Below are 57,022 nucleotides of genomic sequence, written 5' to 3'. Positions count from 1 at the left end.
AACTGGGCCTGGACCTGGGCGCATCGCGCCTGGCCAGCGAGTACGGCGTCTCGCGGCCCGGCGCACTGCGCACGCTGCTCTCCACCGGTTCCAACCTGCGTCTGGCTCTGGCGCTGCCCACGGCACTCGTCACCTACCTGCTCGCCCCCAGTATAGCGGGTTGGTTCCACAACGAGGCGCTGCTGTGGCCGGTGCGGATCGCCGCCGGCATCGTCTTCTGCGCGAGCATCTACGAGTTCCAGGAACAGTTCCTCATCGGGCTGAACCGCCACGCCACCGTGTCGCGCGTTCGTGCCACCATGCTGACCATACGCGTCATTGCCACCGCGGGCGTGGTGGCCGCGGGGCTGGGCGTGGTGGCGATCCTGCTGGGGTACATCGCCGCGTGGCTGGTGGGTATCGTCGCCTTCTCGTTGCTGCTGCGCCGCTTTCTCCCCGACGCGGCACCGGATTCCGGGGACCACGCCGCCATCCGCCGCCGCCTGCTGGCCATGAGCATACCGCTCGCCGTCAGCACCGCGTCGGTGACGATCTACTCGCAGATGGACAAACTCGTGCTGGGCTACTTTGATCCGCTGGAAGAGGTGGGGCAGTATTCCATTGCCCGCGCGGTGATGGAGGTGTCGCTGTTTCCGGCATTCGCGATGGTAACCACGCTGCGCCCCGCGCTCGCCTCGCGTTTTTCGCGCGGGGAAATGGCGGAGTGCGCGTCGCTCATCCGCCGCGCGCTGCGGCTGTCACTGGTGGCGGGTGTGCTGTTTGGTTCGGTGTTCGTGGCCATGGCGGTTCCGTTGCTGACGCTGGTGTACACCGACCAGTACGCATACGCCGGGGGGCTGATGGCGATGTTCGCGTGGGTGGTCATCATCCGCAGCCTGGGCGCCCTGGTGTTGCCGGCGTTGCTTGCGGCGGAAAAGATCCGCACCTACGCCTGGCTGACGGCTGGCGCGGCGGTGCTGAACTTCGCCCTGAACGTGATCCTCATCCCCACCATGCACTCGCGGGGCGCCATTCTGGCCACCATCATCTCCTACGGGCTCCTGCTGGTATTCGGGATGCGCGAGGTTTTCGGGGTTTTCGGCGTCCGCATGAGCGCCCGGGCGGTGTGGCTGGCGATTCGCACGCTTCTTGCAGGGACGGTGGTTGCCGCCGCGCTCTGGCTGGTATTTCGCCGCATTGGATCGGATTCGGGCGTTGCGACGGTCGTGCTGGCCGCCGTGCACGTACTGCTGTACGGGTTGCTGGTTCTGGCGTTCCGGGTGATACGGCCCGGCGAGATCCGGCCCCTGTTTGGTAACTTATTGAAAATAAAAGGCTAGTGAAGAATCTCTCGGCTTGACATGCTTTCGGGGAGGCCCCTACCCTGACGGCGGTCATGGCCGCATGACCGGGGAGGCCCCGCAGGGCGGGACCCGCATTTCAGGAGGCTCATCGTTGTCCGGCATTACCTTCGGCCTTGCTGACCTGTTGGTGTTTGCAACCGCGCTTGCAGTGAGCGTCATTGCGACGCCGGCCGTTCGTTCGCTCGCGGTCCGCTGGCGGATCGGTAACAAGCCGAACGGGCGCGCCATCAACCGCAACGCCATTCCCCATCTGGGTGGCATCGCGCTCTTCCTCGGCGTCGCCGCGGCGATGGCATTCTCCCTGCTGCGCGAATCGTCGATGACCGTCACGGTCGCGTTGCTCCTGCGGGCGATCCCCGCGGTGCTGCTTATTGTGGTGCTCGGCCTGGTGGACGACACCCGCAGTCTCCCCGCACGCCGCAAACTTGCCTTTCAACTCCTCGCCTCCGCATCGGTGGTGGCGGTTGGTTTCCGGATCTTCACCGGAATGTGGGTGTTCGACGCGTCCGGCGTAGCGCTCGCCATGGTCTCGCTGGTTTTCGTGGTGGGCATGCTCAGTTCCGTCAACCTGGTGGACGGGCACGACGGTCTCGCCGCGGGTGTGGCCATGCTCTCCGCCGCCGCGTTCGCCGTCATCGCGGCCATGCTCGGCATGTCGGAGGTGCTCGCGCTCTCGCTGGCCATGTGCGGGGCGTGCCTGGGCTTCCTGGTGTTCAATTTTCCTCCCGGCCGCATCTACATGGGTGATACCGGCAGCATGCTGCTCGGACTTCTGCTGTCGCTGGGCGCGTGCCTGATCACCATGCGTGCCCCCAGCGTGAATACCTTCGCGGCGGTGTGTATGGCGCTGGGCGTGCCTCTGCTGGATACGATGCTGGCCATCGCACGCCGCATCGTACTGCGCTCGCCCCTGTTCGGCGCGGATACACTACATATGCACCACGTGTTGCGCGACGCAGGGCTCTCGCCCCGCCGGACGCTGGTGGTGCTGTACGGCATGCAGGCGTTCTTCTCCCTGCTCGCCGTCGGCGCGGCCATGGGATGGGTGCTTCCGGTTGTCGTCGGCCTCGGTTTCGTAACGGTTGCGTTTGTCTCCTTCCTGCGCATGATGGTGGAGGGGCGCGAGACCGCGGAGACGGTGCCGCACCACGGCATCGCCAAGACGATCCCGTTTCAGTCCTCCTTCACCGCCAACATCCCCGAGCGCAGAACCTCCGTCGGTCCGTAACGCCGTTGACGGTCCCGCGAGGGCTGTGGTATCGTTCCGCCCACGCTGGTCGGATTAACGCCGCGGTACACTCTTCCGGACGGACGGTTTCTGAGTGACGACGAAAACGACGTGTCGGATCGCAAGCGACGTCGATCTCCTGTCGCGCGTGCAGCTCGACGAAGTCGTACGACTGCTCGCGCTGCACGGCGCCAAGACCCCGGTTGAATTCGTCGCCTCGCAGGAATCCGAATCCCTCAAGAGATCCACCGCGCTGCCCGCTTCGCCGGAACGCCACGCCCTGCTGATGAATCAGCTCCTGTGCGGCGAGTCCGATGTTCTGGTTCTCGACGCCTCGGCGCTGCCCACGCACATGCCCTCGGGGCTCACCATCGGCGCGCTGACCACGCGCATCACGCCCTACGACGCGCTCATCTCCAACAACGGTTGCATTCTGGACGAACTGCACGAGAACGCCCTCCTGGCCGTTTGCTGCATGAGCCGCGAGGCACAGCTTCACTATTATCGGCCGGACCTGCGTATCGTGCGCGCGCAGGGCAGCGTGGATTCCATCCTGCAGAAGGTGCGGGACTCCCGCATCGATTGCGCGGTCATCGCCGCGGCCGACCTGGAGCGCCTCAACAAGCAGGAGTTCGTGACCGAGCTGCTCACCAACCAGGTGTGCATCCCGCCGGCGGGACAGGGGGCGCTGGCGGTTCTGGTTCGTTCCTCCGAGGAGCATTTCCGCGACGCGGTTCACGCCATCAACGATCCCTCCACCCACAGCATGCTGCGCGCGGAGTGGGCCTTCCTCGAGTACCTGGGCGTGGAGCCCAGCGCGCCGGTCGCGGTGCTGGGGAGCATCGAGGGCAAGGCGCTCGAGCTGGAGGGCATGCTGGCCTATCCCGACGGAAGCGAGAAGATCCAGTGCATGGTCAAGGGTTCGCTCGGCAACGAGGAAGACCTCGGCCGCACACTGGCCACCGAGATCCTCGACGCGGGCGGACGCGAGGTGATCGAGGAGTTCCGCCTCTCGTGATTCTGTGATCGACCGCCGTCTCATCCGTGAACACCCCGAGCGGCTCCGCGAGGGGATGCGCCGCCGCCACGCGAGCGTCGACGTGGAGCAACTGGTTGTGCTCGACGCGGAACACATCGCCAACCTGCAGCAATCCGAGGAACTCAAGCGCCAGCGCAACCTCGCCTCCGAGGACATCGGCCGCCGCAAGCAGGCGGGCGAGGACATCGCACCCCTGCACGCCGCCATGAAGGAGACCTCCGCGCGCATCAAGCAGCTGGAGGCGCGCAACAAGGAGATCGAGGAGACGCTCGACGCCATCCTCCTCACCATTCCCAACATCCCACACGAGAGCACGCCCGACGGCGCCGACGCCGCCGATAACGTGGTGGTGCGCACGGTGGGCAAGGCGGAGAAGCCCTTCGACGACGTGCTCGCGCACTGGGACATCGGCGAGAAGCTCGGCATCCTGGATCTCGAGGGCGGGCGCATCATCTCCGGGCGCGGCTTCATTGTGTTTCGCGGCGACGGCGCGCTCCTGTGCCGCGCACTCATCAATATGATGCTCGATATCCACGCCGAGCAGGGTTACGAGGAACTGCTGGTGCCGTACCTGGTGCACCGCGCCTCCATGACCGGCACCGGCCAGCTGCCCAAGTACGAGGAAGACATGTACCACTGCGGCGCGGACGACCTCTTCCTGGTTCCCACCGCCGAAGTGCCGGTGACCAACCTGCTGCGCGAGTCGGTGGTGGAGCGCGACCGGCTTCCCATCCGTTACACCGCGTACAGCCCGTGCTTCCGCCGCGAGGCGGGCAGCCATGGCGCCGACACGCGCGGCCTGTTGCGCGTGCACCAGTTCGACAAGGTGGAGATGGTGAAGTTCGTGCACCCGGACACCTCGTACGACGAGCTGGAGACGCTGGTCACCGACGCCACCGCGGTGCTGGACGCGCTGGAGCTGCCCTACCGCGTGCTCTCGCTGTGCGCGGGCGACCTGGGCTTCGCGGCCGCTCGGTGCTACGACCTGGAGACGTGGTCGCCGGGGGTGGGCAAGTGGCTGGAGGTGTCGTCGTGCAGCAACTTCGAGGACTTCCAGGCGCGGCGCGCGGGAATCCGCATCAAGAAGGCGGACACCGACAAACACAAGTTCGTGCACACCCTCAACGGCTCCGGCCTCGCGCTCCCGCGCGTGGTGGCGTCGCTGCTGGAAGTGCATCAGACACCGACGGGGCGCGTGCGCATTCCGGCGCGGCTCCGTCCCTACATGCGGGGCAGGGAGTACCTCGGCTGACGCCATGGCGTCCGCGCCCGCCGGCAACATTCGGTTCTGGCTGAAGGGATACCTCTTCATCGGCGTGGCCGTTCTCTTCCTGGCCATGCTCATCTACTCCAACCACCTCATCGCGCGCATGCGCGAGAACTCCGAGGCCACCAGCCGGCTGTTCTCGCGCTACCTGGAGAACGTCATCTTCGAGGTGGCCGACGACGGCAGCCTGGCCAACCTGCGCGCGGTGCTGCAGGAGAGCGACCTGCCCATCATCATCACCATCTTCGAGGGACGGCCCATCCTGTGGTCCGGCGTCCCGGTGGACGAGCGCACCGAGGAGGACTTCGAGATGCTGGCCAACATGGACGTGGACAACCCGCCCACGCCCAAGTTGCGCAGGCTGGTGGATCTGTATCGCGAGTACGACAAGCAGAACGCGCCCATTCCCATCCAGGTGGCGGGCGCGGGCGACGTGCCCACCGGCTGGGTGCACTACGGTCCCTCGCCCCTGCAGCGTGAGCTGCGCTACATGCCCTTCGTGCTGCTGGGCATCTTCCTGGTGTTCATGGCCGTCGCCATCCAGGGTCTGCGCTACCTGAAGCTCAGCGAGCAGCGTTCCATCTGGGTGGGGCTCGCCAAGGAGACCGCGCACCAGCTGGGCACGCCACTCTCCGCCATGCTGGGATGGGTGCAGGTGATCCGCGACCGCGCCAGCGAGAAGGGCTACGACGACATCCGCGGCTACGTGGACGAGATGGAAGTGGACCTGGGACGCCTCAACAAGGTGACGGAACGCTTCAGCAAGATCGGGGCGGCGCCGGAGCGCGCCAACATTCTCATCGAGTCTCCGCTGGCGCGCACGGTGGCGTACTTCGAGAAGCGGCTGCCCAGCCTGCGCGCGAACTCGGGCATCACGCTCACGTGCGAGCCCGGCCTGCGCGTGCTCGGCAACGAGGAACTGCTGGAGTGGGTGTTCGAGAACCTCATCAAGAATGCCGTCGACGCGCTGGGTGAGGCGGGGGGGACGATCGCCATCAACGCGCGCCGCGACGGATCCAACGTTGAAGTGCTGGTGCAGGATTCCGGGCGCGGCATCCCGGGCGCGCTCAAGGACCAGATCTTCCGCCCCGGTTTCAGCACCAAGCGCCGCGGCTGGGGCCTGGGTCTCGCGCTCACGCGCCGCATCGTGGAGGAGTACCACGCCGGGAGCATCAAGCTGGTGGAATCGCGCGCCGGCAAGGGCACCACCTTCTCGGTACGCCTGCCGGCGGCGTGAACGTTGCTTGCGCGCGGTCTTGGCCGGCGTTGAATGCAGCTGCGCCGTGTCGCCTGCCCTGCTAGAAAATCATTTCACACGAAGAAGTCTCTTGACGGCTTTTCGTGTGCACGTTCCTGCCCGCAACACACACGCCGCCGACATGTTCCAGGGCGCAATCTCCTGCCTGCTCGCACGGGCTTTCATGCGCTGAATGTTTTTCGCATTCATGGTCTGTGTTCTCGTTTCTCGCGCTTCGTGAGCGCGTCAAGAACACCCCTGTTATATTGCACACAACAGAAGTCTCCTCCCGACGATGACCCGAGCCACATGGAGGTTCTGCTGTGCATACCATTACGAATCATGATCCCGCCGCCGGGCTACGTGCCCTGAGCGATCGCGACCTCGCCGCATGCACCGAGCGGCTCGCCCGCGACGAACGCGCCGCCACCGTTCAACTGCTGCATCACCTGAATGAGATCTCACGCCGCAAGCTCTACCTCGAACTCGGCTTCAGCTCGCTGCACGACTACTGCACGCGCGGCCTGGAGTACTCGAGCCCGTCGGCCTGCCGGCGCATCCGCGCCGCGCGCTGCATCAAGGAGTTTTCGTCGGTGCTGCCCCTGCTGGAAAGCGGAGAGCTGGACCTGGGGACCATCGCCCTCATCGAGCCGGTCCTCACGGAAGACAACCACGGCGCCGTGGTCGCGCGGGTGCGCGGACGGACCTACCGGCAGGTAAGGCGCGTCGTGGCTGAGTACGGGGCGCCGCTGGCCATCCCGGAAGAGCGTATCGAACCCGTGCGGGCGCTGGTGACGCCATCGAACGTTGACCAGGTGCTGTTCGACCGGGAAATCGATCGCGCCATGCCGCATCCGTCCGGCCGCGCCAATGGGAGCTGGGTGGTGTCTGAGCAGAAGATGTTTGTGCAGTTCCTCGCGAGCGAGGAACTCATGCAGCAATATGAAGAGGCGAAGATGTTGCTCTCACACAGCCATCCTGATGCCGGCTTCGCCAAGGCGCTGGCGGTCTTGCTCAACGAGTTCATCGAGCGCCACAGTCCAGCCGCGCGTCAACGCCGCCGCGAGAAGAAACGTGCCGCTGCCGCAAGTGGCAAATCTCCGACCGTCGGCGCCGACGGCAGACATGAACGCAGTGACACATCACGCCATATCCCGGCGAGTACTCGTGATGAGGTCTTCACACGAGACGAAGGACAATGCACGTACGTGGGACCGGACAGCACGCGTTGCCAGGCACGGCACGGCCTGCAAATTGATCATGTGCGCCCGTGGGCCGCCGGGGGCACACACGACACGTCGAACCTTAGGCTTCTCTGTGCGGCCCACAACCGCCTCGCCGCCGAACACACCCTCGGCGAGCAGGTGATGCGGAGGTACTGGCCGCGCGCGTGACGCGGCCGTGGCGGCTGTGGTACAGTATCAGCGTCCCGAAATCCCGGAGGAGGTTCACCGATGCGTCTCCACCCCCGGCCGCAACCGATCCCCGTCCTCTACGCCTGCGCGTTCGCGTTCTCAGTTCTCCTGGCCGCCATCGCAAGCGACCCCGCCGCCGCGCAATCGTACGGCTACGTCACCGTCTACGCGGATGCGTCGGGGGCATCGTGCACCTTGCTCGACGACGCGCCGCGCACGTTCAACGTGTATGTGCTCCACGAAGACATGTATGGAATAGTCGGAGTCGATTTTCGGCTCGCGGCAAGCGATGGATTTGCCGGGACGTATGTCACCGAAGTCATTACGCCACCTTTCCTTGTCCTCGGAGACACGCAAGGCGGAATCAGCTTCGCGTATACGACTTGCTTCGTGGGCAGTGCCGTGCTCGCCACCGTGACGTATGCCGGGTCCGGAACATCGGCGCCGTGCAGCTATCTCCAGGTGGTTGCGCACCCGGACTACGTCCAGTGGGGCATTCTCGTGCAGAACTGCTATTTTGATTCATTTCCCGCGCCCACGCGTGGCCGCCTCTACGTGAACCCCGACGGTAGCTGCCCGCCGTGGTGCGTCGTCCCCACCCGGCAGACCACCTGGGGTGGCGTGAAGGCCCTGTACCGCGAATAGCGCCTCCGGCGGCCCTCCCGCGCTTGCTCCCCGCGCCCGCGGGCGCGTATACTCCCTGCAATGAACAAACGCATTCTGTGGGTTGACGACGAGATCGAACTCCTCAAGTCGCACGTCCTCTTTCTTCGCGACAAGGGCTACCAGGTCGAAACCGCCACCAACGGCGCCGACGCGCTCACCCTGGTGCGCGGGGGCAAGTTCGACATCATGCTGCTGGACGAGTCCATGCCCGGCCGCGGCGGGCTCGACACGCTGGTGGAGATCAAGGAGTCCGACCCGGGCCTGCCCGTGGTCATGATCACCAAGAACGAGGAAGAACGCCTCATGGACAACGCGTTCGGCCTCAAGATCGACGACTACCTCTTGAAGCCCGTCAGCCCGCTGCAGATCTACTCCGCGTGCAAGCGCATCCTCGACGCGCCGCGCATCCAGGAGGAGCGCTTCTCGCCCGACTACATCCGCGAGTTCGGCGAGATCGGCACCATGGTGCAGGAGAACACGTGGGACGCGTGGCTGCGCATCCACCGCCGCCTGTGCGCGTGGGACCGCGAGTTCGACCAGTACCGCCGCACCGGGCTGGAGTCCACCCACGATGACCAGCGCCTGCAGTGCGCGCAGCACTTCGGCCGTTTCGTGGAGGACAACTACCGCGACTGGGTGGCGTCGGAAAAGCGCCCCACCATGAGCCCGGACATCTTTCCCCGGTTCATCGCGCCGCACCTGCAGGCGGGGGAGAATGTGTTCTTTATTCTCATCGATTGCGTGCGCCTCGACCAGTGGATGGTCATCGAGGAGTTCCTGGGCGAGTCGTTCGACGTGAAGTGGGACTTCTACTGCTCCATCCTGCCCACCGCCACGCCGTATTCGCGCAACGCAATTTTCAGCGGCCTGTTCCCGGACGACATCGCGCGGCGCTTCCCGGACAAGTGGCTGGAGCGCAGCACCGAGGAGACCAGCAAGAACAAGTACGAGGCGTACTTCCTGGGCGAGCAGATGAAGCGCATGCGCATGGACGAGAGCAAGCTGCGCTACGTCAAGATCTTCACCGCCGCCGAGGCCGCCGAGACGCGCAAGAAGGTGGCGAGCCTCATGAACTCGCAGTTCGTGGCGCTGGTGTTCAACTTCGTCGACATCCTCACCCACGGCCGCAACCAGTCGGAGATCCTGCAGCAGCTGCTGCCGGACGAGGCGGCGTTCCGCTCCCTCATGCGCTCGTGGTTCTCGCACTCGGTGCTGCGCGAAATCCTCACCGACCTCGCGCGCGCCGGCATCAAGGTGGTGCTCACCACCGACCACGGCTCCATTCTCGGGCGCAAGGCGAGCCTGGTGTACGGCCGCCGCGACACGTCCACCAACCTGCGCTACAAGTACGGCGACAACCTCAAGTGCGACGAGCGCCAGGCCATCATGACGCGCAGGCCCGGCGAGTTCCGCTTGCCGTCGGAGTCGCGCACCAAGTCCTACGTGTTCGCCAAGGAGTACTACTACTTCGTCTACCCCACCAACTTCCGCGACTACGAGAAGGCGTACGAAGGAAGTTTTCAGCACGGCGGCGTGTCGCTCGAGGAAATGGTCCTGCCCTGCCTCACGCTGACCCCGCGCTGACCGCCGCGCGTCACCATGCGGCGAACCACCCTGTATACGCTGCGCACCCGGACGGACGGCGAGACCGAACGCTTCGGCGCCGCCCTCGGTGAGCGCATCCGCCGCGGCCTCGCGGTGTGCATCAGCGGCCCGCTGGGCGCGGGCAAGACGGTGCTGGTGCGCGGCGTGTGCCGCGGCCTGGGTGTGGAAGGGCCGGTGGTGAGTCCCACCTTCATTCTGATGGAGATGCTGGAAGGACGCCTCTCCATCGCGCACGTGGACCTCTACCGCCTCGAGCACGAGCGCGAGCTGGAGGAGATCGGCGTGTTCGACCTGGCCGACGACGACACCACCGTGGTGCTGGCGGAATGGGGCGAGCGCTCGCCGGCGCTGCTGGCGGCCGCCGACGTGGAGATCCGCATCCAGCCGGATGGCGAGCAGGTGCGCGTCATCACGGTGGCCGCCACCGCGCAGGCGGCGGAACAGATCGGCGGCATCCCATGGTAACGCTGGCCGTCGACACCTCACACCCCACCGGGGCGGTATCGCTGGCGCGCGACGGCGCCCACCTGGGCACGGAGCGCTTTGCGCGGCCGTCCTCACACCTGGTGGCGCTGGCGCACGCGGTGGAAAAGCTGCTCGCGGATGCCTCGCTCACGCCGCGTGACGTGGCGCGGGTGGCGGTGGTGGTGGGGCCGGGCAGTTTCACCGGGCTTCGCATTGGGTTGTCTTTCGCGAAGGGGCTGCACGCCGCGGGCGGGGCGGACATCGTTCCCATCGACTCGCTGCGCCTGCTGGCGCTTCCACTGCTGGAATCGCACGGGTGCGTGTGCGCCATGATCGACGCGCGCCGCGGCGAGGTGTACGCCGCGGTGTACGAACGCGCGGCGGGAACGGAACACAGGGAAGACGCCGCCGCCACCCGCGTGGTGGTGGCCCCGTGCGCACTCGCGCCGTCCGCGTTCTTCGACGCACTCACCGTTGCACCGGACGCATTCGTCGGCAGCGGTACGGTGGCGGCACGCGCGGAGATCGCCGCTCGTTTTCCCGGCGCCGTGTTTGCCCCCGACTCCGGCAACCTCCCCGACACGGCGTTTCTCGCCGGTATCGCGCCGGCCATGCCCGCGCTGGTCGAGGCGGCGGTGCGCCGGCTCGAGCCGCTCTACGTGCGGCCCAGCGGGGCGGAACGCGTGCGCCTGCGCCGGCACGGCCGCGACGGTGGTGGCGACCGTGGGTGAACTGGTCATCGAGCCGCTCTCGCTCGCGCACATCCCGCACGTGCTGGAAATCGAACGCCGCCTGTTTCCCGCGCCGTGGACCGAGGGAATGTTCCTGCAGGAGGTGGAGGAGAAGTGGCTGTCGCGCTCCTTCGCCGGCCTCGTGGACGGCGCGGTGGTGGCGTATGTGGTGGCGTGGCTGATGCGCGACGAGGTCCACGTTCTCAACCTGGCGGTGGTGCCGGAGTTTCAGCGGCGCGGATTCGCGCGGCGGCTGCTGGTGCACGTGCTGGACCTGGCGCGGGCGGCCAACTGCCGCATGGTCACCCTGGAGGTGCGTGTGAGCAACACGCCTGCCAAGCTGCTCTATCACTCCATGGGCTTCGCACCGGTTGGGATCCGCCGCCGTTACTACCACGACAACAACGAAGACGCGCTGGTGATGACGTTGCGCCTGGAGCCGGCGTCGTGAGCGCCCGCCGCCTGGCGGTCATCGCGGGCAGCGGCATGGCGCCGCTGGCGGAGATCATGGCGTCCCCGGTGGTGACGCCCTTTGCCGACATCGAAGGCGTGGGTGAATGCACCGTCGACGGGCACGCGGGGGAGGTGCGCGAGGGAAGCGTGGGCGGCCGCGCGTGCCTGCTGGTGCTCGGCCGCCGTCACGGCTACGAAGGCGCCTTTGGCGCCGTGGACGCCCTGGTGGCGCACCTCGCCGCGCGCGGTGCCACCGACCTGCTGGTCACCTCCGCGGCCGGCGCGCTCACCACCACCCTGCATCCCGGGGACCTCATGGTCTTTCACGACCTGGTCGACCGCCAGAATCGCCCGGGGTTCGCGGGTCCGGTCGCCCGGCCGCGGCTGGACGCGGACCTCACCGCCGCCGTCGAACGCGCCGCGCGCGCGGCCGGTGTTGCACTCCACCGCGGTACCGGTGTTTGCGGACTGGGGCCGGCGTACGAAACCGTGGCCGAGGTGGGCTCGCTGCAACTGGCATCCGGCGATGTGGCCACCATGTCCGGCGCCCCGGAAATCGCGGCGGCCACCGGCCGGGGCCTGCGGGTGGCCGCCGTGGCGCTGGTCACCAACCCGTGCACCGGGGTGGCGTCGGCCACGCCCAGCCACGCCGAGGTGCTGCGGGTGGGGCGCGAAGCCAGCGCCGGGCTGGCCCGGCTTATGTTGCAACTACTTGCGGAATTGTAAGTTAAGCCACATAAGGGGGGTCCGGCGGTGTTTGCGGTTGTCGGCCGGTAAGACCGCCTTTATAGTGTGTTCGTACCCAGCAGGGAGGAGCGGTATCGGTGTCGTGGTTCCGTAGGGAAAAGCGGGGCGTCCAGCCCATCCAGAAGAAGGCAGTTCCGGACGGGCTCTGGAAGAAATGCGACCTGTGCGGCGAGATCCTCTATGTGAAGGAGCTCGAGAAGCGGTTGTGGACGTGCTCGTCGTGCGGCAACCACTTCATGATCTCCACCCAGCAGTACATCGAGATCCTCGCCGATCCCGGCTCGTTCCGTGAGACCCACCAGGGTCTCGTCTCCGGCGATCCCCTCCAGTTCAAGGACCTCAAGAAGTACAAGGACCGCATCAAGGAGTACGCGGAGAAGACCGGCGTCGAGGACGCCCTGGTGACCGGTTTTGCCACCATCGGCGGGCGCGAAGTGGTGCTCGCCATCATGGATTTCACCTACATGGGTGGCAGCATGGGTTCGGTGGTGGGGGAGAAGTTCGCCCGCGCCACCCAGGATGCCATCCTGCGGCGCCGCGCGCTCATCTGCGTGGCGCGTTCCGGCGGCGCGCGCATGCAGGAGTCCGTGTACTCGCTCATGCAGATGGCCAAGACGGCCGCCATGCTGGCGCGGCTGTCGGAGGAAGGGCTGCCCTTCATCTCCATCCTGACCAACCCGACCACCGGCGGCGTCACCGCCAGTTTCGCGAGCCTCGGCGACCTCATCATCGCCGAGCCCAAGGCGCTCATTGGCTTTGCCGGGCCGAGAGTCATCCAGCAGACCATCCGGCAGGACCTCCCCGAAGGATTCCAGCGGAGCGAATTCCTGCTCGCGCACGGCATGATCGACATGATCGTCCCGCGCGACGAGTTGCGTGCCACCGTCGAGACGGTGCTCGACTTCACCGGCGCGGGTGCCGCTTCCGTTTCGGACCAGGACGTGAAGGATGACTCGCAGTCGCCGGCCGTTTCCTGACCTGCGCGACCCCTTACCCCCTGCTCTCCAGTTCGTTCTCGGCCTGTCGCCCTCCGCGATGACACTGGGGCTCGGGAACATCCAGGCGCTGATGGAGCGCCTGGGACACCCCGAACGCGCCTTCCGCGCCGTGCTGGTGGCCGGCACCAACGGCAAGGGATCGGTGACGACCCTGCTCGAATCGCTGCTGCGTGCGCGCGGCCTGCGCACGGGCCGTTACACCTCACCGCACGTGTTCAGCGTGGCCGAGCGCATCGCCATCGGCGGCGAGTCCGCCACCATTGACGAGATGGAGGCGGCCGCGGCGCGCATCGTGCCGTTGCGCGACGAGATCCCCTACAGCTACTTCGAGGCCCTCACCGCCATCGCGTTCCTGCTCTTTGCCGGGCGCGGGGTGGAGATGGCCGTGCTCGAAGTGGGGCTGGGCGGTCGCTTCGACGCCACCAACGTGGTGGATCCCGCCCTTTCCATTGTCACCAGCATCTCGCTGGACCATCGCCGCATCCTCGGCGACACCGAGCAGGAGATCCTGCGCGAGAAGCTCGGCGTGGCGCGCCCGGGCACGCCGCTGCTGGTGGGCGACCTGCCCGCGGCATTGCGCGCCATCGTGGACGAACGCGGCGCGCGCGAGGGATTTCCTGTGCTCGGGCCCGGCGACCTGGGAAGCGCGACGGTGGTGGAACCCCTGTTCGACGGCTCATGGGTGACGCTGCGCACCCCGGCCGCGGACTACGGCCGCGTGCGGCTGCCCTTTGGCGGCGCGCACCAGGCCGTGAATGCGCTGCTGGCGGTGGGGGCCGCGGAGAAGCTGGCGGCACCGCTGACGGGGGTGGGCGAAGCGCTCGCGGGCGCGTTCATCCCCGGCCGCTTTCAGCGCGTGGATCGCCACGGCCGCACCTTCGTGATCGACGTGGCCCACAACGACGCCGCCATCCTCGCCACCGCGCAGCACGTGGCGGCCTACCGCCGCCGCGAGGACTGCGCGCTGGTCTTCGGCCTGCTGCGCCGCAAGGAACTGTTCCGGGCCCCGCGGGGGCTGCTGGACGCCTTCGGCCGCATCTGCCTGGTGGACCCCGGGCTGGAGCCCGGCAGCTCCGACGTGGCGCACGCGCCGCACGAATTGCTAGCGTCGTACTTCGCTCCGTACTTGCCGAATGCGGCGGCCGCCGTCATGCTGTGGAATCGCGCCGACGAGCGGGACGATCCGCTCGTGCGGCTGCTGCGCTGGCTCGACGACCCGCGCACGCCGGTGACGACCGTGGTCGTCATGGGGTCGCACCGGGTGGTCGAGGAAGTCGGAAAGAGAATGTTCACCGCGGATGGCACGATCGGAACGTGAGCACGCTTCTCGGCGTTGATATCGGTGGGACCAACATCAAGATCGCGGCAGTCTCTCCGGGCGGCCGTGTGCTGGCGCGCGGGCTGATCGACACGCCCGCCGACGAGGGCCCGGCGCGGGCCTTTCGCGCCATCCACGCGGCGGCACGGACCCTGGCCGGAACCACCGGTGTGGCGGCGGTCGGGATCGGCTGCGCGGGCCTGATCGACGCCAGGCGTGGGGTTCTGCGCGAGTCTCCCAACCTGCCCGCTTGGGCGGGCGCGCCGCTGGCAGCGCTGGCGCGGCGGTACTTCTCGGTGCCGGTGACGCTGGAGAACGATGCGACGAGCGCCGCCTTCGGCGAATCGTTCGTGCGCGGCGCACGCGGGAAGAACCTGGTGGCCATCACGCTTGGCACCGGGGTGGGGGGCGGCATCGTGGTGGATGGAAGCATCGTGCGCGGCGTGTCCGGTTTCGGCGGAGAGATCGGACACATGACCGTCGACCCCAACGGACCCCGGTGCCGTTGCGGCTCGCGCGGGTGCCTGGAAGCGTACGCCGGCTCGTACGGGATCGTTGCCGCGGCGCGGCGCGCGGCGCGCGCACGCGCCGGCGTGCGGCGGCCACCGGCCACGGCGCGCGCGGTTCTGGATGCCGCGCGGGCGGGGGACGCGGTGTGCAAGCGAGCGGTGCGGGACGTGGGCGAGCACCTCGGGATCGCGGTGGCGTCCGTCCTCGACGTGCTCAACCCGTCGGTGGTGGTCCTGGCCGGTGGTATCGCGGCGGCGTTCGACCTGCTCGAGCCGCACCTGAAGCGCGCCGTCGCCGCCCACGCCTTCGCGCAGACCGCGGCCGACGCCGCCATCGAGCGCTCGCGGCTGGGCAACGACGCCGCCGTGGTGGGCGTGGCGCTGCTCGCCGCGGGCCGCGTGCGCACACGCCGCAGGAGATCCGGCAGTCGCCCCGCCTGGGACGACATCCGATGCCGACGAGACCCGTTGACCTCCGATCACGCCTCCGCTACGTGGCCCTGTGCGCCGCCGCGGTTCTCGCCGCGCAGGCCGCCGCCGACCGGGGGGCCGCGCAACAGACCGGCGAGGCGGACTACTTCGACGTCAACGCCGACCGCAGCACGCTGCGCAGCACCGGCGGCGAAACCATCCTGGAACTCATCGACAACGTGGTCGTCGTGCACGGCGACGTCACCCTCAACGCAGACCACGGCCTGTCCTATTCGATCCAGCGCCTGACCCTCCTCGACGGCAACGTGAAGGTGCTGCAGGGCGACATGACCATGACCGGCTCGGAAGGCGAGTACCGGCAGAACGAGGACCTCGCCATCCTGCGCAAGAACGTGCGCATCGTGGACCCGGGCTGGGTGATCACCTGCGACGAGGCGCGCTACTCGCGCACCACCGGGCAGGCGTGGCTGGTCGGCAACGTGGTGGCGCGCGACTCCACCTCCGTGCTCAAGACCGACCGGCTGCTCTACGAGCGCGGCGTGGGGCGGGCAGAGGCGTTTGGCAACGTCGAACTGACCAGCGAGAACCAGGGCATCGTGGTGCGCGGCCGCCACGGGGTCTACCACCGCAACCGCGGCGAGGGTGTGATCGACCGCGACCCCGTGCTGATCTCCGGGCCCAACGACCCCGAGCCGGTGAACGTGGTGGCCGACACCATGCGCGTGTTTCCGGACAGCTCGCGCGCCACCGCCTACTACCGGGTTCGCATCATCAAGGGCAACACCGTGACCCAGTGCGACTCGGCCATGGTGTTCGACGACCTCAAGCGCATCGAGCTGTACGGCAACCCCATCGCGCGCCAGGCCAACACCACCATGCGCGGGGAGCGCATGATCGCGTACTACAACGAAAACGAGATCTACCAGGTGGACGTCGAGGGCAAGGCGGAGATCGTGGAGGCGGCCACCGACTCCATGACCATCAACCGCGACAGCCGCATCCGCGGCAATGCGATGACGCTCTACATGCAGGGCAGCGGGGTGGACTCGCTGCGCGTGCGCGGTGACGCGTCGTCGGAGTACTTCCCCGACAACCCGCGCAAGATCGAGAGCAATTCCGTGCGCGGCCAGCAGATGTTCTTCCGTTTCGGCGAGCGCGCCATAGACTACGTAGACGTGGCCGGAAACGCGGACGGCGTGTATCGCTACGTCGATCTGGCGTTCAACGAAACCGCGGACAGCCTGCGCGCCGCCGAAGACACGCTGCTCACCTACGTGGACTTCACCAAGCGCGGCGACGAAGTGGCCTACGCCGCCGATCACGTGCAGTACTACTCCGAGAAGAAGCAGCTGGTGCTGCACGACGGCGCACGCGTGCGCTATCGCAACAGCGAGCTTTCCGGCGAGACCATCACCTATTACTACGACCTGCAGATCCTGGACGCCGACGGCAGCCCGGTGCTCACCGAGACCGGCCAGAAGCTGCTGGGCCAGCGCATGGGCTACGACATGGATTCCGAGACCGGCCTGGTGACATCCGGGTCCACGAAGTACGAGCAGGGGTACTACAGCGGCGAGAACATGGCCAAGGTGGGCGAAAACGAGATGAAGGTGTGGAACTCGTACTACACCACCTGCGATCTCGCCAGGCCACACTTCCACTTCTCGGCGCGCACCATGAAGGTCTACCCCGACGACAAGGTGTTCACCGGGCCCATCTGGCTGCACATCGGGGATACGCCGGTCTTCGTGCTGCCCTTCATGGCCAACAGCATCAGCCGCGGGCGCAAGTCCGGCTTTCTGCGGCCCGACATCGAGTTCGGCGTCACCGGCTCGTCGGGGCGCTTCATCCGCAACATCGGCTACTACTGGGCCACCAACGACTACACCGATTTCACCTTCGTCACCGACTTCAACGAGGATCGCTCGTGGCGCATGCATGTCCAGAACCGGTATGCGCTGCGCTACCGCTTTCGCGGCGGCTTGAACTTTTCGTACTACAAGGATCTGCAGGACCAGAGCACGGAGTGGACCTTCGACGGCTCGCACAATCAGAACCTGGGACAGCGCTTCACCCTCGACGCGCAGTTGCGTTTCGTTTCCAGCGACGAGGCGCCGCAGAGTATCAATACCATCGACAACGTGCAGCGCTACATCGATCGCTCCATCCGCTCCACGGTGAGCGTGCGCAAGAGCTGGGACACGGTGGGTTTCAGCGCCTCGGCCAGCCGCACCCAGAACCTCAACATCACCGACCCGCGCGCCGTCGTGCTGGACATGACCCTGCCCGACATCTCGGTGTCGATTCCGTCGCGCAACCTGTGGTTCGGGTCCAACTCCGGCACGGCGGAGGGATTCTGGGAGAGCCTGCTCAAGAACACGCGCTACTCGCCGGCGGTGTCCGCCAACCGCCGCGTGAACGAGAGGCTCTTCGAAACCACCGACGTGACCTCCGGCCGCGCCGCGCTCAACTTTTCCAGTCCGCAGCGGGTCCGCTTCGTCACGCTGTCACCCACCCTGGGCATGAACTTCGCCACCACGCGCACCGACTACCAGCGCGAGGCGCACGACGAGTACCGGACCATCGGCGGGGTCATCGACACCCTCTCGGTTGCCGCGCTGGACTCGCTCACCACCAACAACGAGTTCAACTGGAGCCTGGGTGCCAACGCCAACACCAACTTCTTCGGCACCTTCTACCCGCGCATCGGCCGGCTGCGCGGCATCCGCCACACGCTCACGCCGTCGGCGTCGTACAACTACACGCCCCCGCGCAACGAGCGGCCCCGCCAACAGTCGGTGGCGCTGGGTCTGCGCAACTCCATCGACATCAAGATCGCCCGCCCGGACACGTCGTCGAGCGGCGAAGAGGAGATGCAGAAGCTCTCGGGCGTGGTGATCTGGAACCTGGGCACGCGTTACACGCCGGACCTTCCGCAGAACCGCGCCTGGTCGAACATCAGCAGCACGTTCAACACGGTGATCGCGGGCGCCAACATCTCGCTCAACCACACCGTCGATCCGTACAACTTCGACATCCTCAACACCAGCGCCACCGCCGGTTTCGCCATCCGCGGCTCGCACCCCTTCGGGCGCTCGTCGGTGGTGGAGGTGAAGGAACTCAACGTGGTGGCGGCTGCCGACAGCGCCGATACCACCCGCACCTCACCCAGCGAATTCGCCGCCGGGGGTGTCCAGTTCAGCCAGACCGGGGAGTTCGGCGAGGAGCGGCCCATGGGTGGGGAACTGGGGCTCAAGGAGGGCCGCCAGCCGTGGAGCCTCTCCCTCGGGTTCAGTTACAGCAAGGGCGCCAACGGCATCGCCAGTTCGACCATGCGCGTGGGCTGGGACATCAAACTCACCGAAAACTGGCGCATCGACTACTCCACCATCTACGACGTGGAGCGGCTGCAGCTCAACGGCCAGAACTTCGGCATCACCCGCGACCTGCACTGCTGGGCCATCAGCTTCTCCCGCCAGCAGCTCGGTGACGAATGGCAGTACTACTTCAGAATCGCGCTGAAGGCGCACCCGGATCTCTATGGCGAATCGGGCGATCGGGGCGTCGGCAGCGGGCTGATCGGCCAGTTCTGATCCGCACCCGCCGGGGCACGCGCGTGACCGGACCGGAAACGGGCCGTCGCCACGCCAAGAACCCCGGAATAAGTGTTGACACGTTTTTTTGTGGGTCGATAGAGTCCGCATGAGAACGGGAAGGAGGTGACTCTATGAACAAAACCGAGCTGATCGAACGCGTAGCGCAGAAGACCGGGCTTACGATGAAGGACGCCAAGAGCGTCGTCGATGCGATTTTCAGCACCACTCCCAAGAACGGCATCATCGCCAACGAGCTCAAGTCGGGTCGCAAGGTCCAGATCACGGGCTTCGGAACGTTCCAGATCCGCAGGCGGAAGAAGCGGGAAGGACGGAATCCGCAGACGGGCGCGACCATTGAGATTCCGGCGACCAAGTTCCCGGCATTCTCAGCGGGCCGTGCATTGAAGGACCGCGTCAAGGTGTAAGGGGACCGTTTACGGTCTATTCCTGGCAGGCGGAGCGCCCGGCGCCCCGCCTGCTCTTTTTCTGCCGCGGCAACCCTCCCAACTTAATTCCCTGCAATCAGTTGCGATTGCGCATGCCGGCGTGATATATTTGTGGCATGAGTACCCATCCGATGTCCCACGGGCGCTACACGCTGGTCGCGGTGCTTCTCGCCGCCGTGTTCGGGTCCGCGCAGTCGCCGCCACCGGCGGCGCCGCCGGAGCCGGACGCGCGCTTGATCTACGAGAGCGACACGCGCGCGTACTACCGCCCCTGTGGGTGACACGCCACCGCCTCTGGCGGTCTCGCCCGGCGGGCGAGGTTGTACAAGGATCTGAGGGCCATGCCGGCGCCGGTCGTGGTGTGCACGGCGGGGGACTTCTATGGCACCGCCGACGTGTTCAACGAGGCCAAGTCGCACTTCGTGGCCAGGATGATGGAGGTGCTGGGCTACGACGCGGTGGGTATCGGCGAGATGGATCTCAACTTCGGGCTGGCCGCCCTGGTCAAGGACGCCCGCAGCTACCACCTGCCGGTGGTGTGCGCCAACCTGGTGGCGCGGGGGGATTCGCTGCGGGTTCGAACCGGCGGGCGGGCGGACAAGACCGCCGACAAGCGGGGGACCGCATTTCCCCCCTACGTCATCGTCGAGCGCGCGGGAACGCGCTTTGGATTCCTGGGCTTGCTCTCCCCGGCCACCCGCGCGGCGCGCGGGGTGGGAGAGGCGCCGAAGCAGGTGGAGAGCCTCACCTACGTCATCGAGGATCCGGCGGATGCCGCCCGCGCCGTGGTTCCGGAACTGCGGGCGGCCTGCGACATCCTGGTCGTTCTCGCGCACATGTCGCAGGATGAGGCGGCAGCGCTGGCCGAAGCGGTGGACGGCATCGACTTCATGGTGCTGGGGCACGACCCGCAGGGCCGCCCCCTGGGAGAGCCGGTGATGGTGGGGAAGACGGCGCTGGTGCGCGCCACCTACCAGGGGATGCACATTGGCGAACTGGGCATCCAGCTCTCCGGCGGCAAGATGGAGGGCTACCGCAACCGCGTCTATCCGCTGATCGCATCGTTCCCGGATGACCCGGAGATGGCGAAGCTGCTCGACGCGTTCGACGCGGAGAACCGCGAGAGCCAGAAGGAACTCTACGCGCGGGAACAGCTGAAGCGCGCCGACGACGTGCCGGGTGGTAACCGCTACCTGGGCGTGGCGGCCTGCCAGTCGTGCCACCTCGAGGAGTTCGAGGTCTACATGGGCACGGCGCACGCGCGCGCCTACGTCACCCTCTCGTCGCAGTTCGTGCATCGCGACACCAACTGCGTGGGTTGCCACGTGACCGGTTATGGAGATGCCGGCGGCTTCTCCGGGGTTCGTGCGCGCGGCGCGCTGGTCGACCTGGTCGACGTGCAGTGCGAGGCGTGCCACGGGCCCGGCAGCGAGCACACGCGCGACGGCAACTACGCCGGCCGCGCGGTGGAGAGTTGTGTCAAATGCCACACGGAGACCGATGATCCGGATTTCGATTTCGACACCGACTGGCCCAGGGTGGCGCACTAGCCGCGCCGCCCTCGTCACCGCCACCCTCCTTCTCTGTGCGGCCGCGCCCCCGGTGCGGGCCGACTCGCCGGGATCGCTCCTCCTGCCGGGCATCGATATCCGCGACGTGGACTTCACCGTCGGCCGCTGGTGCCGTTACGTGGTGATCGACGAGGCCATGGGGCAGACCGACTCGAGCGAGGTGTACCTGGCCGTCGTGGCCCGCGAAAAGGGCCAGGATGCCTGGTGGCTGGAGATCGAGGCCGGCCCCGCCCGGAGCCCGGCCGGGGACCGGGACGTCGCCCGTTTCCTGGTTTCCGGGGCCGTGCGCACCATGACCCCCGGGGACTCCCTTTACCAGTACGTCAGCCGGCTTTATATTAAACGAGGCCGTGCCCCGGTCGAGCAGGGTGATCCCCGCAACCTGACACGGCTCACGATCGTAAACCCCACCTCCGAAAACGACTGGCTCATTACGCCCGATGTCGTGATTTCAACCCCCGCCGGTGAGATTGCCGGCGACATGCGGCAGTTCGAGAAGGTCGTTGCCCGCGAGATTCCCGCGGGAAACGTGAAGCTGATGCAGCGCAATGTGGACCGGGTCAAGGTGTGGCGATCCCCGGATGTGCCCGTCTTTCACCTGGCGCGCTGCGAAATCGAACGCGTGCGCGAGACCCGCACCGTCCCCGCGGTGAAGGGAATCCCGGAAACGGGGCCGCGCGAGTCCCGGACGACCAGCGTGCTCGTCGCCTTCGGCGACGGTGCAAGGCCGCTGCTCCCGTCCCCCTGAACGAGGCGCCTGCCGCCGCGTCGCCCCCCCCGGCGATGCCCGGCCAGGCGGAAAGGTCCGGTGCAAGAAGCGATGAAGCGAATCCATGGAACGGTTGCCGCGCTCGCCGCGGTCGTCATGCTGCTTCCGGCGGCAACGAATGCCAGCAGGACGGAGATCCTGGAGGTGCGCGCGCGTCCCGCCGATGTTGGCGAGCGCACATACTTCATCGGCGCCGGCGCGACCGTCGAAGACGCGGTCACGTTCCGCGACGCGCTGATCGCGGCCGGCGCGTGGAACGTCAACCTCTTCGTGCAGGACCGTGTGATCGTTTGCAGTGTACCGCCCGGCGTGGCGGCCGCGTTGACCGTGCCGGCGGCGTTCGCCCCGGAGCCGGCGGGTCCCGGCAGTGCGCCGCTGCGCGCCGCGTCGGAGTCGTGGGGGTGGATTGCGGACGCCTACGCACTCGCCGAGCGTGCGCCCGATGCCGCGGCCCCCGGCGCCGCGGGCGCCGTCGATCCGCTGGACTGCGTGGTGCTCACCACGCCGCCGGAGAAGGTGCGCGAGATCCAGCGCGAGGTGGAGCGCTCCATGGCGCTGCGCGGCGACGCGCCCCGTCCCCAGCCCGCCCGCAACATGAATCAGAATTCCGAGATCATGACGGGGAGCATCCTGGCCACGTTCATCTTTCCGGAGAGCGATGGAACCCGGGAGCCCGACCGGGAGAACTGGTCCGACGACGACATGCGCGAGGCGCGCATCGGTTCGGCGGGCGCGTTCCTCGCTTGGCAGGAGTGGACGCAGATGGACATCAATACCACCTTCAACCTGATCGAACGGGTCCCCACCGGCTACGAGCCCCGTTCCCACGACATGTCCAACGACGAGTTATGGATCAACGATGTGATGCGCACGCTCGGCTGGGGTCAGCAGAGCAACAACTCGCTGGGGATCGTGCACGAGTTCAACGAGAGTGAGCGGACGAGGTTCCGCACCCGCTGGGTGGTCACGTCGTTCATCGCGTGCGCGCGCACCTCGCCCTTCCATCGCTTCGGAGACGGAAACGCCAACTACACCGCGTACGCCAATCTCGGTGGTCCGTACATGGTGGAGCCGTTCCCGGCCGGTGGCGATCCCAACAACATCGGTGAGACGCTGGTGTACTCCAAGATCGTGCAGCACGAGGTGGGGCACTGCTTCTGGACGCTCGACGAGTACCCGGGTGCGCCGGGCGGTTGCGGCGACACCTCCGGCTATCTCAACTACCGGAACGGGAACATCTCGATGACCGGCCCGAGCGGCGAGGAATTGCGCTGCGAGGCCGTCACCCCCTGCATCATGCACACGTGGTCGCGCATCGGCCAGGACCGGCCCTGGTGCCGGTACAGCCGGGGGCACCTGGGTGTGATCGACAACAACAACAACGGCTATCCGGACATCTTCGAGGCCGCGCCGGAGGTGATCTTCGAGCCGGCGGGCGCGGAGACGGTCACCACCAACCAGTTCACGCTGCGCTTTCGTGTGGTTTCGCACGCGGTCCCCAACCGGAACCGCGCCCAGGATCCGGAGTTCCGAGCGGACTATGCGGCCCCGCTGGGTGAGGTGAAGCTTTCCCTCGGCGCAAGCGCCGGGGTCAACCTGACGCCCCTGGACGGACACCTCGACGAAGTGGTGGAGGAGTTCGAACTGCCCATCACGCTCGCATCGGTGGGACTGAGTGCCGTCGCCGTCCGGGCCCGCAACTCGGTCGGCTATCAGGGGCCCGCGTATTCCAAGAAGATCTACTTCACCGGCGTCAACTACACACACATTGGCGCGGTGGTGAAACACAACCGCATCGACCTGGGGTGGGAAACCGCCGGGGACGTTTTCGGAACCCGGTTCGACGTGTACCGGCTGGAACCGGGGGAGGAACTGCCCGGTTTGCGCATCGCCGAGAACGTGACCCCCTCGGGGCCGGGAACGGCCGGGTTCGTGCCCTACCACCACACCGACCTCAATGTCGAACCGGGGCGGGACTACCGCTACTACGTGGTGGGAACGTTCACACTGCCGGTCGAGAACGGGACGCAGACCTATCAGTCGCAGTCTCAGATCGTGGGCCAGACCGCGGCCATTCCACCCGGGTCAGGTGAGCTGGTGAGCGGCATCGCGCCCAACCCGTCCAACGGCAACATCACGTTCTCCATCCAGGTGCCGCGCACCTACAGTGGCGAACCGCGCGCCTCGCAACGACTGGCCACGCAGGTGCAGGTGGATGTATACGACGTGCGCGGGCGGCGCATCCGCCAGCTCGCGGACCAGCCGCAGTTCGAGGACGTGCTCACCCTGCGCTGGGACGGGCGCAACGAAGAGAGCATTCCCATGCCGGCCGGCATCTACTTCGTGCGCATCCGCGCGGGGGACGCCAAGGCGGTGCGCAAGGTGGTCCTGTTGCACTAGCGGGGACGGGCTCGTCGGTCTAGCAAAACGCCCCGTTTCTGGCCCGTTTGCTGCACCAAGGGATAGCGCCCGGTCGGCGTCGAGCGATCAGTGTAACTGGCTTTGCTCGCGCCGAAACTCCGCCGCCGCGCAAAGCTCGCACCAGTACTCGTCGCCCGACATCGTGTACCCGTCCTCCCCCAGGGAGAGAACCGCTTCATGGACCTTCTCCCGCGCTGGCTTCTGTAATCGCGCTCTCGATTCGGTCCTTCGAGAGCCAATACGGTGTCCGTTCGTCATACACATAGCCATCTTGCTCGACCCGCAGAAAACCGTTGGTGCCTGCGAACGGGAACCATCCAAACTCGTTTCGCTTGAGAAAGCACAGCCATCGCTGGCCGATCGCGTAGTCGCGCGGGACATGTGCTCGCCATGCGGGCAGGTAAAGCCCGCGCGTAAGTGCGACCACAGTTACAACGTCACCGTCAACTCTTACCTTCTTTACGACTTCGATCCGCACGTCAATCGATACCAACTCCGCCGAGGTACTATCGGGCCCGTACACAGTCCCCTTCGCGACGGATTGAATCACCCCTTGAACAATCAAATCAGCCTCACCGGCCACGATGCTCAAGGCCATCGACGAAATTTTGGCGCGCAACTCGGAATCCGCGAACAAGCGTCGACCGCGCGAGGTTTCTTCGGTTCTCCAGCCATCCCCCTCCCGCAGGTAGCGCCCGTATGGCGTGGTCTGGTAGTATGTGTTCAGGATGCTGTGGTGATACCCGCAAACAATCATCTCATTACCGATCCGATAGGCTCGTTTGGCCTCCGCCAAGTCATCCCAAACCAAGAACGTCTGTTTTGATGGTACTGCCGGGCCCCGAAGAACCTCTGCCACATCAATTGAGACAAAGAGCATCGTTCTCTTCATATCAGGCACCTTGGCCCTGCGTTCAGGGGGATCCATCCACAAATCAGCCGTCGAAACGTCCGCTTCCGATAACGAAGATATGGACCCGCGAACCACGAGGTCGGAATACAGGAGTGGTGCGTAGTCCCAAGCCGACGGATCTCGCACGATCTCGATACCCGCGCCAGTTGGCGTCGCACCAAGTAGCACGCACACTAGGACAGCTCGTATCTTCCCTCTCAACATGTTGAGTTCCTTCTTCACCACCTAGCTTCGTGGTGATGACGCAATCAACGCAGCCGTGGAACAAGACTTTAGCTAATCTAGCAGGTTGCTGAAAAACCCTTGGTCAATGCCCCGGGGATCATTCTGCGATAGTGAGCTTCCCTCGGTTCTGTAGACACCCAGTTAAGCACATGTTTGCATCTGCTCCTCGAACTCAGCAGGGCTCATCCCGCCCAGGCTCGAGTGCCGACGCTTCCGATTGTAGAACACTTCAATGTAGTCGAAGTAGTCGAACAAGTCCCGCCGGGCTTGGCCCGCTTGTCGTCGACGTCGACCACCACGCACGGGGTCGCGTAGCCGGCCGCGGCAGGTGCCGGAAGATCTGCCCCAAGAGCCGGCGCTTGCCGCCCTGGCAGGGCGGGAGGGCGGCGAGGCGCCTACGCATCACGACATCAACTCCTCACTGGCCGCCGGCGGGGTGTGCGCGCCCACGTCCCGGTTTGAACTCCCCGCGCGGTTGTGATATTACAGAAGCACCTGGAGGCTCGTCCGGGGCCGCTGTCGGATTCAGACGCCTTCCCAAAGAAACCGCTGTTTTCAATGCCCTTTCCAAGGAGGAGGGCGTGAGGCGTATCGCGCCCGCGACTCATGAGCGATCGACTTCGCCGCGTCAAGTACGCCGAGGATGTCCTGGGCACCATCGGCAACACCCCCCTGGTGCGTCTCAATCGGGTCACCGCGGATCTCGAATGCACGGTGCTGGGCAAACTGGAGTTCTTCAACCCGGGTGGTAGTGTGAAGGACCGCATCGGGCTGCACATGATCCAGGAGGAGGTCCGCAAAGGAACCCTCAAGCCGGGCGGCACCATCGTGGAGTGCACCTCGGGCAACACCGGCGTGGGCCTGGCGCTGGCGGCGTCGATCCTCGGCTTCAAGTGCGTCTTCACCATGCCCGACAAGGTGCCGGTGGAGAAGGAAGCCATGATCAAAGCGTATGGCGCAGAGGTGGTGCGTTGTCCCACCGAGGCGCCGCCGGATTCGCCGGAGAGCTACTACAACGTAGCCAAGCGTATCGCGAAGGAACGAAACGGGGTGCTGAGCAACCAGTACCACAATCCGATGAACCCGGACGCGCACTACCGCAGCACCGGCCCCGAGATCTGGCGCGACACCGGCGGCCAGGTGGACATGTTCGTGGGCGGCATGGGAACCGGGGGCACGGTGAGCGGCATCGGCCGCTACCTCAAGGAGCAGAACCCGAAGGTCCGGGTGGTCGGCGTGGATCCCGAGGGCAGCATCCTCGCGCACTACTTCCGCACCAAAGAGACTATCGAGGCGCACCAGTACCTTGTGGACGGCATCGGGGAGGACTTCGTTCCCACCACCTGCCAGTTCGAGTACGTCGACGAGATGCTGACCATTTCGGATCACGACTCGCTGGTAATGACACGCCTCCTCGCCAGGGAAGAGGGACTGCTGGTGGGAAGTTCGGCGGGCTCTGCGGTGGTGGCGGCCATCCGGGCCGCGCGCGACCTTGGCCCCGACGCCATCGTGGTGGTGCTCATTCCGGACACGGGCGAGCGTTACCTAAGCAAGGTCCACTCGCACGAATGGCTCGTCAAGAATGGCATCCAGGACGTTTGAAGACACCAACGGGCGGCAGCCGACGGGGTTGCTCGCCGGGAGAACCATGGGTTTTGCGACCGATTGCATCCACGCCGGACAGTGGCCCGACGAAAAGACCGGCGCGGTGAACACGCCGATCTTCCAGACCTCCACCTACAAACAGGACGGCATCGGCAAGCACCGCGGCTACGAGTACGCCCGCACCGCCAACCCCACCCGCGAGGCGCTGGAGCGCAACGTGGCGGCACTGGAGCAGGGCAAGCACGGGCTGGCGTATTCCTCCGGCATGGCGGCCACCGACACCATCCTGCGGCTGTTCCTGCCCGGCGACGAAGTCGTGGTCAGCGGCAACGTATACGGCGGCACCTACCGGCTGTTCGAGATGGTGCTCAAGAACTACGGCCTGGTGTTTCACTTCATCGACACGTCGAATCTCGACACCGTGCGCAAGACCATCACGCCGAAGACGCGCCTGGTGTTCCTGGAATCGCCCACCAACCCGGTGCTGCGCGTGACGGACATCCGCGCGGTGGCCGACCTCGCCCACGCCGCCGGTGCGGTGGTGTGCGTCGACAACACCTTCATGAGCCCGTTCCTGCAGAACCCGCTCACCATGGGGGCGGATATCGTGGTGCACAGCACCACCAAGTACCTCAACGGTCACAGCGACATGGTGGGGGGTGTGGTGGTGGTCAACGACGACGCCATGGCGCAGCGCCTGCGCTTCCTGCAGAACGCGGTGGGCGCGGTTCCCGGCCCGCTGGACTGCTTTCTTGCCTTGCGCGGCACCAAGACGCTGGCGGTGCGCATGAAGCAGCACGAGGAGAACGCGCGCGTGCTGGCCGCGTTCCTGGCCGCACAGAAGGGCATCCGCAAGGTCAACTATCCGGGGTTGCCGGACCACCCGCACCACGAACTGGCGAAGCGCCAGGCGCGTGGCTTCGGCGCCATCATCTCCTTCGACCTGGAAACCGTCGCGCGTGCGGATCGTTTTCTGCAGGCGGTGAAGATATTCACGCTGGCCGAGAGTCTCGGTGGCGTCGAGAGTCTCATCAGCCATCCCGCGTCGATGACGCACGGCAGCGTTCCGGAAGCGGAACGCACCAAGCTCGGCGTCACGCCCGGTCTGGTGCGTATCTCGGTGGGTATCGAAGACGTCGAAGATCTGCAGGCCGATCTGGCGAGCGCTCTGGCCGCCGCCGGTTGATGCCTTGCGCGATTCGCCATTGAGGGATATATTGTTTCCATCGGTGTTGCCGCACCAAGTCTGCATGTGAGTCTGCTCTCCGCGTGAGTTTTTGCTTGACGCCCCCTTGTGGCATGCCCTAGGTTTGCCGCAAGATATTGTATCTGGGGTGCGTCTGGGCACAGCATCCTGTGTATCCCGGCCAGAATTAACGGTTTAGGCTGTTGCCTGAATTTTCACCTCAACGCGGAGGAGTTGGGTATGGAAAAGCCGGAAAAAGGCGGGGTGCTCATGAAGGACAAGGAGTACGTCAAGTACGTGCAACTCCTTAGGAAAGCGGAGCGGGACGGGCGGTTGGATGGGTACCCATGTCCGCTGTGCGGTTCGAAGTATGCCGCCAGTGACGAAGCGGAGGAATGCTGTCGTAGCGTGATCTCGTAAGAGGGGCGCGAACAGTAGATTATGACGGGCGTAACTTCGACCACGATCCATCAGCATTGCTCGGTCTGCAAGGCCGACTTCGACATGGACATCATCAAGCAGGGGAGCAAGGAAGACGTCCTCTGGCTGAAGTGTCCCGGTTGCGAGGGCTACCTTCCCTACATGCCGAAGGACGAGCTCGACGATGCCGACAGGATCCCGCAGGAACAGAGCCTCGCGCTGGAGGACATCGAAGTTGAAAGCGCGACGGAGTACTCGGAGGATCGGGATTACGAGGTGGGCGAAGTTATCCACCATCGTTCCTGGAACGATTACGGAAAAGTCGTCGCCAAGGACAAGCTCCCGGGAAACCGGCGGACGATCTGGGTTCAGTTCATCCGCCAGGGGCGTGTCCAACTCCTCGAGGGCGTCGTTAATTAGCGACGCGCGTCGCGGGGCCGTTTTGAAACGCGGCGTACTTGCGGTGGCCCTGCTGGTTGCCGCACTCGTTCCCAGACAGGCCGATTCCACCGGCGTTTACGAAAACGCCGCCGCGGAATCGGCCTTTCTTCTTGCCCCCCAGCGGGTGGTCCTGCGCGCAAGCCTGGAGGTGAGCCGCGGCGACTCCCTCGACGCCACCATCTACCGCATCTACGCCGCCTTTCCCGTGCGCACCGCGTTTCTGGTGGCGGTGGAGCAGCCGCTGGTGACGGCCACGGACACGGCCACCGTCGACAACGGGCTGGGCGATTTCAGCGTCCGGCTGCGCGCGCGCATGGCGGGAACCCGCCACGTCCTGTGGGCGATGGGGAGGTTGGGGACGGGGACCGGCGAGTCGCGCCTCTTCCCCTATTCGTCGGAGACGGTCGAGATCGGGGTGGCGCTCGCCTACACGGATTCGCTGGGCGCGTTCGACCTGTTCGCCATCGCGGGCTACGTGTGGGCGCAGCGCGTGCCGGAGTCGCTCGACGGCCTCATCGACGACCACACCCGCTTCAGCGCGGGCGTGGGTGCGCGGCTGGGAGAGAACGGCGGCGTGCGCGCCGGTGTCACTACCCTGAACTACGGGCGCCTGGACGCGCGGCGCGATCTCTTCTTTGCGGGAGCGGGGTACCGCTGGACCGACGCGCTGCGCTTCTTCCTGGAAGGCCAGCTCGAGGCCGGTCCCTCCGCGGCGCGCGCGAGCGACTGGGCCACCACCGCGGGCATCGCCGTCCTCTTCTGATCCCCTCTTGCAGGCCTCAACGCGCCGTCGCAGATTGCGCGCGCGGCGGCCCCGCCCGCCCTTTTTGCCCACCGGGCGGAGAGTTCCGCATTGCGGTCACCGGGGTGACGGCGCTTCCGTGGAATGCCGCATAGGGACGCCCAAAAACACCCCTCGCGCGTGGCACATCGATTGCCTTTGCCGGGCCGGAACCCTCTGGGTGCAAGCCAGATATTCCAACAAACATCGTTCCCGCGAGGGAACACTGGAGGGAAGAGGAACGTGATCCGCATCGTCCTCATCGAGGATGACGACCTCATGCGCGAGTGGCTCGGACGATCGCTGTCCAGCCGCGGCCACGAGGTCGATCGTTACCGCCGCGCCGACGAGGCCATCGAGGCCGTGTCCGCCGATCCGCCCGACGTCATCGTGTCCGACATTCATATGCCGGGCATGTCGGGCATCGAACTCGGGCAGGCGCTGCGCGCGCGCGGCATTCTGACTCCCATCGTCATGATGACGGCCGATCCCTCCGAGGCGCTCGACGCGCGCGCGGGCGCGGTGGGTGCACATTGCCTGCTGCGCAAGCCCTTCGCGGACCTGAGCGACCTGTGGTCCGCGGTCGAAGCGGCGGCCGACTCGGTGTCCCCCACGCCGTCCGACGACATCACCGGCACCTCGCATGCCCTGCGCACACCCATCACCGCCATCCGCATGGCGCTGGAAGGACTCACCGCCGAGCGCATCATGGATGCGCGCGAACAGCACCTGGCCGAGATCGCCCACCGCAACCTCGACCGTCTCACCGCTGCGCTGGAGGATCACCTGGCCCGGCTGTCGCTGGCCGTCGAAGAGAACTCCACCGTCGACTGATTGTTGGGCGCACACGACACTGCCCCTCCGCTCATGGTCCTCGCGCGAAACATTTGAAATCGCGCTGCGGAAATCGCGTCGGGGCAGCATCGTATGCGCCCCGACAGGGCGCCTTCAGTTAATCAATCAGACTTGGTTTCGAGAAGTTCGGACATGCGGGACTTCTTGCGCGACTTCCGTTCCGGCGCACCGCCGGGCGAAGACACGCCGTCCGCGAGGAACAGGGCGAGGGGCTGGTCGATGGTGGCGTCCGGCATCGAGCGTACCGTCCGGTACCAGAAGTGGCCGTCGTGGACTTCGCGCACGATCCAGGTGAGCGCGTCCACGCCGTCCAGGCCGAAGCCCGCGCAGTGCACCGGTTCGCCGTCGGCCAGGTAGACCCGCGCCTTGCCGTCCGACGTCTTCAACAAGATTGCCCCGGTGAGAGCCGCGCCGTGCGCCACCCGAAGCACGTCGGCGACGTCGATACGCGACAGGTCACCGGAGAACAGGGACGGGCGTCGCACGTGTGCGGCGATGGCGCGCGCGATTGGCGAGCGGATCAGCAACAGCACCGTCAGAAAGCCGAGTATGAGCGGCAGGTGGTTGTTGAGCACCGCCGCGAATCCAGGCGCAATGTCGCGCACCGCGTCCACCACCTGGCGCGGGGGAAGCGGATCCGAGGGAAGCGGCGGTGGCGTGGCGCCCTCGGAGAGCGCGCGGAACTGCTCGCGCGCCCATTCGTTGGACGGGTCCTGCGCCAGCAGGGCCTGCAACGCGTCGGAGGCTTCCTCGCGCACCCAGTCGCCGGACTGGAGCAGGCTGCGTGCGGAACCCTCAAGCTCCGCGATGCGGTGCTGTTCGACCGACTGTGCGATTTCGTCGCGCAGCTGGTAGAACTCGTCGCGGGGATCCTTGGCAATGGCGAGCTGGATGTTGGACAGCGCCGCGTCGTTCTGGCCTATGGCCGAGAGGCAGCGCGCCTTGTACGCGTGCATGGTGGCGTTCTCGGCGTCGATGGAGAGCAGAACGGCCAGGCGCGGGAGTGCCCGTTCGTACTTTCCCCTGGCCATGAGGGTGTCAACTTCCACGGACACCTGGGCAAAAAGATCGCGTTCGATCTCTCGCCGGGCCTCATTGATATCGTTGCGGCCGGGTTGCAGGGCGCCCGCCCGGGTCAGCAGTCCTCGTGCATACTCCAATCGCCCCGTGTTCCGGTACATGGCCGCAAGCTCCCACATGGCGCCCACGTCGGCCGGGTTGCGCAGCAGGATTTCCCGGTAGTACATCTCCGCGAGGCCGTACTGCTCGAGCACCACCGCGGCGCGTCCCATTTCCAGGAGTTCCGTGCGGGTGGTCGTTGAGTCGAATAGTGCCTCATTGTTCCACTCGCCGATCCACCCGGAATCGGTTCCCTGTGCGCCGGCGGGAGCGGGCGTGAGGGCCGCCAGCAAGGCGGTGATGGCAAAGATGAGGGCGGCGTGCCGCATGGCGTGCGGCAAAACCGCAACAATCGTACCAGCGCCCGCGGGGGACGCGGCGGGTCAGTCCTGGGCGGAGGCGTTGCCGTCGATCCAGTTGCTGACGGCCAGAAAGTGACCGGGATCGCGCAGCATGCCGACGCCGTGGCCGGCCGTCTTGAAGATGCGGGTCTTGACCAGATCCCGGCCGGCGGTATCGAGGAAGAAGCCGAGCGAGCGCACCGCGTACACGTCCTCGTTGCTCGCCAGCAGCAGGGCCGCCCGCGGCGGGCGGAAGGAGATTGCCGATGCCGTGGCCCGGTCCTCCGGGTCGAACACCGGGGAGAGATACACCACTGCCACCGGCAACGCGTGTTCGTGACGCGCGCGCTCCACGTAGCCGCTGCCGTCACCCTCGCCCACCACCACGATGTCGGACACGGGAATCTCGAGGCGGTCGCGCAGGTACAGGATCGCCGTGGCGATGTCGTCGGCGATGCGCGCGCGGTGGGTGTCGGAGAGCGACGCCACGTCGGGCAGCGAATCGCAGCGGCTGTCGCCGTGACCGCGCGGGTCCACCGTGAGGGTGGTGGTGCCGTCCAGTGCGAGCAGCTGTGCGTAGGGCGTGAACTCGCTGCGCCGCGCGCGGTTCTCGGGGACGAAGAGTACCGCGCCTGCCTTGCTTCCGGCGCGCAGGGTGGTTTCGATGCGCGCGCCGTCGGTGGCGCGCAGTTCCACGATCTCGGCGCCCTCGGCGGCCGCGTTTTCGCGGCGCGCTTTGCGCGCGTCGTCCACCGCGGTGGCGATGCTCTCGCGCACACTGCCGGCGTCCACGTGCCCCTCGCTGGCGGCGAGCAGGGCGATGAATGCGCTGATGTCGTCCGGGTTGGAGGCGCCGCTGGCTCCGATCAGGTCCAGGTAGCACGCGCGTGCCTCGTCGCGCCGGCCGGTACCCGCCAGGCACGCCGCCTTCTCGCGCAGCGCCGCCTCGGCCGCGTCCTCGTCGAGCAGCGCCAGAGCGTGGTCCGACGGGATGATGGCCTCGTCGCAGCGGCCCAGCGCGCGCAACGCACGCGCGCGCAGTGCATAGGTCTGGCCGATGTACGGGGGCGGCGCCGGCAGCGCGTTGGCGTTGCTGAGCGCGTCGTGCAGGATGCTGTCGGCGTGCGCGGGGTCGAAGCGCTGCTCCAGCAGGAAGCGCGCGTATGCGTTGGTGGCGGCCGGGTCGAAGGGGAAGAACACCAGCACCTGTTCGTAGGCGCGCTGGGCGTCGTCCAGCCGCCCAGCCGACACGTACAGGTCGGCCAGCCACAGCAGCACCACGGACTGCTGCTCGGCGGGCTCGTCACCGCCCACCTGCATCTCGAGTTCGCGGATTCGCTCCTCAACGTCGCGGCGCGTGTCCACCGAGCCGCCCTGTTGCGCGCGCGCATCGGCCACGGCCAACGCCGCGAGGCACGTCAGCGCCATTGCCCCGGTCCACCCGCGCCAGCTCATAGCCCGAGCTCGCCGGCGACCGGCTTCAGTGCGTCGATGACATTCTGGATGTGCTCGTCCAGCGGGAGCCCGATCAATTCCGCGCCGGTGGTGATGTCCTCGCGGCTCACGTTGCGGGCGAAGCCCTTGTCCTTGAGCTTCTTTTTGACCGACGAGGGCTCCACGTCCGCGAGCTTCTTCGAGGGACGCACCAGCGCCACGGCGGTGACGAAGCCGCACAGCTCATCGACGGCGTACAGTGTCTTCTGCATGGGTGTCTCCGGCACGACGCCGGTGTGGGGAGCATGGGAGAGAATGGTCTGAATCAGCGCCTCGTCGACGCCGCGGGCCCGCAGGATCTCGGCGCCCTTGAACGGATGGTCCTCCAGGGAGGGGTAGCGCTCGTAGTCGAAGTCGTGCAGGAGCCCCGCCACGCCCCAGGCCTCGACGTCCTCGCCGGCGCGCCCGGCGTAGTAACGCATGGCCGCCTCCACGGCGTAGGCGTGTTTGAGGAGGCTCTCACCGCTGGTGTGCTCGGTCAGGATGGTCAGCGCCTGGTCGCGAGAGGGAAAGGTCACGGCGGTCCGCTCCTTGGTTTGCGGAAAACGGGGGCAATCGTCTATATTAGGGAAATCCTGTCGGGCGACGGCGTCCTGACAACGAGACCCTTTCCCATTCTTCCAATTCCAAAGGGACGTCCGCCGATCATGCGATGATAGTATGAGCGCTCCTTCCAGTTCCAAAGAAAAACGCCGGGCCGCAATCCGCACCGTGTTCTCCTACCTGGGCCGCTACCGCGCCCGCCTGGCCGTGGGGGGCGCGAGCCTGGTGCTGACCGATATCTTCGCCATAGCCACGCCGTGGATTCTCAAGACGGCGATCGATGCGCTCTCCGCCGGTATCACCCGCGAGCGTCTCTTCGGCTACGCCGGGTTGCTGGTGGGCATCACCGCCTGCGCCGGGGTGTTTCGCTTTCTCATGCGCCGCATCATGATCGGCGTGTCGCGCCGCATCGAGATCGACATGCGCGCGGACTTCTTTGCGCACCTGCAGAACATGAGCCCGGCCTTCTACCACCGCCACCGCACCGGGGATCTCATGGCGCTGGCCACCAACGACTTGAACGCCGTGCGCACGCTGGTGGGGCCGGCGGTGATGTACTCCATGAACACATTCGTGATTGCGAGCCTCGCCATCGCGTTGATGTCGGTGCTGTCGTGGAAACTGATGATCGCGGCGTTGCTGCCCATGGCCCTGCTCACCTTTGGCGTATACCACAGCATCAAGATCATCCACCGCCTCTTCGAGCGCGTGCAGGAGAAGTTCGCCTCCATCAACGCGCGCGCGCAGGAGAACCTGTCCGGCATCCGCGTGGTCAAAGCGTACGCGCGCGAGGACTACGAGACCGCCGAGTTCGCCGCCGCCAGCAGCGACTACGTCGACGCCAACTGGAAGCTCTTCAAGGTGCAGAGCCTGCTGCACCCGCTGCTTGCCACCGTGGCCGGCTTCGGGGTGCTCGCCATCCTGTTGTTCGGCGGGCGCATGGTGATCCGCGGTGAGATCACGCTGGGGACGTTCGTGGCCTTCAACGGCTACCTCTCCATGCTGGTGTTCCCGGTGATCGCCGCCGGCTGGGTGATGAACATGACCGAGCAGGGACTGGCGTCCATGCAGCGCATCAACGACGTCATGGCGGAAACCGCCGACATCACCGACGCGAGCGCGTGCACCGACGCCATGCCGGCGGATGCCTCGGTGCGCTTCGAAAACGTGTCGTTCTCCTACTCGAGAAACGGCGACCGCGGCGACGTGGTGCGCAACGTGAACTTCGAGGTGAAGGATGGCGAGACGGTGGCGGTGGTGGGCGCAACCGGCTCCGGCAAGACCACCATCATCTCGCTCTTGATGCGCCTCTACGACCCCACCCAGGGACGCGTGCTGGTGGGGGGCTGCGACGTGCGCGAGATTCCGCTGCAGACGCTGCGCGGCATGATCGGCCTGGTGCCGCAGGACATCTTTCTGTTCTCACAGACGATAAGAGAGAACATCTCCTTCGGCGTCTCCGAACTGCCCGACCCGGTGTTGCAGGAGGTCAGCCGCACCGCCGCCATCTACGATGAGGTGGAGGCATTCCCGCACAAGTTCGAGTCCATGATCGGAGAGCGCGGCATAAACCTGTCCGGCGGCCAGAAACAGCGCGTGGCCATAGCGCGCGCGCTGGCCAAGCAGCCGCGCATCCTCATCCTGGACGACGCCCTCTCCAGCGTGGACGCCACCACCGAGGAGAACATCCTCTCCTCGCTGGAAGGCGAGCTGGAGAAACGTACCGCCATCCTCATTTCCCACCGCGTGTCCACCGCGCGCCAGGCCGACCGCGTCATGGTGATGCGCGACGGCGAGATCGCGGAGTCGGGCACGCACGAGCAACTGATTGCGCACGGCGGCATCTACGCCGAGATGTACCGCAAGCAGATGCTCATGGTTGCACTGGAACAAGAGTAGCGCATGGAATACATCCAGGCCGACGAACTGCAGGAGAAGCCCTACGACAGCCGTCTCATGAGCCGGCTGCTCCGGTACCTGCGCCCCTACAAGGGCAAGGTGGCGTGGGCCATCGGCCTGCTCACCATCGAGTCGGTGCTCGAGCTGGCGCCGCCCTTCATCACCAAGCTGGCCATCGACCGTTTCATCGCGCCCACCGGCGAGGTGGCCATGGACCTCCGCTACGCGGGGCTGCTCAAGGTGGTTGGGCTGCTGGCCGGCGCGCTGCTGGTGGGTTTCCTTGCGGCGTATCTGCACGGGCTCATCATGAGCCTGGTGGGGCAGCGCGTGATGTTCGACATGCGCATGCAGATCTTCCGGCGCCTGCAGCGGCTGGACATTCCCTTCTTCGACCGCAATCCGGTGGGGCGCCTGATGACGCGGCTCACCAACGACGTCGAGACGCTGAACGAGATGTTCACCTCGGGTGTGATCGCCATCCTGCTGGACGTCATCACCCTCACCGGCATCATCGGCGTGCTGCTGTGGCTAAACTGGAAGCTGGCGCTGATCACCTTCGTGGTGCTGCCGTTCCTGTACGTGGCCGCGCACATCTTCCGCGCCAGGGCGCGCGATTCGTACCGCAACGTGCGCGTGCGGCTGGCGTCGCTAAATACGTTCCTGCAGGAGAACGTCACCGGCATGAGCGTGGTGCAGATCTTCAACCGCGAACGGCCGCAGTTCCGGCGCTTCTCGCACCTCAACAACGACCTCTACGCAGCGCATATTCAGTCCATCATGGCCTACGCGGTCTTCTACCCCATGGTGGAGTTTCTGAGCGCGGTGGCTATTGCGCTGATCATCGCCTTCGGCGGGCTGGACGTGCTCACCGGCGCCATGACCTTCGGGTCGCTGGTGGCGTTCATCCAGTACGCGCAGCGCTTCTACCGGCCCATCAGCGACCTTTCGGAAAAGTACAACATCCTCCAGTCCGCCATGGCGTCGTCCGAGCGCATCTTCGGCGTGCTCGACCGCGAACCGCGCATCGTGGACCCGCCCGACCCGGTGCCGTTTCCGGACCGGCCCACCGAGGTGCGCTTCGAGAACGTCACCTTTGCGTACAACAAGGACGAGACCGTTCTGCACGACGTGAGCTTCACGGTGGGTGCGGGGGAGAAAGTGGCCATCGTGGGCTACACCGGAGCGGGCAAGACCACCATCATCTCGCTGCTCTCGCGCTTCTACGAGGTGGAGCAGGGGCGCATTCTGGTCGATGGCGTGGACATCAAGAAGTACCGCCTGGCCGACCTGCGTCACCATGTGGCCACCGTGCTGCAGGACGTGTTCTTGTTCTCGGGCAGCGTGGCCCACAACATCCACCTGGGCAACACCGACATCGGCGAAGACAAGATCAAAGAGGTGGCGCGCTACATCAACGCCGAGCGTTTCATCGAGCGGCTGCCGAAGAAGTACGAGGAGAACGTGGGCGAGCGCGGCAGCTCGCTCTCGGTGGGCGAGCGCCAATTGCTGTCGTTCGCGCGCGCGCTGGTCTACGACCCCAATATCCTGGTGCTGGACGAGGCCACCTCCAGCGTGGACACCGAAACCGAGTTCCTGGTGCAGGACGCGCTGCGCAAATTCATGGCCGGGCGCACCTCCATTGTGATCGCGCACCGCCTCTCCACCATCCGCTACGTGGACCGCATCCTGGTGCTGCACAAGGGGCGTGTCATCGAAGAGGGCACGCACGCCCAGCTGCTGGCGCGCGGCGACCACTACGCCAAGCTCTACGAGCTCCAGTTCAAGGACCAGGAGAAGACGGCCCAGCCGGATTTTCCAGGGTAAAGATGTTGCGGTAACACATCATATATGATAAATTAATGTCATAAATGGCATTAATAATGCATATGTGATGTGTTATTATGAATAGCAACACCTCCCCGGATGCCACGGTTCTCGGCCGGATCGGCCGTCGGATCGCCCGCTACCGGCTCAACCGCAACCTGACCCAGGAAGCCCTGGCCCGTGAGGCCGGGGTTTCCCTGGCCACCCTGCAGCGCATGGAGGCCGGGCACTCCACCCAGACCGCGAGCCTCGTGCGTGTGCTGGGTGCGCTCGAGCTGCTCGGCAACATCGACGCGCTGATCCCGGAGCCGCCGCTGAGCCCGCTGCAGCAGGTGAAGCTGGCGGGGAAGAAGCGCCGCCGCGCGCGGCCCACGCAGAAGCAGAAGCCGTCCCCGTGGACCTGGGGGGATGACGCGTGACTGTGGCGAAGGTCAACCTGTGGGGCCGCACCATCGGCGCGGTGAGCTGGTCGGCGGAACAGGACGTGGCGTTCTTTGAGTACACGCCCGAGTTCGCGGCCAGCGGGATCCAGGTATCTCCGATCGCTCTGCCGTTGTCCCCGCAGATCTACGCGTTCCCCGCGCTCGCGCGAGAGACGTTCCACGGCCTGCCCGGGCTCTTGGCGGACTCGCTGCCGGACCGGTTCGGCAACGCGCTCATCGACGCGTGGCTGGCGCGGGAAGGCCGCAAGCCGGAGAGCTTCAACCCCGTCGAGCGCCTGTGCTACACCGGCGCGCGCGGCATGGGCGCGCTCGAGTACGAGCCGAGCATCGGTCCTTTCCACGGCGAGTCCGAGCCGGTGGACATATCGGCGCTGGTCGAGCTGGCGAGCGAGATCCTCACCCGGCGCGAAAACCTGCGCGGATCGTTCGACCTGGCCGAGCGCAGCGCCGCGCTCACCGACATCCTGCGCGTGGGGACGTCGGCGGGCGGGGCGCGCGCCAAGGCCATCATCGCCTGGAACCCGTCCACCAACGAGGTGCGCTCCGGCCAGGTGCGCGCGGGCGATGGTTTCAGCTACTGGCTGCTCAAGTTCGACGGTGTGGCGGGAAACAAGGACAAGGAACTGGACGACCCGCGGGGTTACAGCCTCATCGAGTACGCGTACGCATTGATGGCGCGCGACGCCGGCATCAGCATGATGGAGTGCCGGCTGCTCGAGGAGGGTGGTCGCAGCCACTTCATGACCAGGCGTTTCGACCGTACCGAAACGGGTGCCAAGGTGCACATGCTCTCGCTCGGCGCGCTGGCGCACTACGACTACAACCTGCCCGGTGCTTACTCATACGAACAGGCCTTCGACGTGATGCGCCGGCTGGGCTTGCCCATAGCGAGCATCGAGCAGCAGTTCACGCGCATGGTGTTCAACATCGTGGCGCGCAACCAGGATGACCACGTCAAAAACATCGCGTTTCTGATGGACCGCGCGGGCGCGTGGTCGCTCTCGCCCGCGTTCGACGTGACCTACGCGTGGAACCCGTCGGGGCGCTGGACCGCCGCGCAGCAGATGTCCCTCAACGGCCGCCGGGATGGCTTTTCGGCGGACGATTTCGTATCCTGTGGCCGGACGATATCGCTCAAGCGCGGCCGCGCCCTGGAGATCCTCACCCATGTGCGGGATGTCGTCCGGCGCTGGCCCGAGTACGCGGCGCGCGCGGGTGTTCCGCCGCAGACGACGTCACGCATCGGCAACGCGCATCGCCTGGTGCTGGCGCCGTGATCCCTTGAGATGTGGAGGAGAACGCCCCGTGTTACCCGTACCCACCGGCATATACTCATGAAGCTCTTCTGGATCGGATGCGGCGGATTCGCGGGAGCGGTCCTGCGTTACCTGGTGAGCGGGTGGGCGCAGCAGTCATCGGGCAGCGCCGCCTTCCCCTACGGCACGCTCGCGGTCAACGTGCTGGGCTGCCTGTTGATCGGCGGACTCTCCTACCTGGCCGACGCGCGCGGCATGTTCTCGGCGGAGACACGGCTGTTCGTGTTCGTGGGTCTGCTGGGCGGCTTCACCACCTTCTCGACCTTCGGCAACGAGACCCTCAACCTGTTGCGCGACGGCGAACTGCTGATCGCGTCCCTCAACGTGACCACGAACGTGGTGCTGTGCCTGGTGGCGGTGTGGGCGGGTCGGGCAGGCGCGTTCGCCATCTGGAGGTAACCCATGACGCTTCCCCAGGAAGGCTGTCTGCTGCGCATCTTCATCGGCGAGAGCGACAAGCACGGTGGCAAGCCGCTGTACGAGTGGATCGTCTCGCAGGCGCGTGAACGCAAACTCGCCGGCGCCACCGTCCTGCGCGGCATCATGGGCTTCGGCGCCAACAGCCGCATCCACACCGCCAAGATCCTGCGCCTTTCGGAAGACCTGCCCATCGTGGTGGAGATTGTCGACACGCGCGACAAACTGGACGCGTTCCTGGGCGAGATCGAAGGCTCCATCGGCGCGGGGCTGGCCACGCTGGAGAAGGCGGAGGTTCGCTTCTACCGCAGCGGGGGTAAGTAGACACCCCGCCCGCACCTTCCCATGCATTCCTTCCAACAACTTAACCTCGAGACGGCGCGGCTGTTGCTGCGGCCGTTACGGGGGTCCGATGGGGACCGCCTTTTCAGGATTTTCTCGGATCTGAAGGTCATGCGCTACTGGAACACGGAGCCGTGGACGTCCCCCGACGAAGCCCCGTCTCATATCGGGCGCGAACTCACCGCCATGCGAACGGGTGAGTACATCAGCCTCGGTGTGGTCCGCAAGGACACGGAAACCCTGATTGGCACGTGCACCTTGTTCGACATGATGGAGCATTGCCGCCGGGCGGAGGTCGGCTACAGTCTGGCCTCGGACTCGTGGGGCAACGGCTACATGCAGGAGGCGCTGACGGCGCTGCTCGATTATGCGTTCGCGGAGTTGAATATGAATCGCGTGGAGGCGGATGTCGATCCGCGCAACATCGCGTCGGTGAAATGCCTGGAACGTCTCGGATTCCTGCGCGAAGGGCTGTTGCGAGAACGATGGATCGTCGCGGGTGAGGTGTCGGACACCGCCTTCTACGGCCTGCTCCTCAAGGACTGGAAGGTGCGCGGGAAGCAATGACGTCACCCCGCAGGTTGTCCACGTCGCTCGGCGTGGCCGCCGTCGTGGTGGACGCGCGCGGCGAGTTCTGCCCGGTGCCGGTGATCCGCACCTCGGACGCGGTCAAGGCGCTTCCGCCGGGCGGCACGGTGCTGGTGATCGCGGACGACCCGGCCATCGAGTTCGACCTGCCCGCGTGGGCGCGCAGCGCGGGTCAGGAGTGTTCGCTGGTGCGCATCGACGGCCGCGATTTCCACTACGCGGTGAAGAAGCGCGCACCGTAATCAGCGCAGCAGGATCATCTTGCCCGCCGCCGAGACACCGCCGCTCTGCACGCGCACAAAGTAGACCCCCGACGGCGCCGGTGTGCCCGCACGGGTGTCACCCTTCCACTCCACCTCGTGCCGTCCCGCCGCCAGGCTCCTATCCAGCAGGGTTGCGATCACCCGTCCCGTCACGTCCACCACCGTCACCCGCGCCGGGCCCGCCGCCGGCAGCGTGAAGGCCACCGTGGTCCACGGGTTGAACGGGTTGGGCACGTTGGGTTCCACCGACAGTTGCGGCCGCGGAGCAGCGGCACCGCCGCCCACGCCCGTTGCCCGCGGATGGCACCCGATGGCGATCCACGCCGGGCCGTTGAGGATCCCGTCGGGGAGCGCGCCGAGGAAGGCGCCGGTGCCCCCGTCGTAGGCGAGCAGCTTGTCGTTGTTGAAACTGGCCACGTAGCACACGCCATCCGGCCCGAAGGCGATGTCGTTGGCGCGATCCAGCCCTCCGCTGCCGCCGGCGATGAACACGTCGATGAATGCACCGGTGCTTCCGTTGTAGCGGCGCACGCTGTCGTTGATCTCCTCGCAGACGTACAGGTTGCCGTCCGGGCCGAACACCAGGCCGCGCGGCGCGTTGAGTCCGCCACTGGCGGCGGTGACGAAGTCGCCCAGCGCGGCGCCGGTGGTGCCGTTGAAGCGCAGCACCTTGTGGCCGTCGCGGCTGCTGACATAGAGATTGTCGTCGGGACCGAAGATCATGCCGGTGGGAGTGTTGAGGCCGCTGCCGTTGGGAACGAATGTGTCGATAAACGCGCCTGTGGTTCCGTTGTAGCGCAGCACCGCGTTCAGCACGAACGACACCACGTACAGGTTGCCGTCCGGGCCGAAGTCGATTCCCACCGGGCCGTCGAGTCCGCCGCTGCTGGCCGGCACGAAGGTGCTGATAAACGCGCCGGTCACACCGTCATATTGCAGCACGCGGTCGTTGTTCTGACTGCTGACGTAGATGTTGCCATCGGGGCCGCACACCAGCTTGGAGGGGCCGTTCAATCCGCCGCTGCCCGCGGGTACGAACACCTCGGGTTGCTGGCTCAAGAAGCTGTAACGGATGAGGTTGTCACCGCCGTTGTTGCTCAGCAAGAGGCTGGCGGAACACAGCACCCCGCCCTGGGCGGACACCGTCACCGGCGCGCTGGTGACCTGGCTCGCGTTGGCATCGGTCACGATCACGCGGAAACGCGTGGTCTGCAGCACCTGCACCAGCTGTGTGCTGCCGGTGCCGAGGTTGAACCACGAGGGCACCAGCTCCTGCTGCCATTGAAACGTATATGGCGGCATCCCGCCGCCTGGGAACGCGGAGAGCGTGATCGACTCACCCATGCAGACGGTGTCCACCGACGCGGTCGCGATCACGTCCAGCGGCCCCGGAGGGCCTGCCACGGTGAAGTTGTCGAAGGCGAGCCCCACGTTGGTGGCTGCCCCGGTATGCCGCAGAATGATGGACTTGATCAGCGGCCCGCCCGCGGTGACGGTCCAGCCGAACGCATTGGAGTCGCCCGGGCCCGCCTGCGGAGAAGCGCACTGAGGATTGATGGCGCCCTGGGGCGCGTCCAGCACGGCCACATCCAGCACGGATCCCACCGCGTCGTACGCGGTGATGGTCCACTGCTCGCACGGTGGTCCACCATTGGCGCGGCAGTCGATATCGAGAATCAGCCCGGACGCCTGCGCCACCGGCGTGGCGTACTCGATGCGCAGGTCACCCTGGATGCCAAGGCCCGTGCCGTCGGTGAGAAAGCTCTGGCCCAGGCCGAGATACGCGTACGGAGTATCGGCCGCATAACAGCCCTCGAAGGCGGTCTGGGGCAGGCCGGCCTTGGCGATGCGCGGCGACCCGATGGGGAGCCCGCTGACCACGTCGAGCAGCGAGAAGGTCACCCCGAGCGAGTTGTACTCGGTGGAGATGGTCTGCTGATCCACCGTGGGCGCGCCGCCGGGCAGGGTCTCGAAGTCGATGACCTGGGCCTGCAGGACGGCGGGCGCAAGGAAGGCGAGAAGGGCTACGGTCCACAGGGACCGGGTGGTGAGCGTTCGGGACATGACAACCCCCAGAGGAATGAGGCGATTCAGGCGGGTGCGGGTTTCGGTGCCGCCCGGTTGCGGATATTCGATAATCTATCATACCATGTGACATCTGGGTGCGCGACGGTCGCGTGCGCGGTGAACGGAGGGAGCGTTTTCATGCCGTTCAAAATCAGCAGACTGTTCCTCGCAGTTGTGTTTACCATTGCGGCGGCGGGCTGGTGGTGGGGAGCGGAGGAGCGCGTCGGAGGTACCATTCTGGCCTCCATCTGGACGCTGGTCGCGGCCCTCTACTGGTTGGGTTACGCCATGGAAGTGCGCAAGCACCGCGCGAAATAGCATCGTTCATCGGCTGCGGAAGAGGTGATTCCAGTGAGGACACCCGATTCGGTCGCACGGTTTCTGCAGGGCCGCCGCATCGCGGTGGCCGGTGTCTCCCGCAAGGGAGACGCCGCCGCCAACGCCATCTTCAAGAAGTTGCGCGATGGCGGCTACGAGGTGTTTCCGGTGAACCCCAACGCGCAGACCGTCGAGGACGTCATTTGTTACCCGGACGTCGCCTCCATCCCCGGCCCGCTCGACGGCGTAGTGATTGCCACCCACCCCGACATCTCCGCCGCAATCGTCCGCCAGTGCAAGGACCGCGGGGTGGCGCGGGTGTGGTTTCACCGCTCGTTCGGTGCGGGGAGTGTCTCCAGCGAGGCGGTGCGCGAGTGCCAGCGTCTGGGAGTGCAGAGTATCGTGGGTGGCTGTCCGCTCATGTTCTGTGAGCCGGTGAACGTGGCACACAGGTGCATGCGCTGGTGGTTGCAGCGCAGCGGGCGGGTTCCGAAGTAGCCGGGAGGAACAATGATGAGTCAAAAAGCGTACTTTCAGATCAGCGCCGTCATCTTCTTCGTCGTTGCCGTGTTTCACGTGGGCCGGCTGCTGACCGGCTGGGAGGTCCTCATCGGGACATGGGTGATTCCGCACTGGCTCTCGATCCCCGGCCTGATCGTTCCCGGCGCGCTCTCGGCGTGGGGCTTCACGATGGCGGCGCGTGCCGGTGGCCGCCGCAAGTACACCACGTAGGGGAGGGTTCAATGAGCAACCTCGCAGCCGCACTGGCGTCCAACCGCGCGGCGCAGGCCGCGGAAATCGTCCTGGTGTTCGGTGTCGCCGTGGTGGTGGTCGCGATCGGGTGGGGTATCGTGGGCGAGAACCCGGTGCTGCGGCAGGCGGTGGTGTGGGTGGCCAACGTGATCATGCTGCTCACCATCCGGGCCGGGCTCCGCGTTCGCGGGCAAAGCTGGGCGCACTTCGGCCTGAGTTTCCGGTTCCCCGGCTGGCGCGGAATGGTGCGAACCGTTCTGTGGTCGGTCGTCGTCCTCATCGCCGCGCTCGCCGCCTTCATTGCCGGATCAATGCTGATGGCCAACGTGGCCACGGGGCAGCAGAACGCCGACATGAGTGGCTACAACTACCTGCGCGGCAATCTCCCCCTGTTGCTGCTGGCGCTGCCGGCGGTGTGGTTTGTTTCATCGTTTGGAGAAGAGGTGCTGTACCGCGGATTTCTCATCACACGGCTCGCGGAGATGGGTGGCGGGGGCAAGGCCGCGCTGCGCATCGCGCTGGTGATCAGCGCGGTGGTTTTCGGGCTCGCCCACTTCGACTGGGGCATCGTGGGTATCGTCCAGACCACGCTGATGGGACTTGCCCTCGCAATCGCGTATATTGTTTCGAAGCGGAACCTGTGGACGCTGATTCTGGCCCACGCCTACATGGATACCGTGCTCTTCGTACAGATGTATATGGGTGTGAGCGCCGGCGGATAGTTGCGGTCTCTGGCCGCAGGGAGTCTTCACCATGCCTGTCTATACCATCCTCGTTAACGGAAAGAATCAGAACGTCGAGGCGGCGGCCGACATGCCGCTGCTGTGGGTGTTGCGTGACCGCCTCGAACTCACCGGCGCCAAGTTCGGCTGCGGTGTGGGGCTGTGCGGCAGTTGCACGGTGCTCGTCGGGGGAAAGGCGGTGCGAAGCTGCACCACCCCGGTGGGTGACGTGGGGGAGCGCGAAGTGACCACCATCGAGGGGCTGGGCGCCGCCGGTCCGGATCCGCTGCAGACTGCGTGGGAGACGGAATGTGTATCGCAGTGCGGCTACTGCCAGCCGGGGCAGATCATGAACGCCGCCGCGCTGCTGCGCCAGAAGCCCAATCCCACCGACGAAGAGATCGACGCCGCCATGCGCGACAACCTCTGCCGGTGCGGAACCTACCTCCGCATTCGCCGCGCCATCCGGCGCGCCGCCGAAGAAGGTGCAAAATGATCCCCATTCAACGGCTCAATCGCAGGGACTTCCTCATCATCACCGGCCTGGTGGGCGCGGGCCTGGTGCTGGGGGTCAAGCTGCTCGACCAGGAGGCCCCGTACTCGTTCGACCCGTCGACGCGCGCTGGATTTTCGCCCGACATACTTCTGCAGATTTCCTCCGACGGGACCACCACCGTGTGGGTGACGCGCTCCGAGATGGGGCAGGGGGTTCGCACCGGACTGCCCATGATCGTCGCCGACGAACTCGGTGTCCCGTGGGAGAGCGTGCGCATCCAGCAGGCGCCGGGCGCAAGCGACGAGCGCTACGGGCCCCAGGCGACCGGCGGCAGCCTGAGTATCCGCCGCTGTTACGATCGGCTGCGCCGCGCGGGCGCCGTGGCGCGCGAGATGCTCATCACCGCCGCGGCGAACCAGTGGGGTGTGGACCGAAGCACGTGTACGGCCCAGCTCGGCGAGGTGTATGGCCGCAACGGGCAGAAGGCGGCCTACGGTCAACTGGTCGAGGCGGCGTCCACGCTGCCGGTTCCCGATCCCGAGCGCGTGCCGCTCAAGAGCCCCGACGAATTTCGCCTCATCGGAACGCGAGTCCGTCGCAGCGATGCGCAGGACTACATCCACGGTCGCGCCCGCTTCGGCTTCGACACGCGGGTGCCGGACATGCGGTATGCGGCTGTCGCGCGCTGCCCGGTGTACGGCGGGAAGGTGCGCAGGTACGATGCGACCGCGGCCATGAAGGTGCCGGGCGTGTACAAGGTGGTCGAATATGGTGGGATGGGCGGCGAGTTCTATATTGCACCGGGTGTCGCCGTGATCGCCGCCGACACGTGGTCGGCGTTGCAGGGGGTGCGCGCGTTGTCGGTGGAGTGGGACGAGGGCCCCGACGCCGGCGCGTCCACCGAAGAACTGGCGGCGCGCTTCAACAAGCTGGCCGCGGACAAGGGCGACGTGTTGCACGACGACGGCGACACGGCCGGCGTCCTCGCGGGCGCGTCGCGCGTGGTGGAGGCGACCTACGAGATTCCATTCCTCGCCCACGCCACCATGGAACCGATGAACTGCACCATCCGTGTGGACAAGAACGCGTGCGAAATCTGGACACCCACACAGGACCCGCAGGACGTGCAGGACTCGGTCGCGCGCTACCTCGGCCTGCGCGCGAATCAGGTGACCGTGAACGTGACGTTGCTGGGCGGCGGATTTGGGCGGCGCTTGTACCCGGATGTGGAACTCGAGGCGGCGGGGATCGCGCGCCAGGTGGAGGGCCCGGTGCAGGTGGTGTGGACGCGCGAGGACGACATCCAGCACGATCGCTATCGCCCGGCGAGCCTGCACACGCTGCGCGGCTCGGTGGACGCCAACGGAGTGCCGGCGGCGTGGCACTGGCATATTCTCAATACCTACACCGGACGCTTCGATCCCAACGATTTTCCCGCGTATTCGGTGCCCAACTACCACGTCGAGTACACGCACGTTCCCTTCGTGCTGCCGCGCGGGGCGTGGCGTTCCACCGTGAACTCGTACAACCCGTTCGTCGTGCAGTCCTTCGTGGACGAACTCGCTGTCGCCGCGGGACGCGATCCGCTGGAGATGCGCCTGGACATGCTGCGCGCGTCCGGCCGCGCTGCCGCGGACGACACCTACGACAACGCGCGCCTGATCCGCGTGCTCGAGACGGCGGCCGAGAAGGCCGCCTGGGGAAAGCCGCTGCCCTCCGGTGTCGGCCGTGGCGTGGCGTTCTTCTTCGGCTACGGGTCCTACGTGGCCGAGGTGGCGGAGGTCTCCGTGGAGAACGGATGGCCGCGCGTGCGGCGCGTGGTCTGCGTGGTGGACTGCGGTCAGGTGATCAACCCCGACCTGGTCGAGGCGCAGTGCGAGGGATCCATCGCCTTCGCCCTGAGTGCGGTGCTCAAGCAGAGGATCACCGTGGCCAACGGCCGCGTTCAGCAGGAGAACTTCTCCGATTTTCCGATGCTGGAGATCGGCGAGATGCCGCAGGTGGAGGCGCACATCATCGAGAGTCGCGCCGCGCCGGGTGGCATGGGCGAGGTGCCGGTGCCCCCGCTGGGCCCGGCGGTGACCAACGCCATCTTCAGCGCCACCGGAAAGCGCGTGCGGCGGCTGCCCATCGGCCGGATCTGACGGCGCTTTGGTGCGGGGCTAGTCCTGCGGACTCATCACGAACACCGAACGCGGATAGCCGTTGCGCTCGATGATGGCAAAGATCGCGTCCATGGTGTTCATGTCGAGGGACGGGGTGCGCGCCAGCACCCAGCCGTACTTGCGATCGGGGGTGCCGATGATGGCCCACCGGTAGTCCGCGTCCAGGCCGATCACCCAGTAGTCCCCCCAGAACGGCCGCCAGCCGAGAAAGCTCACGAAGCTCACCTTGAGTCTTGCGTTGCTGGCCGCGTCCACGATCTTCGCGACCCCTTCGGCTTCGTCGGTGCTTCCGTCTTCCTTGATGCACCGGTTGATCACGCTGATCTCCCCATCGTCGCGCAGCGCGTACTCCGCGGTGGTGCCGCGCGCGCACTGCTTCTGGAATCGGTTGGGGATCTTCGCCACCTCGTACCACAGGCCGGTGTAGCGCGCGAGGTCCACGTGGGGCACGGTGGCGACGGGACGGGTAACGGTCGAGTCGGATCGGGATGAAGCCATGGGCACCATGCTCACCTGCAGTGCGGCGGCCAGGAACAGGCCAGGGAACCAACGGGTGTGTTTCATGGGGGGATGATAGCACGATCGCCAGTCGATACAGCAGGCCGGGGCCCGGCGGCACGAATCGACCCGGCTGGTAGCGCCAGGCGACGTTCCCCGGCACACGCGGGAGGCGCCCTGCCATCGGGCGCCCCAGGGCTCACGCTAGTTGCTCGGCGTCCCGCTGGTGCGCTCCCGTGCTTCGGCGACCGTGATGGCACGCCCACCAAGGTCCTTGCCGTTGAGCTGTGCCATCGCGTTGGCGGCTTCGGTTGCGTCCATCTCAACAAACCCGAAGCCCTTGGTGCGGCCGGTGGCGCGGTCGCTGATCAGGGAACAGTCGATAACGGTTCCGAATGCTCCGAAGGCCGCGCTTACGTCCTCGGTCGTGGAGTCGAACGACAGGTTGCCGACATACATTCTCTTGGTACTCATTTCATGTCCTTCTTTCTTTCCTGCCGGATGGCAGGGGTGGGGGCAGGCGGATGCCTGCCCCCACCTTGACGGAGCTGTGATACGGAGTTAGACCTTGACGGCGATCTTGTGGAACGTGGAGTTGGAAACTTCGTAGTTCTCAACGTTGGGCGTTCCGTCGACCACCTTCGAAAGCATCTTCACGACCTCGGCATAGCCGCTGTTGTTGTAGGCCGTCGCGCTCTCCATCTTGTCCCACAGGCTGATCGCGACCACCTTGGTCCCGTTGGGGACGACAAGGGTGATTTCGTCCTGGAAACCCTTCTGCTTGCGCAGGGCGGGAATGACTTCCTTTTCCAGGGTGCGGGTGAACTCGGGGACACTGTTCGGCTTGAGGTTCATTGAGACTCTGCGTGCGTACATTATGGTTCTCCTCGTGTGTACTGGTGATTGGCAGGGAGCGATGAGATGACCTGGGTGGGTGAAGCGAGGTGCTCTGCTGCTTCCTCAACATAGGGCAATTAACTTGACTAGTCAAGTGTATATCGCGATACTGTATATATGATTAATCAGGGTTAGTTAACCCGGAGGCGATCCGTGGACGTGTCCATTCTCATTAAACAGCGCCTGGAAGAGCTGAAGCTGGAACAGAAGGATCTGGCGGCTGCAGCCAGGGTTACGGAGTCCTACATCTCGCAGCTGCTCACCGGCAAGAAGCTGCCGCCGGCGCCCGAACGGACCGATATCTACGAGAAGATGTCCATGGTTCTGAAGCTACCCGGGGACAAGCTTGCCAGGCTGGCGGAACTCCAGCGCATGGCGGAGTGGAAGCGCACACTCGCGGAGCCGCCCGTGCCCCTGCTGAGCGAGGTTCGGGATCTGGTGCTTGGCAAGTGCGCGCCCGAGCAGGCAAAGCAGATCCGGGCCATCTTCGAGAAAGAGCCCTTCGGCGAGCTCGAACGCCTCGTTACCCAGAGGCTCCTGGATGTCGTGAAGAGACTGGCCACGGAGGAGCTGGAGAATGAAACCTGGCTCCGCCTGGTGGCACGGCTCACCAGCAAGAGCTACGAACAGATACGAGTCATGATCCTGGAGTTCCTGGACGCGGATGTGTTCAGCCTGTCGCCGGAAAGCTGCGCTTCTTTTCTTGATCCCTTGATCGAGTCCTGGTCGATCGACCTTGGGAACTTCGGCATGGACATCGTGCTCAATCGCAGACTGGTTCCGGAGCACACAAGGCGGTATGAGTTCGTTGAGAAGGAGCCCGAGCGTCGCCCGCAGGAAGAGCCGGGGCTGGAAGAGTTCCTTCGTGACCCATCGTTGAGCCGTGAAGCCACCGACGAGGAAATCGAGTTTCTGAAGAAGCTTCGATTCAAGGGCAAACGGCCCACAGCCCTCTACTACTACCGCGAACTGCAAAACCTCCGGGACCCGCTCCATTTTCGCGTGGGATGAATCCGCGGAGCGGGTGGGTTCCGGGGACCGCGGGCCCTTGACGAGCGCCGCCGAGGTGAAACACTGAAGTGCTTACTTCAGCAGGACCAGCTTCCGGGTCTCTACAAAGGCATCCCCGTCTCCGGCCCTGATTCCGTGCGCCATCGCTGACGGAACCACTGACAAACGATAGAGGTAAACACCGCTCGCAAGGTCGAGGGCATGCCATGGTTGCGTATGCGTGCCGGCGGGCAACTCGCCCTGGATGAGCGTTGCCACCTCGCGGCCCCGCACATCAAACACCCTCAACGACACAAACGAACGTGCACCGAGATCGAACGAGATCGTCGTCGCCGGATTGAACGGGTTCGGGTAGTTCTGGTGCAGGCTGGCCGTTGCCGGCGTGCCACCGTCATTCACGCCCGTTGGCAGCAGCCCTCCGCCCACAACTCCATTCCCGTTGATCTCCTGCGCATAGATGTTGTTGTCTGTGCCGTTGCGTGGATCCTGAAATGCGACGATGGCGCCCCCGGCGCCGTCGCTCACCACCGCAGGGAACTGTTGCGCGAGGGCCGCTGTGCCCATGGCCGCGCCGTTGGTCGCCCACGCGGGCATGCCCAGAGAGCTGATTCTCTGGATGTAGATATCGTAGCTGTTCGTGCCGCGCAGATCCTGCCACGCGAGGAGTGCCCCACCGCTGCCGTCGCTCACGATCGCGTGGTTGAGCTTGTTGCTGGTGGTGGACGCCATGGGGACACCGTCCGGGTTCCAGAGCTGAGCGCCGGCGCCGCTGAGGCGTTGCGCATACATGTTGGGGTTGGTGCGGGTGTCGAGCCAGCAAACGATGGCGCCGCCGGTTCCGTCGCTCGCGCACAGTGGAACGCTCTGATTGCCGGCGAAGGTACATACGTCTGCGCCGTCGGTGGGCCACAGCAGGGACCCGGTGCTGTTGACCCGCTGTGCATAGACGTTGATATCGTCCCCGCCCATTCGCTGGTCCTGCCAGGCAATGATGGCGCCGCCGGCTCCGTCGGGGACGATCTTGGGAACCCTCTGCCTGAGGTTCAGGTTGCATACCACGATGCCGTTCGCGGTCCACACCGCATTTCCAGCGGCATTCATGCGCTGGGCGTAGACGCCGTATTCGCTGATCGAGGTGCGGCTGTCCTGCCAGGTGATGATGGCGCCCCCGGCGCCATCGCTGGTGATGTCCATGTAGGTCTGGTAGTTCGCCGCGGTGCACACCGCAACTCCGTTGGCAAGCCAGTACGCCGTTCCACCGCCGGACATGCGCTGCGCCCAGATATTGCCCTGCGGGTCGTAGCGCGGGTCTTCCCACGCGCAGATGAAACCGCCGAAGCCGTCCGGCGTGACGCTCTCGTTGCCCCCTGCCCCGGTGACGAACGCGATACCGTTCGCTGGCCACAGTGGGTTACCGTTCCCATCGATGTGCTGGGCGTAGTGGGCCGGCCCCGCGCGCAAGTCCCGCCAGAGGATGAAGACCCCGCCGGCACCGTCGCCCGCCGCGATAGGATTGCTCTGGTTGTTGGCGGCGTCACAGACCACGATCCCGTCACTGGCCCAGAGCGGAGTGCCGGTTGCATCCACCCGCTGCGCGTAGATGTTGATGTTCGAGAAGCCAAGGCGGGTATCCTGCCAGGAAATGATGGCGCCCCCGGCTCCGTCTGGAATTGCCACCGCGTTCGACTGGTCTTCTGCTGCCAGGCAGACGGGTGTGTTCACCGCGGGGTTGGTGGACCAGGTGGCGAAGGCGGGCGGGGCGGTGGCGAAAACGATGGCCGCCAGGACGAGGCAGCAGGTGAGATAGCGTGCGAGGTTCATGGCCGGGCTCCTTCCCGATCAGGACACGGTTGGCCCCCGTTCGGCGGGAACGCAGTACCCTGTAGGACGGGCCGGTGGACCGGATATCACGAGAAAAGTGTGTTGCCCTCGGCAGGCTGCGCTGGTACCAGCGTCTCCTTGCGACTCCACCGGCCGCCCGGTACTATCGACAGCGACCATCGCTGAACGCCATGACGCCGTTGGCGCGCGCTCTCACCCCCGGGGGGCTCCGGAATGGCAGCGAATCCGCTTCGTGAAGCGGCCCTGTACTGGGAGCCGCGGCGCATCTGGTACAACGTCGCCCTGGCCGCGCTGGCGGCCGGGTGGGTTGTGTTCACATGGCCGCACTTTCAGCACGCGCTGACACTCCAACATGCCCTGCAACTCCTGGTGCTCGCGGCACTGGCCAACGTATGCTACTCCGCCGCGTACCTCGTGGACATTCCCCTGCAGCAGTCGTCGTTCGCCGCAACGTGGCGCAAGCGCCGTTGGATGCTGTGGGTGTGGGGGACGCTCCTCGCACTGCTCATCTCTTGCTACTGGATTGCAGATGAGATATATCCGTACCTGTGATCCTGGAATACACGGGGAGGAACCATGCCGGTTAGAATCGTGAGGCTCGGCAGCCCGCGCGCCAAAGGCGAGGGCCTGCGCATCGGCACCGTGCGGCGGCCGCCGCGCGGCGTTCCCAAGGACCAGTTTGCCTCGCGGGATTTCTACGACGTCTGGTTTCCCAACCTCTCACCCACCGAACCGCTGCTCAAGGAAACCTTTCCGGTGAAGGACGAGCGCGCGTGGAAGGTGTTCAAGCGCAAGTTTCTCGCCGAGTTGAAACAGCTCGCACCCCGCCGGGATCTGGAACTGCTGGCGGCTTTGTCGCACCAGGCCAGTTTTTCGATCGGTTGTTACTGCGAGGACGAGGCCCACTGCCACCGCTCCATTCTTCGGGAGTTGTTGCAGCAGATGGGTGCGAAGATGGCAAAGTAAGGGGGACTCACATGACGTCAACGGGTGGTACGGTCCGGCAAGGACTGATGGTCGGCTTGATCGCCGCCGTTTCCGTGGCATTGTTCTATGCGATCTTCGATTTTCTGGCGGCACGTGGAACACTGTTCACCGTGGACATGCTCGGCAAGGTGACATTTCAGGGGCTGCGCGATCCCTCGATTCTCCTGCTGCCCGTGCGTCCGGACCCGCGGGCCATCCTCCAGTACAACGCGTTGCACTTCTCGATCTCGCTCGCCATCGGACTCGTCGTGACCGGACTGGTGGAGTACGCCGATCGTCATCCCGCGCGCGCGCGGCTGGTGACGCTGGTCATCGTGGCCGGGTTCGTTGTCACCGTTTACGGGGTCAATCTGCTGATCGGTCCCGTTCGCGCCCTGGTGCCGTGGTGGTCCATTGTGGTGGCCAACCTGTTCGCCGTGCTGCTGGCCGGCCTGTACCTGATGAAGCAGCGGCCAGGTGTCGGACGGCGGCTGCTTGGAGCGGGCACAAGATGAGAGACGTTGACGCTTCTGAAATGAGGTAACGTTCGTGCACGCAAAGATCAACGGCACCACCATTCATTTCGTGGAGACCGGTGAGACGCAGTCGCCCACGGTCTTGTTCGTCCACGCCTTTCCGTTGAGCAGCGCCATGTGGGGCGCGCAGATGGAGGCGGCCGGGCACAGCCACCGTTGCATTGCATACGACATCCGCGGTCTCGGCCACAGCGAAGTGGGCGACGGGCAATATACCATCGAGGGCGGCGTGGACGACCTGATCGCCCTGCTCGACTACCTGGATATCGAACGCGTGGTGGCGGTGGGGCTTTCCATGGGGGGATACATCACGCTGCGGGCGCTGGCGCGCAACCCCGAGCGCTTTCAAGCCGCCGTGCTGTGCGACACGCGCAGCGAAGCCGATGACGACGCAGGCAAGATTGGCCGCGCGAACGCCGCCGCGGCTGTGAAACGCGATGGTGCCGATGTTTTCGCCGAGTCGTTCCTGCCCACGGTATTCGCGCCGGAGTCCTTTCACACTCGGCCCCGGGCCATCGAGCACGCGAGGCACATTGTCGGCATGACATCGCCCCTCGCCATCGCGGGCCATCTGATTGCCATGGCGGGCCGCACCGACACCACCGGGTCGCTGGCCTCCATTGCCGTTCCCACCCTGATCCTGGTGGGCGAAAACGACACGCGCACGCCACACGCCAGCTCGCGGGCCATGCACGAACGCATCCCCGCGTCCGAATTGCACGTGGTGCCGGGGGCGGGTCACATGAGCAACATGGAGAACCCGGCGTTCTTCAATGCCCGCCTTGTGGATTTCCTGAAGGCGCAGGGATGACCGGGAAACCGCCGGGAATGCGGGAATCTGTTGTGCTGCGCCGGTTGCTCTCATAGGCTACCGGTTGTCAGCTCGGGCTGAGTCCCTCTGAAGCGCCAGCATCCCTGGCCGAACGGAGCATCATGAAGGCCATTGCCAGCTTCATTCGTACCACTATTGTGGGCGGCGTTCTCTTTCTGGTGCCGATCGTTATTATGATGATCCTGCTTGGCAAGGCCGCGCAGGTTGCACACAAGATCGTCGCGCCGCTCGCGGCGCGCATCCCGATGGAGTCCATCTTTGGATTCGGGACCGGCAAACTGCTGGCGGTTCTGTTGCTGATCCTGTTCTGTTTTCTCGCCGGTGTACTGGCGCGCACCGCCGCCGCCAGCAAGGCAACCAGCCGCATCGAGTCCGTGCTCTCCAACCTGCCCGGCTATGAGTACGTCAAGGCACTCACCACGCGGCTTCTGAACCCGGACGTCGAGGTGGACCGTCCGGTTGTCCTGGCGCGAATCGAAGATTCATGCTGGCAGTTGGGATGGCTGGTCGAGCGCCTGGAGGATGGTCATGTGGCCGTTTATGTGCCCGGCTCACCCGATACCCAGTCCGGCGGTGTGTATCTCATTGACCAGGATCGGGTCCGCATCACGGATATTTCACCCGCGGCCGCTTACAAGACCCTGAAGCGCTACGGGCTGGGTGCGAAGGAGACGGTGGGCGAGCGGGCGGGCGGTCCCGCACCGGGCGAACCGGGTGAGCCGCCAAAGAGCGGATAGGATGCGGCAAGGAGTCACGCGCATGGCCGAGCATCACGACCGTTGGGCCGCCGGGTCCACCTACGAAGACTTCATGGGGCGGTGGAGCCGGAAACTCGCACCGCGGTTCGTGGCCTGGCTGGGGATTCCCGCCGAACAACACTGGCTGGACGTGGGGTGCGGCACCGGCGCGCTGACCCGCGCCATCTGCGAAAACAGCCGGCCCGCCTCCGTACTCGCATGCGACCCCGCGGCACCCTTCATCGAATACGCTCGCAAGCACGTCTCCGACGAACGCGTGTCGTTTGTGGTGGCCGGCGTGGGCGGTCTTCCCGCGCGGCCGGATGGCTACGGCGGCATTGCATCCCTGTTCGCGATGAACTTCTTCCCGGATGCCGGCGCCGCGGTGGAGGAGATGCGTTCGCTCGCCACTCCCGGCGCGACGGTGTCCGCGTGCGTGTGGGACTACGCCGACGGCATGGGCTTCCTGCGCCGATTCTGGGATGCGGTGGTAGCACTCGACCCCGCGGCTTGCGCGCGCGACGAAGGGGCGCGCTTCCCCCTCTGCAAACCGGATGCGCTCGAAGATGTATTCCGCAACGGCGGCCTCGACGGCGTGCGTTGCGAACCCATCGAGATAACCACCGAGTTCGCGGATTTCGATGACTACTGGCGCCCCTTCCTGGGCGGCACCGGGCCGGCGCCGTCCTACGTGGCATCGCTGGACGAGGACGCCCGCGCCGCTCTGGCGAACGCGCTCGAGAAGTCGCTGCCGCGTTCCGCACAGGGCAGGATTGCACTGAGCGCGCGCGCGTGGGCGGTACGGGGAACTGCCGAAAGGTGAGCGTGCGGCAACATCAGGAGGTCTGGTTTTGAAGTCCCTTCTCAACGACGCGGCGGCGCGCGGCACGGCCTATCTGGACAGCCTGCGCGAGCGACGCGTGTCGCCGCAGCCGGGCGCAATCACCGCGCTCGCATCGTTGCACCGCCCGCTGCAGGAGGAACCGGTGCAGCCGTCACGCGTGCTGGAAGAACTGGACGCCCTCGGATCGCCTGCCACCATGGCCAGCGCGGGCGGGCGTTTCTTCGGCTTCGTGGTGGGCGCATCGCTCCCCGCCGCACTCGCGGCCAACGTGCTCGCGGCGGCGTGGGATCAGAACGCCGGCCTGGAGGCGCTCTCTCCCATCAACGCAACCCTGGAGCGGGTGTCACGCGACTGGCTCGTCGACGTGCTCGGGCTACCGGCCTCCACCGAGGTGGGATTCGTGACCGGCGCCACCCTGGCCAACTTCACCGCGCTCGCCGCGGCGCGGCACGCGCAACTGGAAGCGCAGGGCTGGGACGTGGAGGCGCGGGGATTGTTCGGCGCGCCGCCCATCACGGTTATCGTGGGCGACGAGGTGCACGTGAGCCTGCTCAAGGCGCTGAGCATGCTGGGCCTGGGGCGCGAACGCGTGGTGCGCGTGCCGGTGGACGATCAGGGGCGGATGGTCGCCGCAGAAATGCCGCGCATCGCGGGTCCCACCATCGTTTGCGCGCAGGCCGGCAACGTGAACAGCGGCGCCTTCGACCCGCTCGCGGATGTCGCCGCGCGGCTCGAGGGGACGGGGGCGTGGCTGCACGTCGACGCGGCGTTCGGGTTGTGGGCGGCGGCGTCGCCGTCGTTGCGAAAGCTGACCGCCGGAATGAACCGGGCCGATTCCATTTCCACCGACGCGCACAAGTGGCTCAACGTGCCGTATGACAGCGGAATTGTGTTCGTGCGTGACAAGCGCCACCTCAACGCGGCCATGTCGGTCAGCGCGGCGTACCTGGTGGAAGGCGAATCGCGCGACCCGCACCTGTTCGTTCCGGAAATGTCGCGGCGCGCGCGCGGCATCGAGGTGTGGGCGGCGCTGCGCTCGCTGGGGAAGTCGGGGCTCGCCGCCATGG

At 66.0% G+C, this 57,022-nt stretch carries 57 protein-coding genes and 1 pseudogene (1 of these 58 cut by a window edge); 48 read left to right on the top strand and 10 right to left on the bottom strand.

Annotation, left to right across the window (positions count from 1 at the left end):
- The 21 genes from OEX18_06725 to OEX18_06625 form a co-directional block, all read left to right on the top strand.
- A protein-coding gene (locus OEX18_06725) for a flippase (GenBank protein ID MDH4336959.1) crosses the window boundary here: on the top strand, nt 1-1,319 show its 3' portion. 196 nt of this gene lie to the left of the window's left edge; only the last 1,319 of its 1,515 coding nucleotides appear in the window; the start codon falls outside the window, past its left edge; its stop codon occupies nt 1,317-1,319.
- A gap of 115 nt (nt 1,320-1,434) precedes the next feature.
- Entirely contained in the window at nt 1,435-2,571 is a 1,137-nt protein-coding gene (locus OEX18_06720) for an undecaprenyl/decaprenyl-phosphate alpha-N-acetylglucosaminyl 1-phosphate transferase (GenBank protein MDH4336958.1), read from the top strand.
- Between the two features lie 94 nt (nt 2,572-2,665).
- Nucleotides 2,666-3,589, top strand: a complete 924-nt coding sequence (locus tag OEX18_06715; protein MDH4336957.1) for a hypothetical protein — start codon at nt 2,666-2,668, stop codon at nt 3,587-3,589.
- A gap of 4 nt (nt 3,590-3,593) precedes the next feature.
- Nucleotides 3,594-4,862, top strand: a complete 1,269-nt coding sequence (gene serS, locus OEX18_06710; protein MDH4336956.1) for a serine--tRNA ligase — start codon at nt 3,594-3,596, stop codon at nt 4,860-4,862.
- A gap of 4 nt (nt 4,863-4,866) precedes the next feature.
- Nucleotides 4,867-6,114, top strand: a complete 1,248-nt coding sequence (locus OEX18_06705; protein MDH4336955.1) for a HAMP domain-containing histidine kinase — start codon at nt 4,867-4,869, stop codon at nt 6,112-6,114.
- Nucleotides 6,115-6,437: 323 nt separating this feature from the next.
- A complete protein-coding gene (locus OEX18_06700) occupies nt 6,438-7,508 on the top strand; it encodes an HNH endonuclease (GenBank protein ID MDH4336954.1) in 1,071 nt (356 codons plus the stop codon).
- 60 nt (nt 7,509-7,568) lie between these two features.
- Nucleotides 7,569-8,174 carry a hypothetical protein gene (locus tag OEX18_06695; GenBank protein MDH4336953.1) on the top strand — a complete coding sequence of 202 codons (606 nt, stop codon included), beginning with the start codon at nt 7,569-7,571 and terminating at the stop codon, nt 8,172-8,174.
- 60 nt (nt 8,175-8,234) lie between these two features.
- Nucleotides 8,235-9,779 (top strand): bifunctional response regulator/alkaline phosphatase family protein, encoded by a 1,545-nt coding sequence (locus OEX18_06690; GenBank protein ID MDH4336952.1) that lies wholly within the window; start codon nt 8,235-8,237, stop codon nt 9,777-9,779.
- Between the two features lie 15 nt (nt 9,780-9,794).
- On the top strand, nt 9,795-10,265 hold the full coding sequence (gene tsaE / locus OEX18_06685) for a tRNA (adenosine(37)-N6)-threonylcarbamoyltransferase complex ATPase subunit type 1 TsaE (GenBank protein MDH4336951.1): 471 nt from the start codon (nt 9,795-9,797) through the stop codon (nt 10,263-10,265).
- Complete coding sequence (gene tsaB, locus OEX18_06680; GenBank protein ID MDH4336950.1) at nt 10,259-10,996, top strand: tRNA (adenosine(37)-N6)-threonylcarbamoyltransferase complex dimerization subunit type 1 TsaB; 738 nt, start codon at nt 10,259-10,261, stop codon at nt 10,994-10,996. The genes tsaE and tsaB overlap by 7 nt, the downstream gene beginning before the upstream one ends.
- On the top strand, nt 10,989-11,447 hold the full coding sequence (gene rimI, locus OEX18_06675; protein MDH4336949.1) for a ribosomal protein S18-alanine N-acetyltransferase: 459 nt from the start codon (nt 10,989-10,991) through the stop codon (nt 11,445-11,447). Before tsaB ends, rimI begins: the two co-directional genes overlap by 8 nt.
- Nucleotides 11,444-12,175 (top strand): hypothetical protein, encoded by a 732-nt coding sequence (locus OEX18_06670; GenBank protein MDH4336948.1) that lies wholly within the window; start codon nt 11,444-11,446, stop codon nt 12,173-12,175. Before rimI ends, OEX18_06670 begins: the two co-directional genes overlap by 4 nt.
- 98 nt (nt 12,176-12,273) lie before the next feature.
- Nucleotides 12,274-13,173: an acetyl-CoA carboxylase, carboxyltransferase subunit beta gene (gene accD, locus OEX18_06665; protein ID MDH4336947.1), complete on the top strand. Its 900-nt coding sequence runs from the start codon at nt 12,274-12,276 to the stop codon at nt 13,171-13,173.
- Complete coding sequence (locus OEX18_06660) at nt 13,145-14,512, top strand: Mur ligase family protein (protein ID MDH4336946.1); 1,368 nt, start codon at nt 13,145-13,147, stop codon at nt 14,510-14,512. Before accD ends, OEX18_06660 begins: the two co-directional genes overlap by 29 nt.
- Nucleotides 14,509-15,741, top strand: a complete 1,233-nt coding sequence (locus OEX18_06655) for an ROK family protein (protein ID MDH4336945.1) — start codon at nt 14,509-14,511, stop codon at nt 15,739-15,741. The genes OEX18_06660 and OEX18_06655 overlap by 4 nt, the downstream gene beginning before the upstream one ends.
- Nucleotides 15,627-19,046, top strand: coding sequence for a putative LPS assembly protein LptD (locus OEX18_06650; GenBank protein MDH4336944.1), 3,420 nt, complete (start codon nt 15,627-15,629; stop codon nt 19,044-19,046). The genes OEX18_06655 and OEX18_06650 overlap by 115 nt, the downstream gene beginning before the upstream one ends.
- A 134-nt stretch (nt 19,047-19,180) precedes the next feature.
- The gene (locus OEX18_06645; protein MDH4336943.1) at nt 19,181-19,474 is read left to right on the top strand and encodes an HU family DNA-binding protein; all 294 of its coding nucleotides are present in this window, start codon (nt 19,181-19,183) and stop codon (nt 19,472-19,474) included.
- A 137-nt stretch (nt 19,475-19,611) separates the two neighbouring features.
- Nucleotides 19,612-19,776: a hypothetical protein gene (locus OEX18_06640; GenBank protein MDH4336942.1), complete on the top strand. Its 165-nt coding sequence runs from the start codon at nt 19,612-19,614 to the stop codon at nt 19,774-19,776.
- 60 nt (nt 19,777-19,836) lie between these two features.
- Complete coding sequence (locus OEX18_06635; protein ID MDH4336941.1) at nt 19,837-21,045, top strand: multiheme c-type cytochrome; 1,209 nt, start codon at nt 19,837-19,839, stop codon at nt 21,043-21,045.
- A gap of 52 nt (nt 21,046-21,097) precedes the next feature.
- Nucleotides 21,098-21,814 (top strand): hypothetical protein, encoded by a 717-nt coding sequence (locus tag OEX18_06630; GenBank protein MDH4336940.1) that lies wholly within the window; start codon nt 21,098-21,100, stop codon nt 21,812-21,814.
- 72 nt (nt 21,815-21,886) lie between these two features.
- A complete protein-coding gene (locus OEX18_06625; GenBank protein ID MDH4336939.1) occupies nt 21,887-24,235 on the top strand; it encodes a T9SS type A sorting domain-containing protein in 2,349 nt (782 codons plus the stop codon).
- 196 nt (nt 24,236-24,431) lie between these two features.
- Here OEX18_06625 and OEX18_06620 read toward each other — a convergent pair whose 3' ends face one another.
- Nucleotides 24,432-25,391 carry a hypothetical protein gene (locus OEX18_06620; protein MDH4336938.1) on the bottom strand — a complete coding sequence of 320 codons (960 nt, stop codon included), beginning with the start codon at nt 25,389-25,391 and terminating at the stop codon, nt 24,432-24,434.
- Between the two features lie 144 nt (nt 25,392-25,535).
- Nucleotides 25,536-25,643 (bottom strand): annotated as a pseudogene (locus OEX18_06615) (IS3 family transposase).
- Between the two features lie 357 nt (nt 25,644-26,000).
- Here OEX18_06615 and OEX18_06610 point away from each other — a divergent pair.
- The 5 genes from OEX18_06610 to OEX18_06590 all read left to right on the top strand — a co-directional run bounded on the left by OEX18_06610 (nt 26,001) and on the right by OEX18_06590 (nt 30,661).
- A complete protein-coding gene (locus OEX18_06610) occupies nt 26,001-26,996 on the top strand; it encodes a pyridoxal-phosphate dependent enzyme (protein MDH4336937.1) in 996 nt (331 codons plus the stop codon).
- A gap of 46 nt (nt 26,997-27,042) precedes the next feature.
- Nucleotides 27,043-28,185 carry a cystathionine gamma-synthase gene (locus tag OEX18_06605; GenBank protein ID MDH4336936.1) on the top strand — a complete coding sequence of 381 codons (1,143 nt, stop codon included), beginning with the start codon at nt 27,043-27,045 and terminating at the stop codon, nt 28,183-28,185.
- A 441-nt stretch (nt 28,186-28,626) separates the two neighbouring features.
- A complete protein-coding gene (locus OEX18_06600; GenBank protein ID MDH4336935.1) occupies nt 28,627-29,025 on the top strand; it encodes a hypothetical protein in 399 nt (132 codons plus the stop codon).
- A 22-nt stretch (nt 29,026-29,047) separates the two neighbouring features.
- Nucleotides 29,048-29,809: a hypothetical protein gene (locus tag OEX18_06595; GenBank protein ID MDH4336934.1), complete on the top strand. Its 762-nt coding sequence runs from the start codon at nt 29,048-29,050 to the stop codon at nt 29,807-29,809.
- Between the two features lie 261 nt (nt 29,810-30,070).
- Nucleotides 30,071-30,661, top strand: a complete 591-nt coding sequence (locus OEX18_06590; protein ID MDH4336933.1) for a response regulator — start codon at nt 30,071-30,073, stop codon at nt 30,659-30,661.
- Nucleotides 30,662-30,783: 122 nt separating this feature from the next.
- On the opposite strand, the gene OEX18_06585 is transcribed toward OEX18_06590, so the two are convergent.
- The 3 genes from OEX18_06585 to OEX18_06575 are packed head-to-tail and all read right to left on the bottom strand — an operon-like array spanning nt 30,784 to nt 34,154.
- The gene (locus OEX18_06585; GenBank protein ID MDH4336932.1) at nt 30,784-32,130 is read right to left on the bottom strand and encodes a DUF4388 domain-containing protein; all 1,347 of its coding nucleotides are present in this window, start codon (nt 32,128-32,130) and stop codon (nt 30,784-30,786) included.
- Between the two features lie 54 nt (nt 32,131-32,184).
- Entirely contained in the window at nt 32,185-33,570 is a 1,386-nt protein-coding gene (locus tag OEX18_06580) for a hypothetical protein (protein ID MDH4336931.1), read from the bottom strand.
- Between the two features lie 23 nt (nt 33,571-33,593).
- Nucleotides 33,594-34,154 (bottom strand): HDIG domain-containing protein, encoded by a 561-nt coding sequence (locus OEX18_06575; GenBank protein ID MDH4336930.1) that lies wholly within the window; start codon nt 34,152-34,154, stop codon nt 33,594-33,596.
- A gap of 142 nt (nt 34,155-34,296) precedes the next feature.
- On the opposite strand from OEX18_06575, the gene OEX18_06570 reads away from it, so the two are divergent.
- The 8 genes from OEX18_06570 (at nt 34,297) to OEX18_06535 (ending at nt 41,250) form a co-directional block, all read left to right on the top strand.
- The gene (locus OEX18_06570) at nt 34,297-36,078 is read left to right on the top strand and encodes an ABC transporter ATP-binding protein/permease (protein MDH4336929.1); all 1,782 of its coding nucleotides are present in this window, start codon (nt 34,297-34,299) and stop codon (nt 36,076-36,078) included.
- A gap of 3 nt (nt 36,079-36,081) precedes the next feature.
- Nucleotides 36,082-37,902, top strand: a complete 1,821-nt coding sequence (locus OEX18_06565; GenBank protein ID MDH4336928.1) for an ABC transporter ATP-binding protein/permease — start codon at nt 36,082-36,084, stop codon at nt 37,900-37,902.
- A 77-nt stretch (nt 37,903-37,979) separates the two neighbouring features.
- Nucleotides 37,980-38,321 (top strand): helix-turn-helix domain-containing protein, encoded by a 342-nt coding sequence (locus OEX18_06560; protein MDH4336927.1) that lies wholly within the window; start codon nt 37,980-37,982, stop codon nt 38,319-38,321.
- Complete coding sequence (locus tag OEX18_06555) at nt 38,318-39,622, top strand: type II toxin-antitoxin system HipA family toxin (protein ID MDH4336926.1); 1,305 nt, start codon at nt 38,318-38,320, stop codon at nt 39,620-39,622. The genes OEX18_06560 and OEX18_06555 overlap by 4 nt, the downstream gene beginning before the upstream one ends.
- 57 nt (nt 39,623-39,679) lie before the next feature.
- Entirely contained in the window at nt 39,680-40,060 is a 381-nt protein-coding gene (gene crcB, locus OEX18_06550) for a fluoride efflux transporter CrcB (GenBank protein ID MDH4336925.1), read from the top strand.
- Nucleotides 40,061-40,063: 3 nt separating this feature from the next.
- On the top strand, nt 40,064-40,402 hold the full coding sequence (locus OEX18_06545) for a DUF190 domain-containing protein (GenBank protein ID MDH4336924.1): 339 nt from the start codon (nt 40,064-40,066) through the stop codon (nt 40,400-40,402).
- A gap of 21 nt (nt 40,403-40,423) precedes the next feature.
- A complete protein-coding gene (locus tag OEX18_06540; protein MDH4336923.1) occupies nt 40,424-40,987 on the top strand; it encodes a GNAT family N-acetyltransferase in 564 nt (187 codons plus the stop codon).
- A complete protein-coding gene (locus tag OEX18_06535; protein ID MDH4336922.1) occupies nt 40,984-41,250 on the top strand; it encodes a sulfurtransferase TusA family protein in 267 nt (88 codons plus the stop codon). Before OEX18_06540 ends, OEX18_06535 begins: the two co-directional genes overlap by 4 nt.
- Here the strand turns inward: OEX18_06535 and OEX18_06530 are convergent, their stop codons facing one another.
- On the bottom strand, nt 41,251-43,335 hold the full coding sequence (locus tag OEX18_06530; GenBank protein MDH4336921.1) for a T9SS type A sorting domain-containing protein: 2,085 nt from the start codon (nt 43,333-43,335) through the stop codon (nt 41,251-41,253).
- 141 nt (nt 43,336-43,476) lie between these two features.
- On the opposite strand from OEX18_06530, the gene OEX18_06525 reads away from it, so the two are divergent.
- The 6 genes from OEX18_06525 to OEX18_06500 are packed head-to-tail and all read left to right on the top strand — an operon-like array spanning nt 43,477 to nt 47,771.
- On the top strand, nt 43,477-43,656 hold the full coding sequence (locus tag OEX18_06525; GenBank protein MDH4336920.1) for a hypothetical protein: 180 nt from the start codon (nt 43,477-43,479) through the stop codon (nt 43,654-43,656).
- A gap of 33 nt (nt 43,657-43,689) precedes the next feature.
- The gene (locus OEX18_06520; protein ID MDH4336919.1) at nt 43,690-44,154 is read left to right on the top strand and encodes a CoA-binding protein; all 465 of its coding nucleotides are present in this window, start codon (nt 43,690-43,692) and stop codon (nt 44,152-44,154) included.
- 12 nt (nt 44,155-44,166) lie between these two features.
- Nucleotides 44,167-44,388, top strand: coding sequence for a hypothetical protein (locus tag OEX18_06515; protein ID MDH4336918.1), 222 nt, complete (start codon nt 44,167-44,169; stop codon nt 44,386-44,388).
- An 11-nt stretch (nt 44,389-44,399) separates the two neighbouring features.
- Nucleotides 44,400-45,131, top strand: a complete 732-nt coding sequence (locus OEX18_06510; GenBank protein ID MDH4336917.1) for a CPBP family intramembrane metalloprotease — start codon at nt 44,400-44,402, stop codon at nt 45,129-45,131.
- Between the two features lie 31 nt (nt 45,132-45,162).
- Entirely contained in the window at nt 45,163-45,627 is a 465-nt protein-coding gene (locus tag OEX18_06505; protein ID MDH4336916.1) for a (2Fe-2S)-binding protein, read from the top strand.
- A complete protein-coding gene (locus tag OEX18_06500) occupies nt 45,624-47,771 on the top strand; it encodes a molybdopterin-dependent oxidoreductase (protein MDH4336915.1) in 2,148 nt (715 codons plus the stop codon). Before OEX18_06505 ends, OEX18_06500 begins: the two co-directional genes overlap by 4 nt.
- A gap of 18 nt (nt 47,772-47,789) precedes the next feature.
- Here OEX18_06500 and OEX18_06495 read toward each other — a convergent pair whose 3' ends face one another.
- The 3 genes from OEX18_06495 to OEX18_06485 form a co-directional block, all read right to left on the bottom strand.
- Nucleotides 47,790-48,356, bottom strand: a complete 567-nt coding sequence (locus OEX18_06495; GenBank protein ID MDH4336914.1) for a lipocalin family protein — start codon at nt 48,354-48,356, stop codon at nt 47,790-47,792.
- A 138-nt stretch (nt 48,357-48,494) separates the two neighbouring features.
- A complete protein-coding gene (locus OEX18_06490; GenBank protein MDH4336913.1) occupies nt 48,495-48,764 on the bottom strand; it encodes an RNA-binding protein in 270 nt (89 codons plus the stop codon).
- 87 nt (nt 48,765-48,851) lie between these two features.
- Nucleotides 48,852-49,166, bottom strand: coding sequence for a hypothetical protein (locus OEX18_06485; protein MDH4336912.1), 315 nt, complete (start codon nt 49,164-49,166; stop codon nt 48,852-48,854).
- Between the two features lie 174 nt (nt 49,167-49,340).
- Between OEX18_06485 and OEX18_06480 the strand changes: the two genes are divergently transcribed.
- Entirely contained in the window at nt 49,341-50,198 is an 858-nt protein-coding gene (locus OEX18_06480; GenBank protein ID MDH4336911.1) for a helix-turn-helix transcriptional regulator, read from the top strand.
- Between the two features lie 72 nt (nt 50,199-50,270).
- On the opposite strand, the gene OEX18_06475 is transcribed toward OEX18_06480, so the two are convergent.
- Nucleotides 50,271-52,019 carry a T9SS type A sorting domain-containing protein gene (locus OEX18_06475; GenBank protein MDH4336910.1) on the bottom strand — a complete coding sequence of 583 codons (1,749 nt, stop codon included), beginning with the start codon at nt 52,017-52,019 and terminating at the stop codon, nt 50,271-50,273.
- Nucleotides 52,020-52,253: 234 nt separating this feature from the next.
- Here OEX18_06475 and OEX18_06470 point away from each other — a divergent pair, with 234 nt between their 5' ends.
- The 7 genes from OEX18_06470 to OEX18_06440 form a co-directional block, all read left to right on the top strand.
- Complete coding sequence (locus OEX18_06470; GenBank protein ID MDH4336909.1) at nt 52,254-52,592, top strand: hypothetical protein; 339 nt, start codon at nt 52,254-52,256, stop codon at nt 52,590-52,592.
- Nucleotides 52,593-52,616: 24 nt separating this feature from the next.
- The gene (locus OEX18_06465) at nt 52,617-53,006 is read left to right on the top strand and encodes a DUF488 family protein (GenBank protein ID MDH4336908.1); all 390 of its coding nucleotides are present in this window, start codon (nt 52,617-52,619) and stop codon (nt 53,004-53,006) included.
- Between the two features lie 47 nt (nt 53,007-53,053).
- The gene (locus OEX18_06460) at nt 53,054-53,521 is read left to right on the top strand and encodes a hypothetical protein (GenBank protein ID MDH4336907.1); all 468 of its coding nucleotides are present in this window, start codon (nt 53,054-53,056) and stop codon (nt 53,519-53,521) included.
- Nucleotides 53,522-53,555: 34 nt separating this feature from the next.
- Nucleotides 53,556-54,353: an alpha/beta hydrolase gene (locus OEX18_06455; GenBank protein MDH4336906.1), complete on the top strand. Its 798-nt coding sequence runs from the start codon at nt 53,556-53,558 to the stop codon at nt 54,351-54,353.
- A gap of 122 nt (nt 54,354-54,475) precedes the next feature.
- Nucleotides 54,476-55,111, top strand: coding sequence for a DUF502 domain-containing protein (locus OEX18_06450; protein ID MDH4336905.1), 636 nt, complete (start codon nt 54,476-54,478; stop codon nt 55,109-55,111).
- 22 nt (nt 55,112-55,133) lie between these two features.
- Nucleotides 55,134-55,934: a class I SAM-dependent methyltransferase gene (locus OEX18_06445; GenBank protein ID MDH4336904.1), complete on the top strand. Its 801-nt coding sequence runs from the start codon at nt 55,134-55,136 to the stop codon at nt 55,932-55,934.
- Between the two features lie 28 nt (nt 55,935-55,962).
- Nucleotides 55,963-57,022 (top strand): pyridoxal-dependent decarboxylase (locus OEX18_06440; protein ID MDH4336903.1); only part of this gene is annotated, 1,060 nt, incomplete at its 3' end.

The organism is Candidatus Krumholzibacteriia bacterium, assembly GCA_029865265.1.
Lineage (GTDB): Bacteria > Krumholzibacteriota > Krumholzibacteriia > WVZY01 > JAKEHA01 > JAKEHA01.
This window is presented reverse-complemented; position numbering and strand designations above follow the sequence as displayed.

What these genes read in the sequence shown, in the direction of transcription:
- OEX18_06705 (MDH4336955.1), top strand. Translation starts at nt 4,867, where the DNA reads ATGGCGTCCGCGCCCGCCGGCAACATTCGGTTCTGGCTGAAGGGATAC.
- OEX18_06695 (MDH4336953.1), top strand. Translation starts at nt 7,569, where the DNA reads ATGCGTCTCCACCCCCGGCCGCAACCGATCCCCGTCCTCTACGCCTGC.
- OEX18_06690 (MDH4336952.1), top strand. Translation starts at nt 8,235, where the DNA reads ATGAACAAACGCATTCTGTGGGTTGACGACGAGATCGAACTCCTCAAG.
- tsaE (MDH4336951.1), top strand. Translation starts at nt 9,795, where the DNA reads ATGCGGCGAACCACCCTGTATACGCTGCGCACCCGGACGGACGGCGAG.
- tsaB (MDH4336950.1), top strand. Translation starts at nt 10,259, where the DNA reads ATGGTAACGCTGGCCGTCGACACCTCACACCCCACCGGGGCGGTATCG.
- OEX18_06660 (MDH4336946.1), top strand. Translation starts at nt 13,145, where the DNA reads ATGACTCGCAGTCGCCGGCCGTTTCCTGACCTGCGCGACCCCTTACCC.
- OEX18_06645 (MDH4336943.1), top strand. Translation starts at nt 19,181, where the DNA reads ATGAACAAAACCGAGCTGATCGAACGCGTAGCGCAGAAGACCGGGCTT.
- OEX18_06640 (MDH4336942.1), top strand. Translation starts at nt 19,612, where the DNA reads ATGAGTACCCATCCGATGTCCCACGGGCGCTACACGCTGGTCGCGGTG.
- OEX18_06635 (MDH4336941.1), top strand. Translation starts at nt 19,837, where the DNA reads ATGCCGGCGCCGGTCGTGGTGTGCACGGCGGGGGACTTCTATGGCACC.
- OEX18_06625 (MDH4336939.1), top strand. Translation starts at nt 21,887, where the DNA reads ATGAAGCGAATCCATGGAACGGTTGCCGCGCTCGCCGCGGTCGTCATG.
- OEX18_06610 (MDH4336937.1), top strand. Translation starts at nt 26,001, where the DNA reads ATGAGCGATCGACTTCGCCGCGTCAAGTACGCCGAGGATGTCCTGGGC.
- OEX18_06605 (MDH4336936.1), top strand. Translation starts at nt 27,043, where the DNA reads ATGGGTTTTGCGACCGATTGCATCCACGCCGGACAGTGGCCCGACGAA.
- OEX18_06600 (MDH4336935.1), top strand. Translation starts at nt 28,627, where the DNA reads ATGACGGGCGTAACTTCGACCACGATCCATCAGCATTGCTCGGTCTGC.
- OEX18_06585 (MDH4336932.1), bottom strand. Translation starts at nt 32,130, where the DNA reads ATGCGGCACGCCGCCCTCATCTTTGCCATCACCGCCTTGCTGGCGGCC.
- OEX18_06580 (MDH4336931.1), bottom strand. Translation starts at nt 33,570, where the DNA reads ATGGCGCTGACGTGCCTCGCGGCGTTGGCCGTGGCCGATGCGCGCGCG.
- OEX18_06570 (MDH4336929.1), top strand. Translation starts at nt 34,297, where the DNA reads ATGAGCGCTCCTTCCAGTTCCAAAGAAAAACGCCGGGCCGCAATCCGC.
- OEX18_06565 (MDH4336928.1), top strand. Translation starts at nt 36,082, where the DNA reads ATGGAATACATCCAGGCCGACGAACTGCAGGAGAAGCCCTACGACAGC.
- OEX18_06560 (MDH4336927.1), top strand. Translation starts at nt 37,980, where the DNA reads ATGAATAGCAACACCTCCCCGGATGCCACGGTTCTCGGCCGGATCGGC.
- crcB (MDH4336925.1), top strand. Translation starts at nt 39,680, where the DNA reads ATGAAGCTCTTCTGGATCGGATGCGGCGGATTCGCGGGAGCGGTCCTG.
- OEX18_06545 (MDH4336924.1), top strand. Translation starts at nt 40,064, where the DNA reads ATGACGCTTCCCCAGGAAGGCTGTCTGCTGCGCATCTTCATCGGCGAG.
- OEX18_06540 (MDH4336923.1), top strand. Translation starts at nt 40,424, where the DNA reads ATGCATTCCTTCCAACAACTTAACCTCGAGACGGCGCGGCTGTTGCTG.
- OEX18_06535 (MDH4336922.1), top strand. Translation starts at nt 40,984, where the DNA reads ATGACGTCACCCCGCAGGTTGTCCACGTCGCTCGGCGTGGCCGCCGTC.
- OEX18_06530 (MDH4336921.1), bottom strand. Translation starts at nt 43,335, where the DNA reads ATGTCCCGAACGCTCACCACCCGGTCCCTGTGGACCGTAGCCCTTCTC.
- OEX18_06525 (MDH4336920.1), top strand. Translation starts at nt 43,477, where the DNA reads ATGCCGTTCAAAATCAGCAGACTGTTCCTCGCAGTTGTGTTTACCATT.
- OEX18_06515 (MDH4336918.1), top strand. Translation starts at nt 44,167, where the DNA reads ATGATGAGTCAAAAAGCGTACTTTCAGATCAGCGCCGTCATCTTCTTC.
- OEX18_06510 (MDH4336917.1), top strand. Translation starts at nt 44,400, where the DNA reads ATGAGCAACCTCGCAGCCGCACTGGCGTCCAACCGCGCGGCGCAGGCC.
- OEX18_06505 (MDH4336916.1), top strand. Translation starts at nt 45,163, where the DNA reads ATGCCTGTCTATACCATCCTCGTTAACGGAAAGAATCAGAACGTCGAG.
- OEX18_06500 (MDH4336915.1), top strand. Translation starts at nt 45,624, where the DNA reads ATGATCCCCATTCAACGGCTCAATCGCAGGGACTTCCTCATCATCACC.
- OEX18_06495 (MDH4336914.1), bottom strand. Translation starts at nt 48,356, where the DNA reads ATGAAACACACCCGTTGGTTCCCTGGCCTGTTCCTGGCCGCCGCACTG.
- OEX18_06490 (MDH4336913.1), bottom strand. Translation starts at nt 48,764, where the DNA reads ATGAGTACCAAGAGAATGTATGTCGGCAACCTGTCGTTCGACTCCACG.
- OEX18_06485 (MDH4336912.1), bottom strand. Translation starts at nt 49,166, where the DNA reads ATGTACGCACGCAGAGTCTCAATGAACCTCAAGCCGAACAGTGTCCCC.
- OEX18_06475 (MDH4336910.1), bottom strand. Translation starts at nt 52,019, where the DNA reads ATGAACCTCGCACGCTATCTCACCTGCTGCCTCGTCCTGGCGGCCATC.
- OEX18_06470 (MDH4336909.1), top strand. Translation starts at nt 52,254, where the DNA reads ATGGCAGCGAATCCGCTTCGTGAAGCGGCCCTGTACTGGGAGCCGCGG.
- OEX18_06465 (MDH4336908.1), top strand. Translation starts at nt 52,617, where the DNA reads ATGCCGGTTAGAATCGTGAGGCTCGGCAGCCCGCGCGCCAAAGGCGAG.
- OEX18_06460 (MDH4336907.1), top strand. Translation starts at nt 53,054, where the DNA reads ATGGTCGGCTTGATCGCCGCCGTTTCCGTGGCATTGTTCTATGCGATC.
- OEX18_06450 (MDH4336905.1), top strand. Translation starts at nt 54,476, where the DNA reads ATGAAGGCCATTGCCAGCTTCATTCGTACCACTATTGTGGGCGGCGTT.
- OEX18_06445 (MDH4336904.1), top strand. Translation starts at nt 55,134, where the DNA reads ATGGCCGAGCATCACGACCGTTGGGCCGCCGGGTCCACCTACGAAGAC.